A 50,091-nucleotide genomic window follows, 5' to 3' on the forward strand; every position below is an offset into this window, starting at 1 on the left:
CCGGCTGGTCTGGCCCAGAAAGGTCTTCATGGTCTCAAGATGCGCCTGTGCATCCTGCGTCAGCGCCGAGCGGAACCAATCCATCGGATCGCGGCACATGGACAACACCAGAAGGTTCTGGCCGGTGTCCGTCCCTGTGCGCAGCTGGGTGAACTTTCGCGTGATATCAATGTTTTCAACAAGCTGGCCGCGTTGATGAAAATAGAAATAGTCCGATATGCCGGGCGCAAACAGGCTGTCCAGGATCTGCCCCAGGGCCTGTTTGCCGATGAAATGGGATTGTACCGCCTCGACGTCCGGTAGCAGGTTCAGCGCCGCCACGATCGAGGTGCTGGCCACCTTTCCGAACTGGTAGACGACGGCATAGGTGGGCTTGTCCGCAAGCGGCGTGATTTCAGGCATTCATCAGGTCCGTGTTCTGCCGCAGCCAGGCACTGTAGCTGTCCCCGTCGCTGTCGAAGGGATCGGGAAAGGTGTCGCGCAGGTCGGGGCGGTCGCGGTACAGAACCCGCGCCGGTTTGGGAATTTTCTCGCCGTCGGAAAACTGGGCGTATTTCCACCATTTCTCCGGCAGGCCCTCGGGCTCGTTCGCCTCGACGGCCATCTTGTACCAGGCCCAAAGCTCGTAAACGTCCGAGTCGCTGCCGGCGTAGCGTTGGGTCATGATGTCCCCGACCGGTCCCAGCTTGGTGAAATGGAAGAAGGTCAGCGGGCGGTCGTTGGACAGCAGCGCACCGTCGTCATCAAAGCGAATGTCGCGGCGGCTGATGTTCCAACTCGCCACGTTGTAGCCCGGATCGCGCCAGGTCACCACGCCGTCGAAGAAACAGGGAACCAGGTTGCACCACTTCTGATCCACGAACAGGCCCACATCCAGACGATCATGGCACCAGTCGTGCAGGCGGGCCTCCCACCAGGCGGCAAAGCGGCGGCTTTCGGCGGTGTTCGCCACGGCGATGAAACCAAGGTTGTAGGTGCCGTAATGCAGCGAGGTGATCTCGTTGTCCGAGATCCCGAGCGGGGTTTCGTCCGGTTCCACCTGATGCGGCGTCAGGATGATGTTGCAATCGTCCAGCCGGTCGATCAGCGGATCCAGCGGCGAGAACACCGCCGTGTCGGGATCGAAATACAGCACCTTCTTGTGCGCGGGGTCATCCAGCAGATGGCGCAGGGCCGCGCCCTTGACCGCCGTGCAGGCCTCGACGATGTCATGGCCGAACAGCCACGGGCGATGATCCTCGTCCATGAAACGGTCGGGGGTCAGCACCTCGTCGAAAGCCGCCGCGATCGGGGCCATGTCGAAGCCTTCGGGGGCTTCATCCACCAGCACCGCCACCAGTTTCCAGTCCGGATGCACGCGCCGCACGCTGTCGGCCCAGGTCTTCGCACGCCCGAAGTAGTTCAGCGAGAAGCTGGTGAATGCCGCGATGGTCATGCGAATTCCCCGATCTTGACGTGGCTCAGCCCCATGTCCGACAGCTGCATGTCGAAGCTTCGGGTGGTGCGTCCGGCGCGGGCCTTCTGCGCTTCCTCGACCACTGCGTCGGTTTCGAAAAACCCGATCAGGGCGGCTTTCGAGGGCAGCACGATGCCGCAATCCTCTGCCGCGATCAGATCGGCCACATTGCCCGACCCGGTCCGGGTGATCAGCCGCGCGCCGCCGGTGACGGCTTCATAGGCCGCGAGGCAGAAGGTCTCTGGCCAACTGGCCCAGTTCAGGACCAGATCAATGCGGGCGTCGCGGATGGCATTGATCATGGCGCGGGGATCGTCGGTCGAGACTGACGCCGGGTGGAACCGGATCGCGCCGATGCCCGGATCCTCGCTGCCCAGGTAGTGAAAGCTCATATCGTCGCGCAGGGCAAAGCGCTCGGCCATTTCCAGAAAGGCGCTCCAGCCCTTGTGCGGGGCCGGGCTTCCGGCAAAGCCGATGCGAATGGGCCCGTCGTCGGCGGGTTCGGCTTGTGCCGCGGCGCCATGGGTCAGGGTCAGATGCGGCAGGATCGAGACCGGCGCCGGGGCATAGCTGTTGTGCCGGGTCCAGACATCCGCCGCCGCGCGCGACGGCGCCAGCACATGCGGGGTCAGCGCCGCGAACAGCTGGCCCATGCGGTCCAGATGGTTCCGCCGCTCGGCGCCGTAAACGCAGATCGTGCAGGCGGTCGAGGCCAGGTCGGGCGCATTGCAGAAGGCCACGTTGTTGCGTTGCAGCGCATAGGACGGGCACAGCGTAAGATAGTCATGCACCCACACCAGGACCGACGCCGGATGCACCTGCCGGGCGAGATCAATGATGGTCTCGGGCGCATGACCCATCAGCGAATGGATCACCATGGTCACCGCCACATCGTCGGTTCGGGCCGCGAGCATGTCCATCAGGGTCGCGGGGTCGAACGCGCCCAGGGACTGGCCGTCCAGCGTTACAACGAATGTCGTGTCGGTGCCCGGATCGGCAAAGGTCGGCAGCGGGATGGCGGGACGCAGGTTCAGATGGGTGACGCCCTGGTCCCGGCACAGATCGCGTTCGTGCTGGATGCAAAGCTGCACGCCGCCCACGTTGGCCTGGAAATCATCGTGCCCGATGCTCAGCACCAGCGTGCCGGTGTCGATCAGGGCGCTGCGCAGGGCCGCGTTCAGGACATCGTCGTCACCGGGCTTGGGCGGGGTTTCGGTATGGGCCACACGCCAGGCCGCGCGTTGTTCGTCTAGCGGCCGCAACCGGCGCAGAACCTCGTGCTTGAAGCCCGCCGGATGGGTCGCCGCGCGGCCTTCCTTGCGGCCGGCCACGATATAGTGCCAGAACGGATCGATGTCATGCTCGGCCACGTCCGGATTGGTCATCAGGTAGTAGCTGATCGAGAACTTGGCCGTCGGATTGCGCCCCTCGCGCCAGCCCACGGTGGCGTAATGCTGTACCGGGGAAAGTTCGGTGAAATCCACGTCCTGGTTGTTGGAGCGGTAGTAGGTTTCGTCGAAATGCGGCGCGATGTGCTGAAGCTTGTGCACGTCCGGTGCGCGATCCTGCGGCGCGTCGTCGACGGCTTCCGAGGTCGATTCCGACGTCGGCAGATCCGGAGCGGCGTCCGAGTCCTGCGACAGCCGGCCCTCGGCGCGTCCGTAGCGCAGGTAGTGCAGAAACGGGTTGATGCCGTTCTCGCGCACGTCCTCGTTGACGTCGAGATAGAACCGGGTGGAAAAACTTGGACTTGGATCCAGCCCGTCCTGCCAGCCGGTCGTCAGATAGTGTTCGGGCGCGTTCTGATCCGGCGGCAAGGCGTCTTTCAACTGCGCGGCATAGTAGATCGCATCGAGCTCGCGCGCGATCAGTTCGACATCCGAAAGGGACTCGTCACCGCCATCGTCCGAGGCTGCCTTGCCCGTCGACTTCTTTGAAAACAGGGCAGCAAGGGCAGATCGGTTCATGCATGAAGTCCCGCGTACGTCATCGGTGGGTCCGGTCGGGCTGGCTGGGATGACCGGGGTTCAACGGGCTTACAAAGCATCTGTGGGTTTTGTCAAACAGACGACGGGAATTGATTGACCCGATGCGGGTGGGCCAGGGGGTTGTGGGATGCAGTTTTACCCAGGCCTATCCCTGGCAGTCCGGGCACAGGCCTTCGGCCTCCAGGACCGAGGTTTCGATGGCAAACCCGGCCTGCGCCGCAGCACCCAGCAAGCCGCCTTGTGAGGGCGCCGAGGCTTCGGCCACCGAACTGCATTTCCGGCAGATCAGGAATGCTGGCACATGGGCATCGCGCGGATGGGTGCACACCACGAAGGCGTTGAGTTTCTCGATGCGATGCACAACGCCCAGATCCCGCAGGAAGTTCAGCGCCCGATAGGCCACCGGCGGCTGGCTGCCCAACCCGTCCTGCGCCAGCCGGTGCAGGATGTCATAGGCACCAAGGGCGCGGTGGCCTTCCAGCAGGATCTCCAGCACCCGTCGGCGGATCGGTGTCAGCTTCAGGCCGCGTTCGGTACTCAGGCGTTCGGCGACGGCCAGGGTTTCGGTGCGGCAGCGCCGGTGATCATGGGCGGCAAACCCTTCCAAGGGGGGGGCTGGGTCGGACAAGGACAGGCTCCGGGTTGCGCTGGCGGTGAGAAGGTTCTACGTGAGGCACAATTGTTATACAATAACGTGAGTGCGCCCGATGCCCTTTTCCCGTCTCGTCCCCGTTCTTGCTGTTGGCTTTCTGGCCACCGCCCCCGTCCAGGCCGCGCCGGATGTGGTCACGGATATCGCGCCGGTGCATGCACTGGTCGCGCGCGTGATGGACGGCGTCGGCGCGCCGGAAATGCTGGTCCTGCCCGGTGCCAGTCCGCACGACCATGCCATGCGGCCCTCGCAGGCGCGGGCGCTGCAACAGGCCGACGTGATCTTTCATGTGGGGGCAGGGCTGACGCCCTGGCTGGACAAAGCGCTGGGATCGCTGGCGGCGGAAGAGGCGGTGATCACGCTGTCCGACGCGCCGGGCGTGCTGCAATTGCCCAGCCGCGATATCCCGGTGTTTGCCGAGGACAGGGAGCCCCATGACGACCACGATGACCATGAGGGGCACGATGATCACGAAGGCCACGACAATCATGATCACGGCAGCACCGATCCGCACATGTGGCTGGACCCGGCCAATGCCATGACGTGGCTCGACATCATTGCCGACAGCCTTGCGGCGCAAGACCCTGACAATGCCGCGACCTATCGCGACAACGCGCAATCGGCGCGGGATGACCTCGTGCGGTTGACGGCGCAGATCGAAACCGCACTGGCGCCGGTCCGGGATCGACCCTTCATTGTCTACCATGACGCCTATCAATACTTCGAAGCCGCCTTCGGCATCCCGGCCACCGGCGCCGTGGCGGTATCGGACGCCGTCGATCCGGGAGCGGCCCGGATCGCAAGCATCAAGGCGGCGGTGGCCGAGCATGGCATTGTCTGTGTCTTTACCGAGCCGCAGTTCGATCCCAAGCTGGTGCAAGCCGTGTTCGAAACCAGCGGTGTCGCGGTGCGCGTCATGGATCCGCTGGGCGCCGGTCTTGTTCCCGGCCCGCAGCTTTACCCGCACCTGCTGTCCGGGCTGGCCGAAACGCTGGTCGAATGCCTGTCCTCATGACAAGTTTGCCGCGCCCGAAGCAATGGCGGGGCTTGTGCCGGGGCGCGACACATCCCACTATCCGCGCATGACCCTTGCTGAACCGTCCCTGCGCCCTGATCGGCTGGACAATCTGATTGCTTGCCCGCACTGCGATTGCCTGCACAACCTGGCCTCTGTGCCGGTTGGCGCCACGGCGCGCTGTGCGCGGTGTCATTCTGTCCTGCTGTCGCCCCGTCGCGGGGCGATTGCCACCATCGTGTCGCTGGCCTTCGGGGCGCTGATCCTGATGATCGCAGCGGTGTCCTTTCCGTTTCTCGAAATCGAGGCGTCGGGCCTCTCCAGCGCAGCTTCGGTCCTTGACGCGGTGACCGCCTTTGCCGAGGCATCTGGCATGATGGCGCCGCTATCGGTGATCGTCGCTGCGCTGATCATCCTGCTGCCAGTGGGGCGTCTTGCGGGCATCATCTATGCGCTGGGGCCGCTGGCCTTGGGGCGCCCGCCCGCGGCCCATGCCGGGCTGGCGTTTCGCGTGGCGATGCGTCTGCGCCCCTGGGCCATGGCCGAGATTTTCATCCTTGGCGTCGCCGTCGCTCTGGTCAAGATCGTCGGCCTGGCATCGGTCGGCTTCGGGTCGGCCTTCTGGGCGTTCGTCGGGCTGGTCCTGCTGATCGCTGCCAAAGACACCATGATCTGTGAAAGGTCCATATGGCGCGTTCTGGGAAAAAGGTGACCGCGCGACAGGCCGGGCTGGTCGGTTGCGGCCATTGCGGTCTGGTTGCGCCGATCACGCAAACAGAGTGTTCGCGCTGCTGGTCGCCGCTGCAAAGCCGGTATGTCAACAGCCTGCAACGGGTCTGGGCCTGGTGGCTTGCCGGGCTGATCGCCTTCATCCCCGCCAACATCTATCCGATGATGATCACCGATACCCTTGTGGCGCGGTTTTCCTCGACCATCCTGGGCGGCGCGCTGGAGCTGATCCACCATGGCGACGTTTTTGTCGGCGCCGTGGTGATTCTGGCCTCGGTCGTCATCCCGGTGGCGAAGTTCTTTGCCGTCGCCTATCTGGCCCTGATGATCCAGTTTCCCGGCAACCGGGACCCGCATCGGCTGCATCTTCTGTATGAAGTGGTGGAATTCATCGGTCGCTGGTCGATGATTGACGTATTCGTCGTGGCCATTCTGTCGGCGCTGGTCCATCTTGGCGGCGTTGCCGACATCTATCCCGGCATCGCGGCGATCTGCTTTGCAGCGACCGTCATCTTTACAATGTTCTCGGCACTCAGTCTGGACCCACGGCTGATCTGGGACGCCTACGGGGATAAACCGAGTGAGCGAAAGCGGACCGAGCGAGCTTGAAGTCGAAATGCGCAAGCCGCGCGGTATGGCCGGGCTGACCATGATCTGGCTGGTGCCGCTGATCGCGCTGTCGCTGGCTGGGTTCATGACATGGCAATCGCTGGCCGGGCGCGGCCCGCTGATCGAGATCACCTTCAACAACGGTGAAGGGGTGGTCGCGGGCGAGACCGAGCTGAAATTTCGGGATGTCACCGTTGGCAAGGTCGAGAACGTGACCTTCGGCACCGGGCTGACCAATGTGATCGTCGAGGTGCGGCTCGACAAATCCATCGCGCCTTACGTGGATGCCGATGCCGAGTTCTGGATCGTCCGGCCCGAGATTTCCGCACAGGGCGTCAGCGGTCTGGCAACGCTTCTGGGCGGTGTGTTTCTGGAAGGCGCATGGGATGCGGATCCTGGCATGCCACGGTCGACATTCGTCGGTCTGGCCAAGCAGCCGCTGTTTTCGCAGAACGAAGAGGGGGTCGAGTTCCTGCTGACCGCGCCGCTGGGCGGGCGCATCGCGGCCGGGGCACCGATCCTCTACAAGGGTGTCGAGGTCGGGTTGATCGACCGTCCGGTGCTGTCGGACGACGGTTCGCTGGTGACGGCACAGGCCTTCGTGCGCGCCCCTTATCATCACCTCGTTACAACCGGCACACGGTTCTGGAGCGCGTCGGGCATCAATGTCTCGCTGGGCACCGGCGGTCTGAAGCTGGACATCGGCAACCTGACGTCGATCATCAAGGGCGGGGTCGCCTTCGAAAACCTGGCGCTGGATGCCCAGGAAATCGGCAAGGGGCATTCCTTCAGCGTCTTTGCCTCGCGCGATGCTGCCGGAAGTGCCTCGGTGATCGAAGTTGTCGGCGCCGAAGTGCCGTTCTCGATCCTTTTCGATGGGTCCATCGATGGGCTGGCCACGGGCGCTCCGGTGAAGTTTCGCGGCCTGACGGTTGGGTCCGTCATCGGGCTGGGCAGTTTTCTGGATGAAAGCGGCGACGAGCCGAAAGTCATGATGCGCGTCGATGTGCGCCTGCTGCCGGACCGGTTTGGGATCTCGGGCGATGATGCAGAGGTCCGCACGATCGAACTTGTGGCCGAACAGGTCGGAAAGGGGTACCGGGCGCAACTGGTCAGCCAGGGGCTGCTGGGCACCTCGCTGCGCGTCGATCTCGTGCAGGTGGCGGATGCGCCACCCGCCAATCTGGCCAGCCTGACCACCGGACGTCCGGTGATCCCGGCCACGGCGTCCAACATCACCGATGTTGCGGGCTCCATGCAGACCGCCGCCGAGCGGATCGTGAACCTGCCTTACGAGGACATGTTCAAGGCGGTCACCGACCTGATCGACCATGTCAACAGCGTGGTGGCTTCGGACGGCGTGCAGGATGCCCCGGCCGAAGTGCTGGGACTGATCGAGGATTTCCGCAAGCTTGTCGGGTCGGATGCGGTGACCGAAGCCGTGACCGATGCCGCGGCCTCGCTGGTCAGCCTGAAATCCATCCTTGATCAGGTGCAGCAGAGCGAGGCTGCCGCCAGCCTGGTGGCCACCCTGAAAAGCACCGAACAGGTCGCCAGCCGGGTGGCCGAGGTCAGCAACGGCCTGCCCCAGATCACCGCCGAAATTCAGGCGTTGCTGGTCAAGGCCAATGATCTGCCGCTGGACCAGTTGATCGAAGAAGCCACGGCCGTGGTGGCATCGGCCAATACGGTCATCAGCAGTCCCGATTTCACCACCATGCCCGACAGCCTGACACGCATCCTTGCGGATGTGGAAACCTCGGTCGGCGACGTGCGCAAGATGGTCAACGAGTTTGCCGCCTCGACCGCCGTGGACTCGCTGGTGGCGGCCATGGCGCGGGTTGATACCATCGCGAAGGACGTCGAAGGCACGGTGTCCGGGCTGGACCCGATCATCGCCAACATCCAGACGCTGGCCAGCACCGCCGCCGGGCTGCCGTTGCAGGATCTGGTGTCGCGGGCCGCGACGCTGGTGGCCTCGGTCGATGCGGTGGCGTCCTCGCCCGATACGCAGGCGCTGCCGGGTCAGTTGAACGCGGCGCTGCAGACGGTGACGGCAACGGTGGCGGATGTGGAACAGATCACAAGCCGCCTGCGTGAAGGCCCCGAGGTGGACGCGCTTCTGGCCGCCCTGGGCCGGACGGACGAGATTGCCCAGTCCATCGAATCCGCCTCTGCCGGCTTGCCGGACCTTGTGGCGCGCATCGACGCGGTTGCCCGCACCGCCGAGGAACTGCCGCTGAACGAGTTGATGGCCTCGGCTACCAGTCTGGTGAACAGCGCCGAAGCGCTGGTCAGTTCCGATGAAACCGCGCAGATCCCGCCGGCGCTGGCCTATGCGCTGGACGAGTTGGGTGCGGCCTTGGCCGAACTGCGCGAAGGCGGGGCGGTGGCCAATACCAACGCCATGCTGGCCTCGGCCAGTTCCGCCGCCGACGCAGTGGCCGCCGCCGCCGCCGATCTGCCTGAACTAGCGGCACGTCTGGACGGGCTGGTGCGCCAGTCCGAGGCCCTGATGGCCACCTATGGCGAGCGGTCGCAGTTCAGCGCCCAGACCCTGGCCGCGATCCGCGACATGCGGGATGCGGCGCAGGCTGTGACCTCGCTGGCCCGCACCATTGAACGCAAACCCAATTCCCTGCTTGTTGGACGATGACCATGCGCTTTTTCCGCCCTTTCGCCGTGATCCTGCTTGGCCTTGTTGCCGGATGCGGTGGCATCGACACGCAGATCCCCTTGCCCGAGGCGTCGACCAGTCTGCGTCTGCGCCCGCTGGTGTCCTCGATCGAGGTGCGCGACATGTCGCTGCCACGCTATGCGGATGCCGATGAGATCGTTCTGCTGAACGAAGATGGCGGGCTGGAAACGCTGTCTGGCAACCTCTGGGCCGACACCCCGTCGCGCGCCAGCACTTATGCGCTGGCCGATGCCCTTGGCACCATCACCGGCGCAAGGGTGGCGGCAGAACCCTGGCCCTTCACCGATTCGCCCGCCGCGCAGGTGCAGGTGCGCGTCAGCCAGATGCACGGCGATGCCAGCGGTGTGTTTCGCCTGAAAGGCCAGTATGCGATCTCGCCGGTGGCCTCGGGGCTGGCCGACCGTTCGGGGCAGTTTGACATCACCACGCCGCTGACAGGTGACACGCCGCACGCCGTCGCGCAGGCCCAATCGCGCGCCATCACGGAATTGGCGGAAACCATCGCCCGCCGCATTGCGCGCTAAGCAGGCCTAGGGTCCCGGATGACGACGCAAGGCCAGACCAACGGGGCCGATGTGGGCGCATCCATGACCGTGACCGGGGTCAGACGGCGCATACTGCGACGGGTCCGCGGTCTTTTGGGCGGCGCATGGTTCACGCCCGTTGTTCTGGCCGGCTTCAACGGCAAGACACTTGGCCGGGTCGACAAGCTGGTCTTCAACGGAAGATCGGTGCGTGTGGAAGGCTGGTGCCAAAGCGAGAGCCTTTTCCTGGAGACCCGAACCGGCCAGATCAAGATCACCGAGCGGTTCCCGATCCCCGACCCCGATCCCATACTGTGCCTCGGCGCACAGAATATGGCTGGGTTTCGGCAGGATCTGGACTGCACCGGCGGAGTGGTGCATCTGTCGGTTCCATTCCGCGGCCAGATGTTTGTTTACGAGTTGGCCAACCTGTAACACCGTCACGCCTGACGGCGCTCTCGTACCGGGTCCTACCAATGCTTAGCAGAGCTCTCTCCCTGTTCCGTCGCTTCTCTACTGCAGGGTTGCAGATGCAGCTTGGCCCCAAGGTCATCCGGGACCGGCATGGCGAGATTGTTGGCTGCGTGGATACCCTCGGTTTTGCGCAGGGCCGCGTGCGCATCGAAGGATGGTCGCAGGACCAGACCCTTCACCTCTTGATGACGACAGGGGATTTGCCGGTCAGCGACCGCTTTGCCCGGCCGGATGTGCCGGCGGGTGACATCACCGCCGATCCCGGCTTCCTGATTGAAGCCCCCTGGGATGGGCGGGCCCTGCGATTGGCCTGCGAAACAGCGGCGCGGGTGCGAGTGATCGATCTGCCCTGTCCCGGCAAGTGGCAGCGTCGCGTCCGACTGCCCGGCGCGGCCCTGAGGCTGGCGTGGCTGGGGCTGCGGAATGTGCCGGACGTCATCGCGGCAGTGGTACACGGCGACGAGGCCGCCTACGCGCGAATGCGCGACAGGCTGGGGCTGACCGCGGCGCTGACTGCGCGCACGCTGGACCTGCCGGATGGCCTGTTTGAAGCCTCTGCCGTCACGGCCAACCCGAACCTTGCCGCCACGATCATCGTCCCCATCTACAACGCCTTCGATCTTTTGCCGGACCTGCTGTCGCGCCTGTCACGGCACACGGACCTATCAGGGCGGTTGGTACTGGTCGAAGATGCCTCGCCCGACGAACGTGTGCGTCCCTTCCTGCGCGACTGGATCAAGGGGCCCGAGGCCGCGCGATTGCCGATGCCGGTCGAACTGCTTGAAAACCCCGAAAACCTCGGCTTCATCGGAAGCGTCAACCGGGCGTTCGCAAGGGCGCTGGAGTGTCCTGATCCGGTCATCCTTCTGAACTCGGACGCGATGGTGCCTGCGGGCTGGGCGTCACGACTGCTGGCGCCGCTGACGGACACGAAAAACGTGGCCTCGGTCACGCCGATGTCCAACGATGCCGAGATATTCTCGGTGCCGAGGATCGTTTGCCGCAGCGATCTTGCCCCGGATCAGGTCGACGCATTGGACGCAGTCGCAGCCACCCTGTCACCAAGGCTGGCGAGAGCCGAGGCGCCCACCGGCGTGGGTTTCTGCATGGCGATCAACCGCGACTTCCTTGAGAAGCTGCCAAGCTTCGACACCGCCTTCGGCAAGGGATACGGCGAAGAAGTCGACTGGTGCCAGAAAGTGCGCGCGCTTGGCGGGCGGCACATCGGTCTGGCCAATCTGTTCGTGGAACATCGCGGCGGCGCCTCTTTCGGCAGTGCCACCAAGCAGGCGCTGGTGGCGAAGAACAACGCCACCGTGGCCCGGCGCTATCCGTCCTATGATGGCGAGGTGCAGGATTTCATCCGTGCCGACCCCCTGTCCGCGCCCCGATTGGCGCTTGGGATCGCCTGGGCTTTGACCCTGAAGGATGCGCCGCTGCCGATCTATCTGGGTCATTCGCTGGGCGGCGGGGCCGAGCACTATCTGGCGCGCCGCGTGTTGGAAAATCTGGACGACTACGGTGCCGCAATCGTGGTGCGTGTCGGCGGAGATCGCCGCTGGCGGATCGAATTGCACACGCCGGATGAAGTTCTTGCTGCCGCAACCGGCAGCAGCGACACCCTGCGGGGCCTGTTCGCGGGCCCAGGTGCGCGCCGGCTGGTCTATTCCTGCGGCGTTGGCGACGGCGATCCGGTTGGCCTGCCCGGCGCGCTGTTGGACCTGATCCAGCCCGACCGGGACGTGATCGAGGTTCTGTTCCACGACTACTTCCCCGTCAGCCCGTCCTACACCCTGCTGGACAGGGACGGACACTATCGCGGCGTTCCGCATCCGGGTACGGAAGACGACGCCCATGCCACGTCGCGGCCCGATGGCACGCCGGTGTCGCTGGAGCAATGGCGGGCCGAATGGGGGCGTCTGGTAGCGGCTGCCGGGGCGCTGGTGGTGTTCTCCCGCGCCAGCCGGGACATCGTGGCGCAAGCCTATCCGCAGGCCGCGGATCGTATTCGGCTGCTGCCGCATGGCGACACCCACGTGGTGCCGCGGATCACCCCGCCGGCCACCGGCACGCCGGGCATCGGTGTGCTGGGCGACATCGGGTTCCAGAAAGGGGCCGAGGTCGTGGCGCGGCTGGGCGGTGTGCTGGATCCCGCGCGGCATAGTCTGACCATCATCGGCCGCGTCGATCCGGCCCATACGCCGCCTGCCCATGTGACTGTGCACGGGCGCTATGCGCTGGACGATCTTCCCCGGCTTGCCGCCACATACGGCATCGACCGCTGGTTCATCCCGTCGATCTGGCCCGAGACATTCTCCTATACCACGCGCGAGGCGATCTCGACCGGGTTGCCGGTCTTCTGCTTCGATCTGGGCGGCCAGGCCGAGGGGGTGGCCCCGGCTGTCAACGGTCACCTGCTGCCGCTGGCATTGGCCGACGATCCCAAAGCCCTGGCACAGGCGCTGATCCGCCGGACTGAGCCACAAAAAAAACTTGGCTTGGATTCCAGCGCGGCAGAGTAGTAGGGTTTTCGCAGTCGCGGCATCGCTTCATTGTCGCAGGATTTCAGATGACTGGCAGGATTTTTTGACCCTTCTTGTGCGCCTTTTCCATCGGTTTGCCGATGAACAGGCTCGAATTGAGCAACCGGGCTTTCCGTTGAAGGCACCGGGCGGCGGGCAATTCGGGACGGTTGCGGGTTGCCGGGTGGAGCGCTGTCGCCGCATCGTGGAGGGTGTTGCACCGGGGGCCGAGGTGGCCTTGGTGTGCAAATCCACGCGCGCCGAGGCGCGGGCGGACCTGGGCACCATGTCCGCCGACGGACGCTTTGTGCTGGACCTGCCGGTAGGCCATTCGACACCGTGGCTGGTTCTGAAGGTCGACGGGGAACGCCATGAATATCCGCTGCCCCCGATCTCGCGGACGCGTCGGATGTGGTCGCGCGTGGCGGTACTGCCGCGTTTTCTGGTCACCACGGCGCGGCTTGTGCCCGACGGCATCCGCTGGCGGTTTACGCAGGATCTTGAGGCGCGCGAGCGTATCAAGCGCCGTCTGGGATTTGCGCAGCAAGCCGTCTGGACCGATCTGGATCCTCGCTTTCTGGAGCCTGCGTCCGACGAAGCCGACGCGCCCGACCCGACGCCCATCACCCTGATCCTGCCCGTCCACAACGCTTTTGATCTGCTGGCACCGGTTCTGGACCGGATCCAGCGCAACACCGATCTGCAATGGCGCATGATCCTCATTGAGGACGCCTCGACCGACGACAGGGTCCGGCCCTTGCTGCGGGACTGGGCGGCCGAGATGAACCAGATCGAACAGGGGCGTGTCGAGCTGATCGAGCAGGACGAGAACCGGGGATTTGTCGGCAGCGTCAACCTGGCGTTTTCACGGGCGGTCGAGATCGGGCAGGACGTTGTGCTGCTGAACTCCGATTGCTTCCTGCCGGACGCCTGGGCCAGCCGCCTGCTGTCGCCGCTGCGCGCGCAACGCCATGTGGCCACGGTCACCCCCATGGCCAATGATGCCGAGCTTCTGTCGGTGCCGATGCTGGCCCGGCGCGGACCGCTGGCCGAAGGCGCGGTGGACCGTATCGACGCTGCGGCCCGCCTGGCCGACCTGCCGCCCTCGCTGACGCCGCTGCCCACGGGCGTTGGTTTCTGTATGGCCATCGACATCGACTATCTGCTCAAGGTTCCGGCTTTCGACACCGCCTTCGGCACGGGCTATGGCGAGGAGGTCGACTGGTGCCAGAAGATCCGCGCCCTGGGCGGCTTTCACTGTGCCCATCCCGGCGTTTTCGTCGAACATCGCGGCGCGGCGTCCTTCGGGACCGAACAGAAGGCCGCGCGTATACGCAAGAACGATCGCCTGATCGCGCAGCGCTATCCTGAGTTTGCCCGGCAGGTGCAGCGCTTTGTCAGCGACGACCCGCTGCTGACCGAACGGTTGTTTCTGGCCTGTGCCTGGATCGGCGCCCATGGGGACACGCCGGTGCCGGTGTTTCTGGCCCATTCGCTGGGTGGCGGGGCCGATGCCATGGTACAGGCACGGATCAAGGCGCGCACGCGGGCCGGCCTGGGTGCCGTGGTCCTGCGCGTGGGCGGTGTGCAGCGCTGGCAATTGGAGGCGCACACCCCGCAAGGTGTCACCAAGGGTGCGACCGGCGATTTCGCCATGATCGAGAAGTTGCTGTCCGGGGTCACCACGCGCCACGTGATCTATTCTTGCGGGGTCGGCGACCCCTGGGCACATGAATTGCCGCGTCATCTGGCCTGTCTGCGCCGGCGTCCCTCGGATCTGCTGGAGATCGAGGTACATGACTTCTTCCCGATCTCGCCGTCCCAGACCCTGCTGGACGGGCAGGGCTTCTACAACGGGGTTCCGCATCCCCCGGACGCGGGCAGCGCACATGTGTTCCGGGGCCGCCGCGGGTTGCGGGTGTCGCTGGAGACCTGGCAAGAGACCTGGCAGGGCGTAATGCGCGCGGCCAGTCGCGTCACCGTCTTCTCGCACTCCAGTTTCGACATCATGGCAGAGGTCTTTCCCAAGACGGTGGATCGGATGGTCGTGCAGCCGCACCCGCTGAAGAACCTGCCACCCGTGCTGCCCCGGCCCGACCCCGCCGCCGCGCCGGTGATCGGGGTGCTGGGCCATATCCGCAAACACAAGGGCGCGGCCCTGTTGCGGGACATGTCGCAACTTCTGGCGCGCGGGGGGCAGGCGCGAGTGGTCGTGCTGGGCACGGTAGAGCCGTCGTTCCGTCTGGCGCGCAGCGCGACCATTCATGGCGCTTACCGAACCTCGGACATTCCCGCGCTGGTCCGGCGCTATGGCATCACCTGCTGGATGATTCCGTCGATCTGGCCCGAGACCTTCTCCTTCGTCACCCATGAGGCGCTGGCCACCGGGTTGCCGGTCTTTGCCTATGATCTGGGCGGGCAGGGCGATGCCTTGCGGGCGGCGCCCAATGGTCACCCGCTGCCCTTCGTGCCGGGGGGTGATGCAATGACCTTTGCCGCAGGTCTGGAACAGGCCGGCGTGATCGGCGCTGCGCAAGAACGGGTGCCGATGCTCAGGCGCGCCGGGCTGGCCGCTCAGACATAGCCCAGGCCGGCGAAGGCCCGCAGCATCAGCGTGGCGCGCCGGGACTGCCGGCAAAGGCCCAACCGGCGATAGCCCACCATGCGTGCAACGCCCGGACGCTCCTGCAGGGCAAGATAGTCATGGCACAATGACCGGGCCTCGGGTGTCGCCGGCAGATCGGCCTGCAACAGCGCCTCGGCGTTCTGCGTCAGCCAGCCGCGATAGATGCCCTCGGCGATCAGCCGATACCGCTTGCGCCCGGCGCCCGTGCCCTTGTTATAGCCGATGTGATTGTCGCCATGCTGCCGGTAGAGCAGCACCGGATCATCCTCAAGCACAATGGGGATATCGCAGGCAGACAGCGCCAGATAGCACCACCAGTCGTGGAACGGCACCGACACCGGGCCGGCCTGCCGCAGCAGGGCATGGGCGGCGGGGGTCAGGACGATGGTGCTGCCGTGCAGGACGTTCTGCACCAGTGCATTATGCAGGCTGGGCGTGGTGCCATTGGTGTGCAGGCGTCCGATCGGTGTCAGGTCGGCATCGGTGACGGTGCTGCCCGCCGCATAACAAGCGGGGGTGTCGTCCCCGTGATTCTTCAGGCTTGCCACGGCGCGCGCGAGCTTTTCGGGCAGCCACACATCATCCTGATCGCAAAAGGCAATCCGGCGGGGGCCAAGGTCCGGGTGGCACAGCAGGGCCAGATAGTTGGCCGCAGCCCCGCGCCCCGCACCGCTCAGCAGGCGGATCTCGCGATCGGGATGGGCCTCGCGGAAGTCCTTTAGGATTTCCAGCGTGCCATCGGTCGAGCCGTCATCGCTGATCCACAGGGCCCAGTCGGTCAGGGTCTGGGCCGCGATGGACTCCAGTTGCGCCTGCAGGAAGCGGGCGCCGTTGTGGGTGCAAAGAAGGATGGTGACAGAGGACACGCGGAACCGGGCAATTGGGGCGGATGCCCCCCCTATAGGACGATGCGTTCGGGCTAGAAAGTGCGGATATCGCCGTCGGGGCTGATGGCTATGATCTGCCGCAGGCCCAGATCGCGGCGCAGTTGTGCTGCCATCTCGCGCAGGGCGCGGGCCGGGACAAAGCACAGCGCCGTGGACATCCCGTCGGCCAGCGTTGCGGTTTCGGCCTCGACACTGACGGTGGACCACAGCGCGGGCTGGCCCTGCGGGCCAAGGATGTGCCCCCGGGAACCCAGACGCATGGCATCGGGGCTGGAAGTCGCCATCGCCCCATCGGTCACGCGGCGTGTCAGGACAGGGCCAAGGGTCGGATCCTCGACCCCGATGCGCCACGGCCCACCACGGGCCGCAAGTTCGCCGACCTGCACCAACCCCCGTGCCATGCCGTGCCGACGCAGGACATCGGCCACAAGATCCGTGGCCAACCCCTGCGCGATGCCGTTCAGGGTCAGTTGCTGGTCGGGCTGCAGGGTGATCTCAGACGGTCCCTGTTGCACCCCGGTCCAATCCACCAGTGCTTGCGCCGGGGCAGTCGGCCGCCCTTCCGCCAAAGCGCGCCACAGCGGTTGGACCGTGGGATCGAACAGGCCGCCCGTGGCCCGGTGCAGCCGGTCGCACAAGGCCAGCAGGCGGATGAAATCAGGGTGCGGGTCGGCCAGATGCCCCGTGCGATTCAAGCGCGACAGGGCCGAGGCGTCGTCGAACAGGTTGAACTGGGCCTCGACATGGCGCAGCACGCCCTGCACCTCGGCCATCACGGCGGCGGTCTGATCGGCGGGCCCCTGCAGCACCAGCCGCGCCTCGGCGCCAAGGGCATGTCCGGTCCAGACAGCGTGGGCCTGCGCGGGCAGGGCCACGCCTGCGGCGGTGGCTGCGGCAAGAATGGTCAGGAAGCGGCGGCGGGTCTGGCTCATGGGATCACCACGCCACCGGATTCGGCACCCTTCCGTGGCGGCCGCGCGGCCTTGCGCCCGGCCAGAACCAGCGGCACGCAGGTGGTCTCGTCCTGGTAGATCGAGACGCAGTCGAGGCACTGGAAGCACTCGGAATAATTCACCTTGCCCCGTGCATCGATGGCGCCGTAGTTGCAACGCACCTTGCACAGTTGGCAGGGGCTGCCGCATTCCACCCGCCGGGCGATCCAGCTGCGCTTGCCAAAGACGCGCCCCACCGCGCCGGCCCCGGCCATGAAAGCCCCCAGCGGACAGGCATAGCGGCAGAATCCCTTGAACAGCACCAGCCCCAGCGCCAGCCACAGCCCGGCATAGGCGACATACAGCCAGTCGCGCTGGAAATGTACGGTGATGGCGGTCTTGAAGGGCTCGATCTCGGCCACCGTGTCGATCTCGGCGGGCACCAGCAGCGCGGTCAGCACCAGGGCGGCCAGCAGCCCGTATTTCACCAGCTTCAGCCGGGCATCCCAACGCGGCGCGGGCTCGATCCGCGGCAGGCGCAGCAACCGTCCGATGTGATGGGCAAACTCCTGCAGCGCGCCGAAAGGGCACAGCCAGCCGCAGAAGAATCCGCGTCCCCAGGCGATCAGACCCAGTATGGCGGCGATCCAGACCAGCAGCGAGAACGGATCATACAGAAGAAACGACAGGCTGCCGCCCTCGGTCATCGTGCGCAGGACGCCCAGCACGGTGACGATGGACAATTGTCCCTGGCCCCACCAGCCGACGAACCCCAGCACGAAGGCCAATGTGGCCAGCCGCAGCGGCGTGAAACCACGCAGGGCCGCCACCCGGTTTTGCGCGGTCCCCAGCACCAGCAGCAGCCCGGCCAGAAAAGCCCCCAGCACCAGTAGATCGGCCTGCCGGTTCAGCAGCGCCTCGCGCCATGGCGGCAGGGGGGTGACCGGTTCGGGGCGGATGAAGAACCGTGGATCCGTGGTGTGGGTCAGGCTGAAACTGGCTGAACCCAGTTCGGGCTGGAACATGCCATGCGCGCGCATCGCCTGGGCGTGCAATTGCCAGGGCCGGGTCGGGTCGAACCCCAACCGCCGGTCGGTGCGCAGGATCATGCTCACCCCATCGTGCAGCGCCTCGGGCAGATCCTCGGCCAGTTCCACGAACAGATCGGCATCGCGCAGTGCCACCGGATACCCGTCCTGTTCCGCGGTCAGCCGGTCAGGCGCGGTGTTGCGCACGAAGTCATCCGACACCAGCCCGTGACGGGCGGTGTCGATGACCAGCAGCGGCTCGTCGCTGCCCGACACGGCCTTGAACCGCGCCAAGTCCTCCAGCGAGTCGGGGTCCAGAACCGCCCGCGCGATGGACGGCGGGCCGATGTCGATGACCCAAAGATCCAGATAGGCGCCAGCAGGATCGGCCAGCGCCTCGGGATCATCCGTGGCCCAGATCGTCCCGGCAAAGGCCTGCTGCACTTCGGCATTGGTGACGTGCAGATGCCCGACCAGCCCCTGATCGACCAGCGTCTGCCAGTCCAGATCCTCGGTATGGTCGGGGTCGGGATGGGCCGGGGGACCGGCGGCAATCCCCTGCATCTTCTCACGCGCGACCTGCAGGGTAGCGGCCATCAGGCTTTCGTGGGCGATGCGCACGCTGGCGGTGGCCTTGGTCACCCCGTCCAGATACACCAACTCGCTGCCATCGCCGCCGGCGCCATAGGGCGTGCCCACCACCAGCACATCGCTGATCGAATGGCCGCGATACTGTTCGAAGAACCTGTGAAACGCCGCCTCACCAAGGCCGGAGACGAAAATCGGCTCGTTGTGGCTGACAAGCTGGACGTTCTGAAAAGTGCCCTGAAGATCCAGCGTGACCAGCAGGTTGATCGGCGCGCCGGAAAAGCCGGGCAGGGGCGCCATCGGCTCGGTCTCGAACACGAACCCGGCTTCCGCACCCCCCGAATTGAGCAGGCTGTAGACCCCTTGGGCATTCAACGGCTCGCCCAGCGAAAACGGCGGCACGATTCGCGCTGCGATCTCGTCGCGCGGCAGCGGCTCGGCGGCCAGCGGCAGGGCGCAGGTCCACAGGGCAAGGCACAGCAAAAGGCGCGACAGAAGGGTCATGGGCCAACCCTAGACGCCGCCCCCGTGCGCCCAAATGCGACTTAGGTCGAAACGTGGCCGCTTGCGTCTTCGACTATGATCGCAACCAGCCAGAGGAGGCCGTCATGTCAACACCGTACCGCAGTCCCAAGGGCATCGAGCCCGTTGTCTCTCTGGCCGGTCTTCTGCTGCTTTGGATCGTGGCCGCGCATCTGACCGACGATCCCTCGGTGTTGCCCGGTCCGTTGACCGTGCTGACCATCGCCGGGCAAGAGTTCGCCTCTGGCAAGCTTCAGTATCACGTGCTGGCCACATTGGGCCGGGTGGCGGTAGCCTTTGCGCTGGCCATGGGGTTGGGCGGGGCCCTGGGTCTTGCTCTGGGAAGCTGGTCCGCGCTCGACCGCTGGATATCGCCCTGGGTCACGGTGTTTCTGAACTTGCCGGCGCTGGTGGTGATCGTGCTGTGCTATCTCTGGTTCGGGTTGAACGAACCCGCGGCCATCCTGGCGGTTGCTGTCAACAAGACCGCGATGGTGGCCGTGACTGTACGGGAGGGGGTGCGCAGCCTTGATCCCCAGCTCAGCGCCATGGCGCGCCTGCACCGCATGTCGCCGCTGGCCCGGTTCGCCCATGTGATCTGGCCGCAGCTCTGGCCCTATGTGGCGGCCAGCACCCGCAACGGTCTGGCGATGATCTGGAAGATCGTGCTGGTGGTGGAATTCCTTGGCCGCTCAAACGGCGTCGGTTTCCAGATCCACCTCTATTTCCAATTGTTCGAAACCGGCCATGTGCTGGCCTATGCGCTCAGCTTCGTGGCGGTGATGCTGGCCCTTGAATATGGCCTGCTGCAACCGCTCGACCGTCGCAGCCGGCGTTGGCAGGCCACCGCCACCGCAAGCTGATCGCGGGGCTTCCTGTCAGGGCCGCAGTCGACAGCCGCAACCCGTCCGACCCGCCATCCCCGGCACAGGCGCCGCCGCTGTGGTGACGCGCCCCCCCGCCAATTCTTCTTGGCAAAAATACTCCCGCCGGAGGCATGAAATCTCTTTCGCCCCGCGCCCCGCAATCCCCCGCATAGCAAAACGCACCCCGGTCTCCCGGAGTGCGTCGCAGGGCCCTGGGCCCGTGGTCGTGGCGTGGCTCAGTTGGCCGCGGCCAGCTGCTTGGGCAGACGGAAGGTCCACAGCAGCCCGCCCTGGTTCAGGTAGTTGACCTTCGAGGCCACTTCCCCGCCCCACAGCGGCACGGCGCCGCCCCAGCCGGACATCACGGCGACATACTGCTCGCCATCCTGTTCCCAGGTGATGGGCTGGCCGACGATGCCCGATCCGGTCTGGAAGCTCCACAGGATCTCGCCGGTTGCGTCATCCAGCGCCAGGAACTCGCCTTCGGGGGTGCCGGTGAAGACCAGACCGCCCGCGGTGGTCATCACCCCGCCCCACAGCGGCGCGTCGTTCTTGTATTCCCAGACCCATTCGCCGGTGGCCGGATCGATCGCCTTCAGGCTGCCGATGTGATCTTCGTACATGGGCTTGATGGTGAATCCCGATCCCAGATAGGCAGCGCCCTTCTTGTAGGAAATCGGCTCGTTCCAGATGTCCATGCCCCATTCGTTGGAGGGCACGTAGAACAGGCCGGTCTTCTGGCTGAAGGCCATCGGCATCCAGTTCTTGCCACCCAGAAAGCCCGGTGCCGAGAACACGGTCTGGCCCTTGTTGCCTTCGGCTGCCGCCGCCGGATTGCCGGGGCGGTTTTCCTCGACGAAGATCGGGCGGCCGGTCTCGTCGATGCCCGAAGCCCAGGTGATGTCCTTCACGAAGGGATGGGCATCGACAAAGCTGCCATCCTCGCGGTTGAGGACGTAGAAGAACCCGTTGCGGTCGGCGGTGCCGAAGCGCTTGTTGCCATCGGCATCGGTATAGGCGACGACCTCGTTCACACCGTCATAGTCCCAGCCTTCGCGCGGGGTGGTCTGGAAGTGCCACTTGATCTCGCCGGTGGCCGGATCGATGCCAAGGCGGCTGGCCGCATACAGGTTGTCTCCCTTGTTGCCTTCGACCGGCGTGCCGGCGTTGCGCAGGTGGCTGTTCCAGGGGGCCGGGTTGCCGGTGCCGAAGATCAGCGTGTCGGTGTCGATGTCATACGAGCCGCCCAGCCAGGTTGCCCCGCCGCCGGTCTTCCACATGTCGCCTGGCCAGGTGGCGTTCAGCGTGCCGGTCATGGTGCTTTCTTCGCCGTTGAGCGTGCCCATGTGACCTTCGATCACCGGGCGCGTCCAGACCACGTCGCCGGTGTCGGCATCGCGAGCCTGCACCTCGCCGACCACGCCGAATTCACCGCCCGAGTTGCCGGTGATGACCAGCCCGTTCACGATCAGGGGGGCCGCGGTGTAGGAATACCCTTCCTTGTAGTTGGCGATCTTGTCGCGCCACACCACATCGCCGGTCTTCAGGTCCAGCGCCACGATGCGCGCATCCAGGGTGCCGAAGAAGATCTTGTCGCCGTAGATGGCGCCGCCCCGGTTGATTACGTCACAGCAGGGCAGGATGCCTTCGGGCAGACGCGCGTCATACTGCCAGATTTCCTTGCCGGTCTTCACGTCGATGGCATAGAGCCGCGAATAGGAGCCGGTGACATACATGATCCCGTCATGCACCAGCGGCTGGGCTTCCTGCCCGCGCTGCTTTTCTCCCCCCAGGCTGAAGGCCCAGGCCGGCACCAGGTTGGCAACGTTGTCCTTGTTGAGTGTCTCCAGCGGGCTGTAGCGCTGCAGGTGGCGGCCCATGCCGTTGGTCAGCACGCTGGTGGTGACGGTCTGGTCGTTGGCCAGGTCGGTCTCGGTGACGTCGGCCTGGGCCACGCCAGCAGCCAAGGTCGTCAAGACAACGGTGGCAATGAATCGATTCATGGGGTCCTCCCTCGGGTTCCGGTGCAGATGGGCCGGTTCGGGCACATCTGTCTGACCGCAAGCCTACGGGCGGGGACATTTCCTTCAACGCTGCTTAGGTCGTACGACTTTGACCCTGTTGACAGCGCGCACAGGGTGTCCACACTGGGAGATTCAGATCTGCCGCCCCGATCCGGTGGACACCGACTGTACCCGCGACATGGCAAGGGGCGCCGCAACGCCCCCCTGATCTTGCTTGTGGCCGCCGGGCGTCCCCGAAGCCGGATCTGTACCTGACGGTTCAGTTCGACGTCTCGACACTCAGGCTGTCCAGATAGGCCAGAATGAAGTCCTGCACTGTGCGATCCTCGATGCCGACGTGGCGCATCTTGGTGCCGGGCATGAAGCCGTCGTTGTCCTCCATCCAGGCGCGCAGGGCCGCCGGGGTCCAGACGATGCCCGAGGCGACCAGCGCGTCGGAATAGTCGAAGTCGGGCCAGCTGCCCGCGGTGCGGCCCACGATGTTTTCCAGCGGCGGCCCGTACGAGGCATGCTCTACATCGACCGCGTGGCAGCGGCGGCATTCGGCGTCGAACAGGGCCGCCCCGGCGTCGATCTTGATCTGCTCATAGCGGATATCGGCCCCGGCGGGCAGCGTCATGGCCCCGGTGCAGGCCAGCGCCAGAGCGAGGGGTGTCATGAACCGTTTGGTCCTGGTCATGGGATTCTCCTGTGGTTTGGGTGGGTGTCAGCTATCGCGCCCTCCACAGAGCCGATCTTGATCGGAGTCAAAACTACGACCATCTGGCAGGCGGTGCTTTGGTCGTAATTCCCGACATGTCTGATCGTGGTACGTTCCCGCAGACCTTGGAGGAGGGAATGATGATGATGATGAAATCCCTGACCGGCGCGGCCGTCGGCCTGGCCCTGAGCGCCGTCGCGGTAATGGCGGAAACGCCGGTCCTGCGTGCCGCCGTTCTGGAATTCGGCACCGTCAACTGGGAGCTGGATACGATCCAGCATCACGGTCTCGACGCTGCCCACGGGTTTGACCTGCAGGTGCAGGGTCTGGCCGGGGGTGCCGCCGCCAAGGTTGCCTTCCAGGCCGGCGAGGCGGATGTGATCGTCTCGGACTGGCTCTGGGTGGCGCGGCAGCGCGCGGCGGGCAAGGACTATGTGTTCATTCCCTATTCCAAGGCGGTGGGCGGCATTCTGGTCAGCCAGGACAGCCCGGCCCAGACGATCGAGGATCTGAAGGGGATGAAGATCGGCATTGCCGGCGGGCCGCTCGACAAAAGCTGGCTGATCCTGCGGGCCTATGCGGCGCAGGAATACGGCATGGATCTGGCGGCTGACACCGAACAGGTGTTCGGCGCGCCGCCGCTGATCTTCAAGACCGCGCTGCAGGGGCAGACGCAGGGTGCAATAAATTACTGGCATTTCATGGCCAAGATGGAGGCCGCCGGGATGCGTCGGCTGGTCGATGTCTCCGACGCCGCCGCCGCCCTTGGGCTGGACCCGGAAACCCCGCTTCTGGGCTATGTGGTGACCGGCGACCTGGTGGCCGAAAACCCCGCGATCGTTCAGGCGCTTGCGGCGGCTTCGGGCGATGCCAAGGCGCTTCTGGCCAGCGATGATGCCGAATGGGATCGCCTGCGCCCGCGCATGAATGCCAAGACGGATGTGCAGTTCGAGGCGCTGAAGGCGGGCTTCCGGGCCGGTATCCCGGCCCCCGGTCCGGTGGATGAAGCCGCCGCCGACCGCATGTTGCGGCTGATGGCCGAGCTGGGCGGCGAAGACCTGCTTGGCAGTGCCACGCAACTGCCCGACGGCGTGTTCCTGCGGCCCGGCTCCTGAGCCCGATGACCCGGCATTCCCGCGACATCGTTCTGAACACGCCCGATGCCGGGCGCCCGGTGCTGGATCTGTCCTTGCCGGGGTTGTCGCTGAACGGGGCCGAAATTCTCGGCCCCGTGTCCCTGTCGGTGGCCATGGGAGAGACGCTGGCGCTGACCGGGCCCTCGGGCATCGGCAAGTCCACGCTTCTCAACCTCATCGCCGGGCAGATCACCGCGCCAGGTCAGCAACTGACCACGCGTGGCAGCATCGGCATGGTGTTTCAAAGCCCGACCCTGCTGCCCTGGCGCAGCGCTTGTGACAATCTCACCCTGACGACCGGCCTGTCCCGTGCCGCCGCCGCCAAGGCCCTGGCCGAGGTCGGGCTTGCCGGGAAGGATCACCTGTTTCCGGGTCAGATGTCGCTGGGCCAGCAGCGGCGGCTGTCGCTGGCCCGCGCTTTTGCCCGCGCGCCGCAATTGCTGTTGCTGGATGAGCCCTTCGTGTCGCTGGATCCCGATCTGGCCGACAACATGATGGCCTTGTTTGCCCGGATGCGCGCCGCCCGCGGCAGTGCGGCCATCCTCGTCACCCATTCCCAGATTGAAATCGGCAGGCTCGCAACCCGCGTCCTGCGGCTGGACGGCAAACCCGCGACTCTGTTGCCCGCCTGACCGGGCTGACAGTCTGTGCCGGACGCCAAGTGCGGCGGCGCACATCCTACCCCTTGCGCCGGATCATCCCACGGGCCGGGTCATAGCCCCACAAGGCCAGCCCCATGAAGCCAGCAGCCGCGCCAAGTGTGACCAGAAGCGCCGGCAAATTGAACTGCCCGTACAAGGCAAATCGGATCAACTCCACCGCGTAAGTAAATGGGTTCGAGGCACAAATCATATAGAGAACCTGCGAACTTTCGGCCATTTTCCACAGCGGGTACAGGGCCGAGGACAAAAAGAACATCGGGAAGATGACGAAATTCATCACGCCCGCGAAATTCTCCAGCTGCTTGATCAGGCTCGACAGGGCCAGCCCCAGACCGCCCAGCATCAGCCCCGCCACCAGAAGGGCTGGCAGCACCGCGATATACCCGGTCCAGCCCACCCGCACCCCGAAGGCGGCGGCAATGGCCAGAAACACAAGCGCCTGAAGCATCGAGATCAGGGTCGAAGCAAGGATCTTGCAGGTCAGCAACCACCAGCGTGGCAGCGGCGAGGTCAGCAGCAAGCGCATGGCGCCGGTTTCCCGATCGTAGACAAGGCTCAGCGAGGATTGCATCCCGTTGAACAGCAGGATCATCCCGCACAATCCCGGCACGATGTAGGTCTCGTAGGTGATATAGGTCTGGTAGGGCGGGATGATCGACAGGCCAAGTGCGGCCCGGAACCCGGCGGCAAAGACCACAAGCCAGACCAGCGGACGCACCAGTGCTGCCAGGAACCGCTCGCGCTGGTGCACAAAGCGCAGCGCCTCGCGCGTGACAATGGCCAAAAGGGCGATGCGCGCGGCGCGGGGATCAAACGGCGCCATGTTGCGTCCCGTCGGTCAGGTCCAGAAAGGCGTCGCGCAGAGGACCCTGCGGGGCCAGGGCGGCGGCGGTGGTATCGGCCAGAATGCGGCCCTGGTGCAGCACCAACAGCCGGTCTTCGGGCAAGACCTCATCGGTCAGATGCGTGGCCCACAGCACGGTGATGCCCCGTTCCGCGGCCAGGGCGTGCACATGGGCGGTGATATCGGCCCGCGTGGCGGCGTCCAGCCCGACCGTGGCCTCGTCCAGCAGCAGCACCCTGGGGTCGTGCAGAAGCGCGCGGGCAATCTCGACCCGGCGCTTGTGCCCGCCGTTCAGGTCGCGCGCCCGCTCGTGCCCCCGGGCGCGCATCGCCAGCCGGTCCAGCACCGCGTCGATGCGATGCTCGCGGTCACGGCCCGCGATCCCATGCAGCGCCGCGAAATAGGCCAGGTTGCGGCGCACGCTCAGGTCAGGGTCCAGCGTGGTTTGCTGAAACACCACACCCATGGTGGCCAGCGCCGCATTGGGTGCCCGCGACAGATCGTGACCCATGACCTCGATCCGCCCCTCGGGCGTCGTGAACAGCCGGGTCATCAGGCTGAACAGTGTCGATTTCCCCGCCCCGTTCGGCCCCAGCAGGGCGCAGAAAGCCCCCGGCGCCAGGTCGAAGCCAACCCCGTCCAGCGCCCGCTTCGTGCCATAGGAAAACCCCAGACCCTGCACGGAAAGAGCGGGTGCCGCCGTCACTTGATGGTGATCTCCAACCGCTGAGTCTCACCGGTGGATCCGGGGATTTTCAGGTAGTACTGGCCGGGCTTGATGGCGACAAAACCGATCTCCATTTCGCCGGCCTCGTCAAACTCGATGCTGTCCAGTCCCAGCGGGCGGATCTCCAGCCCCTCGACCACGATCTCGTCGATCCAGATCGCGCGGAAGAACTCCGGTCCCACCAGTGCCAGTTCCTGGCTGCCGTCGCCCTGGATTTCGAATTCGTAATAGGTGCCCGATGCCAACTCCCACGGTGCGTCGGTCAATGGCACCCCTGCCGAAAGCTGGATGGGCGGCAGATCTTCCTTGTTGCTGGCCGACAGGATGCCGGCAAGACCGAAGCCATCGTCATCATCGGCCAATGCCGCGGGCGCAAGGGGCAGGGCGAATAGGGCCAGGGCGGTGATCAGGGTTTTCATGGTGTGTTCCTCGTGTCTAGTTGGAATGTTTCGGATCCAGGGGACCCGAGTGTCAGGGGCGCAGGGCCGCGCCCCAGGGAAAGCGGCCCACCTTGATGGACTTGATCGCCGTGCGTTTGGCCACGTCCACGACGGTCACATCTCCCGACACACCGTTGGTGGTGAACAGCAGGTCCTTGTCGGGCGAGAACGCCATGTGCCAGACCCGGCGCCCAACCAGGATGTAGTCCTCGACCTCGTAGGTTTCGGCGTTGACGACAGCCAGATGGTTGGATGGCCCAAGCGCCACGAAGGCATGGCTGTCGCCTTCGGTGAACTCGAACCCCACGGGCTGAACCCGGTCGGGATGGATGCCGTCCACCTCGAAGGCAATCTTCGCGATCTCGGCCTGTGTCGCGGTGTCGAACACGGTGATGGTGCCGCCGATCTCGGAACTGACCCACAATTCGCGCCCGTCCTTGACGAACTCCGCGTGCCGGGGCCGGGAATCCACCAGCGTGTTGGCAAACAGCTTCTGCGTTTCGGTGTCGATCCAATGCGCCATATTGGTGGTCTCTGAGGTGGTGATGGCGACCTTGCCATCGGGGCTGACCGCCATGCCCTCCGGCTCAATGCCGACATCGATCTGCGCCACGACCCGGCGCGTTTCGGTGTCCACCACGGTGGTGATCGCGTCATCCTCATTGGCAATATAGAGGTGGCGGTCATCGGGATGCAGCACGAACTGTTCGGGGTCTTCCCCCGATGGCAGATCGTGCAGGATCTCGCCCGAAACAGGATCCATGACCTGCACCGTGTCGCTGTCCGAGGCGCAGATATAGACCCGGCTGAAATCGTGGGAAAAGGTGATGCCGCGCGGCCGTTCTCCGGTCGGGAGCGTGCGGATCACCTCCAGCGTGTCCACGTCGATGACACTGATGGTGTCATCCTTTTCGTTGGTCACCCAGATCTCCGCGCCGCTGGCGGGCATCGTGACCAAGGCAAGCAGGGCAGCAGTTCGAAGAATGGTCATGGTCGGTCCTTTTTCTCGAAGGGCAGCGTGGGGGTTTGCCACCCCCACACCCCCGGCGAGTACTTCGAACCAAGAAGAAGAGTGGGCGTTTCTTCTTGGTGACAATACTCCGGGGGTGCGGGGGCTGGCCCCCGCATGGAAGGGATCAGGCCGCATAGGCGGCACAGTCGGATTCGGGGGCATCGAGCCCGAGCGTGTCCAACTCGGTGCGCTGATGCAGGAAGCCTTCCAGCGGTGCCTGGGTCACCAGAGCGCGGGGGTGGGTCAGCGGGATGGGTTGGCGCAATTGCCCGTTCCAGGCGCGGTAGGTCAGGGGGCGGCCCTTGAACCCGGCCAGTTCGAAGTCCGCGGACATCAGGAACTTGTGCAGCGTGGGCGCGTCGCTGGTCGCGCCGCGGGTCACGGCCTCGCCGATGCTGCGCAGGGCCGCCCAGGCCGCGTAGTCCTGGGGGTGCATCTGGCGGCCTGTCAGCGCCCGGAAGCGGGACTGCAGCTGTGCCGCGCCCCATTGTTCGACCACGGGTGCCCAGGCCGTTGCGGTCAGCCCTTCGGAACCCGCGACCGGGCGCGGCAGCCATGTGTTGTAGGCGATGTAGCGTCCAAAATCACCGGTTTCATCGGCCACCAGAAGGGCATCGTATGTGCCCAGATCCTGAGTGAAGAGCGGGACTTCCTGGGCCGCCTGGCGCCGCATGTCGGCGTCGAAAGCCCATGTTTTCCGCGCCCCGATCTTCAGGCCGAATTTTTCTGCCGAATGCTCCAGGGCTGTGGCGAAAGCCATGTCTTCGGGATGACTGCCTTCGATCATAGCCAGCTTGGTCCAGCGCCGCTTCACAAGAAATTGCGCCAGCGCATCGGTGCGCATGGCCAGCGACGGTGCGCTGTGCAGGATGTTGGCGCGGCAGTCCTGACTGCGCAAAGAGATGTCCTCGGCGGAGGTGTTGAAGATCAGTGCCTTGGCGGCCTCCGGCAGATCGGCAATGGCCAGAAGCACATCAGCCGGGGCATCGACGATCAGCAGGTCGGTGCCGGTCAGCGCCTGGCGCGCAGCGGCCAGGGGATCTTGGTCCAAGGGGATCGAAACCGCGTCAACCGTGTAGACATGGCCCAGGAACCGGCCGGTGGTGGCATTGTCCTGCTGGGCCAGTTGCGCGCCTGCCAGGCCAAGGTCGGCGGGCTCCGGGTCAAGGTTGGACAGGACCGGCGGTTGCGGCGTTTCCACGTGCAGGTAGGTGACATCGATGCGGGTTTCGGCGGCCGCTGCCCAGGGCAGCAGGACCAGCGACAGCATCAGGGCGGCAAGTGGTTTCATGCGATCATCTCCTCCGCCACCAAGGTTACGGATCGCGTCAGGCTCAGCCATACGACCATGGTCGCGGGGCCAACCAAGGTCGAATATCGCAACCGGCGCGGACTGCGTAAAACGGCTCTCGATGGCATGGATTGCCCTGAGGAGGACCCGACATGACCCTGATCCGTCCCGCGCTTACCGCCCTGACCCTGGCCATGGCCCCAAGCCTGGCGCTTGCCCATGGCGATGTCGCCCCGCAACCGGTGAACACCGATGTCCTGCCCGATGTGGGCGAGGAATGGCTGACCGAAAATCCCTACCGCGTCGAAGAAGTGGGCGAGGATGTCTGGAGCGAAGCTGTCAAGATCGGCGCTTCTGGCTACAACCAGAACTGCGCCCGTTGCCATGGATTGGAAGTGATCTCGGGCGGGCTCGCCCCGGACCTGCGCTTCCTTGAGGCCGAGGAATACGGCGACGAATGGTACGTGGAACGTTTCCAGTTCGGCTACACCCAGAACGGCACCACCAAGATGCCGGCCTTCGGCGAACTGCTGGGCCAGAAAGCCGCCTGGGCGATCCGTACCTTCATCGAGACCCGCCCCGATGACGAAGCCGTGGCCGAGCGGTCCGACGAGCTGAAGGAAATCCGCGATCGCCTGGCCACCGCCGCCAGCGGGACGGCGGAGGTCGATCCCGCGGCCACCGCCGACCGGCTGATGGAGATCGCCAACGAGATCGAAACCTTGTCCGGCGCACCGGTGGCCGACAGCGTGGCCCTGCGCGCGGCACTGGTGCTGAACCTGGATGGTGGCAACCTGGATCAGGCGGCCGAGATCCTGACCGTCGGCCTGTCCGCCGCGCATTGATGCGACGGGGCTTCACGATCCCCCTGGGCGGCGCCCTGCTGGCGCTGGTCCTGTCGGCGGCCCCCGGATGGGCCGCCGATCCCTGTGCCGACTGGGTGCCGCAGGCCAAGCCGCAGAATGCCTCGCGCGATATCGTCGGGCAGGATCTGGACCAGATCCTTGAGCGGGGCTTCATGACCTTCGCGCTGTACGAGGACTATCCGCCCTATTCCTGGCAGGACGGCAGCACCGCGCGCGGGGTCGACGTGGAAATCGCGCGCCTGATCGCCGACTACATCGGTGTCGCGCCGCGGTTTCATTTCGTGGCGGCGGGCGAGAACCTTGAGGCCGACCTGCGCAACAACATCTGGAAAGGTCCGATCGTCGGTGGGGCGGTGTCCAACGTCATGATGCGCATCCCCTATGACAGCGCCTTCAAGTGCCGGGTGGAGCAGGTGGTGTTCACCGGCCAATACGCGGGCGAGGCGCTGGCCATCGCCTATGCCACCGCCGCCTATCCAGACCCGGACGATCTTCCGACCCCGGCCTATTTCCGCTTCGACACCGTGGGGGTGGAGAACGACTCGATTGCCGATTTCTACCTGACCAGTTTTGCCGGTGGACAGATGGGCGGAAACATCAGCCGCTTTGCCAGCGTGGCCGAGGCCATGGCGGCCTTGACGGCGGGCGAGGTCATGGCGGTGATGGGCCCGCGCGGCCAGTTGGAGCACGGGTTGACCGATGCCACCGCCCTGCACCAGCCGCCCTTGCCGGGGCTTGCGGTGGGCGATTGGACACTGGGCGTGGGGGTGCATTTCCGCTATCGCCCGCTGTCCTACATGGTGGATGACGCCGTTCTGGAGGGGCTGCAATCGGGGCGCATCGCCGAAATCTATGCCGACCAGGGCCTGACGCATCTGAGGCCCGAGCGCTAGGGGCCCGGCCGCGGCGCCAGAGGATCGCGGAAAAGATGTGGCTGTGGAACACGACCGGTCCGGAAAAAACTAGTTTGTTGCATGCCTGTTCGACCCGGTCGAGGAAGGCCAGCAACGGCGCGCTGACTCCGCGTTCGTCCAGCGCGCGCAAGTCGTGCACCGACATGCCCGGACCCTGCAGCCGCGCTTGTTCGGCGGGATCGTCGGGCCGCAAACCCATCTGGACCGGCTGATGCGCCGTGGCGTGATCCAGTGGTTTCCCGTCGATCTGGCCGACACCAGTGCCGACGGCCTGATCCGCGCCATCATGATGATCGAGGTACAGGGCAATCTGGCCCGGCAAGTCGCGGCACGGCTGCGGTTTCAAGGGTGAAGGGGCGCTGGCCCGGTGCAAAGCGGTTTGCGTCGGCGTCGGATTTCGGGCATGGCTCGCCCAAGAAAGGGGCCGTGTTGTGAACCAGTTGGTCGATGTCTTGAACCGAGGCCTGTTGGCCCTTTGCATCGGGCTTTTCGCCGTGATGTTTGCCGGACAAGTGACAATCGTTTTGCTGCGCTATGTGCTGGGCGTTGGGTTTCTGGAGCTTCAGGACGCGGTCAGCTATGCCTTCGCCTGCCTCGTGGTGCTGACCATTCCGCTGGCGATGCGCGCGGGCCGTCATGTGCGCGTCGATGTGCTGCGCGAACGGATGCCGCCGCGCTGGCAGGCGGGCGTGGATCGCGCCGGGCATCTGCTGTTGACCCTGCCGGTGTTCGCCCTGCTGCTGGTCAACGCGTGGCCGCTGGTCACGGCGTCCTGGGCGATCCACGAAGGCTCGCGCGAGACCGGGGGGCTGGCGGGATTGTTCCTGGTCAAGTCTACGGTGGTGGTGTTGTGCCTGCTGGTCATCCTGGTTGCGCTGGCCGATCTGGTGCCGCTGCTGCGACGGCAGAGGGCAGGTCATGGAAGCTGAAACCCTGTGGGTGCTGTTTCTGGCCGGATCGCTGCTGGCCGGGTTGCTGACCGGGCTGCCGGTGCTGTTCGTGATCGCGGGAGTGCCGACCCTGATCGCGCTGATCGCCGCCCTGTTCGGCGCGTTCGAGCCGGTCTACTTCCAGGCGGTGCCGCAACGGATCTTCGGCATCATGGAAAACCGCCTGCTGCTGGCGGTGCCGCTGTTCGTGCTGGTGGGGGTGATGCTGGACCGCTCAAAGCAGGCCGAGCGGATGCTCAACAACATCACCCGCGCCGTGGGCGGATCGCGGACCGGGCTGGCGCTGTCGGTGATCCTTGTCTCGGCCCTGATCGCGGCCTCGACCGGGATCATCGGGGCGACCATCGTGATGCTGGGCACCATCACCCTGCCCAGCATGCTGCGCGCCGGGATTGACGAGCGTACTTCCAGCGGGCTGATCTGCGCCTGCGGCACACTGGGCCAGATCATTCCGCCGTCGATCGTGCTGATCCTGCTGGGGGATCAGGTGTCCAATGCCTATATCGAGGCTCAACAGATCGCCGGGAATTTCGCCCCAGATCCGGTGACGGTGGGCGACCTGTTCGCAGGCGCGCTGCTGCCGGGGCTGCTGCTGGTGGGGCTCTATGCACTTTATGCGGTGGTCCGCTTGCGCGGCGGGGCCACGCCTGCGCCCAAGGCGCCCGCCCCCGAACCGATGGCCTTGTCCGAACTGCTTCTTGGGACGCTGCCGACGCTGGCGCTGATCGTGGCGGTTCTGGGGTCGATCCTGATGGGGGTCGCCACGCCGACCGAGGCCGCAGGCGTGGGCGTGGCCGGAACCCTGCTGATCGCGCTGGCCCAGACCGGACGCCGCCATGCGTGGCTGGCCGGAATGCTGGCCGGGCTGACCTGCCTGCTGCTGCTGGCCTCGGGCGCGGGGATCCGGGCCGATTTCGCCGCAGGCGCGCTGGTGATGGGGCCGCAAACCCTGCTGCTGGCGGGGCTGGTGGCCCTTCTGGGGCTGGGCTTGCTCTATGCCTGCACGGTGCTGCTGCGCGCCGGGATCCTTGGCCCGGCCATTGTCGAGACGCTGATCGTCTCGGGCATGATCTTCGGCATCATCATCGCGGCGTCGATCCTGTCGCTGGTGTTTCGCGGCTTTGGCGGAGACGAGATGGTGGCCGACCTGCTGCACGGTCTGCCCGGCGGCACCTGGGGGATGCTGGCGCTGACCATGCTGGTGATCTTTCTGCTGGGCTTCCTGCTGGAATTCGTCGAGATCATCTTCATCGTCATTCCCATCGTCGGGCCGATCCTGCTGCAACAGGACATCAGCCCGGTGTGGTTCGCGGTGCTGGTGGCGATGAACCTGCAAACCAGTTTCCTGACACCGCCCTTTGGCTTTGCGCTGTTCTACTATCGCTCGGTCGCACCCCCGCAAATCCGCACCGCTTCGATCTATCGCGCGATCGTGCCCTTCGTGGCGATCCAGATTGCCGCAATCGGGCTGTTGGCGCTGTTTCCGGGCTTGGCGACATGGCTGCCCGGAGTACTATTCTGACCAAGTCCAACCACAGGGAGACCGTGATGAAACGGCGTGACCTTCTGAAATCCGGCGCGCTTGCGCTGCCCGCCACCGCGCTGGCCGCGCCGGCGATTGCCCAGGGCAAGATCACCTGGAAAATGCCGACATCCTTTCCGGCCCGCGCCCCGGGGGTGGGCACCAATGCCACCACCTTTGCCGAGCGTGTGGCGGCCATGTCGGATGGCCAGCTGACCCTCAAGGTCTTCTCCAGCGGCGAGTTGGTGCCGCCCTTCGGCGTCGAGGACGCGGTCGAGCAGGGCACCGCCGAGATCGGCCATTCGACACCCTATTACGCGGCTTCGAAGAACTCGGCGCTGCATTTCTTCTCGGCGGTGCCCTTCGGCATGACCGCCGTCGAAACCACGGCCTGGCTGCGCTATGGCGGCGGGCAGGATCTGTGGAACCGGATCTACGCCGAACGCGGGCTGGTGCCGTTCTACTCGGGCAACTCGGGCGCGCAGGCGGCGGGCTGGTTCAAGAACCCGATCACCACCGTCAACGATCTGGCGGGGCTGAACATGCGCATCGCCGGTCTGGGCGGCGAGGCCATGCGCAAGCTGGGGGTCAACGCGATTCTGCTGCCGCCGCCCGAGATTTTCCCGGCCTTCCAGTCCGGTGCGATCGACGCTGCCGAATGGGTTGGCCCGCTGCTGGATCAGGCCTTCGGCCTGCAGAAGGTGGCCAACTATTGCTACATGCCGGCGTTCCATGAGCCTTCGGCGGCGCTGGAGGTTGTGGTGAACAAGGAAGCCTATGACAGCCTGCCGGCCCATCTTCAGGCGGTGATCGCCAATGCGGCCGAAGCGGCCTCGGTCGAGACCACGGCACAGTTCGAATATTTCAACGCCGTGGCCTACAAGCAATTGAAGGAACAGGGCGTACAGTTCGACGCTTTCCCCGTGGATGTCATCGCCGCCCTGAAAACCGCCGTGGCCGAGGTCATGCAAGACCTCGCGACCGAGAACCCGGTGTTCGCCGAAGTGCAGGAGAGCTACAACGCCTACCTCGCCCTCGCGCGCCCCTATGGCACCATGGTGAAGGGTGCGGTGTTCTCGCAACGCGCCTGAGCCGGGAAATCCGCGTTTCAAGGCCGCCTTTCGGGGCGGCCTTTTTCGTGGGTCACTTGACCGTGGGGGCCGGGCGTTCGGCCAGATCGGCCTGACGCTCGCTCCAGGAAATACGCAGATCGACGCGACAGGTCCCGTCCGAGCGGTCGGCCTTGACCCGCAGGGTCATCAACTGGTCCAGCGGCAGGGTCAGGCTGTCATCGCCCTCGCTCAGCGTCAGTTCACCCTTGCCGATGCCCTTGGTGATGGCCTCCAGCAGCGCCTTGATCGATTTGCGATCCTGCAGGGATTCGTGGCGAAACTTTCCGTCGGTCGCGGCCATGGGGCTGCCTGCTCCTGTTGCGTGCTTATGCGCGGTTGGGTGGGGGATAGACCACGGCGCGACTTGCGCCAATCCCCCTTCAAACAGGCGTCAGCAGATCCGCGCCTGCCCGGAAAAGCCTGTCGAAATCGACCCGGCCCGCGATCTCGCACACCCGCACCCCGTCCAGCGCGGCCAGATAGGCCGCCGGGTCCAGCGGGTCGGAGTCCGCGCGAAAGCGGCCCTGCGCATCCTGATAGAACGGACCGGGGGCCTTCATGATCGCGGCCAGAAGATCGGGGCGGTCGGGCAAGGAAACGTCGCGCACCGTGGTGGGCGCGGAGCTGTCGTGCTGCCAGTTCAGCACCCAGAAATCGGTCAGCGCGCAGTCATGGCGCTCCCTCCCCGGCCCATAGATCCGGGGCACGATCAGGTCGTGCTTTTCCTCCAGCGTCCAGAGGTCTGCCGGCGGCAACGCGGCAAGCTCTGCCCGCCGGGCCGTGGACAGCAGCGGATGCAGGCGCGGGTTGTGCAGGATCGTGCCGGGGTTGATGCGCGGCTGCTTGGGAATGCCAAGGGCGCTGGTGCCCCGGTCCGCCGCGCGCACCAGCAGACGATCGTTGGTGACAAAGGCGGTGCCGGGAATGTCCAGCATCCGCAGGATCGAGGTTGATTTCCCGCCCCCCGACAGCCCGGCAATGGCCAGACCGCAGGGGCCGTTGGTCACCGCCGCCGCATGGCACATCTGCCAGCCCGCGCGCTGGCCGTGGTTCAGGATCTGGGTGTTGACGAAATTGATGATCTGCTGCGGGTTGGCGCGGCAAGGGCCGAAGGCGACCAGCGCCTTGGGCGATTGCAGGAAGGTCATGCCAGTGCGGCGTTTGTGGATCAGCCGGCCATCGGACAGGTCCCAGGTGGCATCCTTGCGCCCGATCTTGCCAGCGTCGCGCCGCCAGTCGCGCCAGGTCGGGGCCGGGTCCAGGGTCTGGCCTTCCAGAACCTCGATGGTCGCCGCAACCGGGCCGTCTCCGGTCAGGGTTTCCGTGAAGTACTCGGCCAGTTCCGCGCGCAGGGCCGGTTGGCAGAGCAGGCGCAGGCGCCACGGGCCGACCGTGATCCAAAGCGGTGGCACGTCGTCCAGCGGTGTGCGGTCAAGCCGGGCCAGAACCTCGGCGGTGGTAGAGGGCGTCATGCGGTGATCCTTGCCAGAACATGGTCAGTCAGCAGGGCAGCGGCATCCATCCCGCAGCCATCCCGCACGCCGCGAAACCCGCCGAAGGCTGACACCTCGAACACGATGGGGCCGTCGTCGGTCAGGGCGATGTCGACGGTGGTGAAGGCCAGGCCGAAGGGGGCCTGTGCCTCGCGGCCCAACGCGATCAGGGCCGGGTCGGGGGTAAAGGGCGCGTATTTTCCGCCGCTGTGGATGGTGGTGTTCCAGGTGCCGCCACCGGACACCCGCGCATAGGTGCACAGGTGGTCGCCGCCCAAAAACACCATGCCCAGATCCTGCCCCGACAGGTTCAGCTTCTTCTGGATATACATGACCGGGTTGTCGGCGGCGAAGGTGGCGATTTCGGCAGCGGCGTCAGGCCCGTCCGGGATCAGGCACATGCCGCGCGCCTTGGTGCTGTAGAGCGGTTTGAAGACGGCGGTGCCAAAGACCCGGACCGCTTCCCGTGCCTTGCCTGGGTCCTCGGTCACCACAGTGTCGGGCATCGGTGTGCCGGCGAGGGTCAGGGACATGGTGCAGGCCAGCCGGTCGATCAGACGCAGGATCGCCTCGGGGCGCGAAAAGACCCGCACGCCGCGCGCCTCGGCCAGCCGCAACATCTCCAGCCGGTCCAGCGCGTGGGGGCTGTAAACCTCGGCGATCTTCTTGACGATCAGCCCGTCCAACTCGCACAGGTCCAGATCGCCGTGCAGCAATCGGCCCGTACTCAGGTCCAGCACCACCTGGGCCATGTCGATCACCAGCCGGAACCCGGTGCGCGCCGCGACCGCATCGGCCAGCGCCTCGGTCGACCATTTGCCGGGAATGCCGATTACGCCGATACGCAGATCAGTCACAAAACAGGTCCTTGATGGGTAGCCGCAGCCGCGCTTCCTTGCCGTCCGGACAGGCCAGCGCCAGCTCCAGCAGATAGCGCGCGCGCAGGAACATCCGCCGGGCGTGCGCCTTGTCAAAGACGAAACGGGTCGAGGTCGCAAAGGAGCGCGCCAGCCCCAGCGCCAGCCGGTATTCGAAAGTCTTGTCGCCCTGCGCGCGGGCGAATTTCGTGGCCATGGCGTGCACATCGCCCGCCACATCCGCCACCCGGTTGCGCAACTGCGCGTCCTGGATCTGCAGGCGATAGTTCGACACCATGAACACCGACACATCCTGCACGTAGTCCATGAAGCGCGATCGGTGCAGGTCGATGAAATGGATCTTTCGATCCGCCGGGTCATAGATCACGTTGTCGAGGTTGAAGTCGCCATGGATGTGCACCGAGAAGGGCGCGGGCAGCGCGGTTTCCCGACCCCCGGCCAGTTCGACCAGCGTGTCGAACGCGGGCAGGGACAGTTTGCCCAGGCGCGTCTCGCCGCGCCGGAACTCGGGATGCACCCGGTAGACATCGGGCATCCGCTGCGCCAACTGCCGCATCGAAGCCATGTCGGCCGGTTCCTCGGTGCGGGTACGCCGCCAGACATCGCGCAGGGTGCGGGTCAGGGCAGTTCGGGCCTCGGCCAGCAGCGCGTCGCTTTCGTTCAGAAGCACATGCTGAAAGGTATGGCCCGGCAGGTATTCGATCAACAGCGCCGCCGATTGGCCGCGCTTTTCGTAGGACAGGATCTTGGGCGCGAGACCGGGATAGACCGAGTCCCATTTCTTCGCGCCCTGACGTTCCTCTTTCACCTTGGCGATCTCGCCATCCTTGAACACCGCGTTGATCTCGTCGCCTGCGGCTGTCTTGCCATGCAGCCCCGAAATGCCACTGCCCGAGCGGGTCTCGGCAAGCGGTTTCAGGGTCAGATCGGCCTCGTCCACGGTCTGATCCGACAGGATGCCTTTCAGGGCGAAATAGCGTTCGAACTGCACTGGCTGACCGATGGAGACCGACAGCAGCGCCTCGCTGATCCCTTGCAGCGCGTCGCCCATCCGTCTGATTTCATTGGCGGCCAGAAGGGCGTTCGACAGATCTTCGGTGTGCTTGGACTTGCGCATGTCCTGCGTGTAGGTCGCGAAGAGATGCTTATAAAGCGCGTCCAGATCGCCTTTCACCTGCCCGATTTTCACCGCACCACCGCTGTCACGCGCATCGATGGCCGCATGGATCCCGGTCACCGCCTGACGCACGCGCTTGATGGGTTTGGGATAGGCCTCGGGGCGCAGCAACGGGGTGTGCCGGACCTCCTCGGCATGCAACAGGCTGCGGCGCGCCATGCGGCTGATCAGGTCAAGGTTGCGTGCCACAAGTGCCGTGTTGCGCAGCACGAGCTGCCGCGCGGCCCCCGGTTTGCTGCGGGACAAGGCTTGCTGGCTGGCGCGCTGAATCCGGGTTTGCAGGTTGTGGGAATAGCCCGCCCGAAGCAGCACCTTCCGCGCCGTCGCGGTGTCGGGTCGGGCGAAATATTCCTGCAGGCTGGTCAGTTGCCCCTCTACCTCGGCGCAGAGGAAATGCAGGTTCTCGTCCATCGCATGCGGCAGCCTAGCCATCCAGCCGCCCCAGATAGAGCGGCGCCGCGCTGTCGCTGAGGGCCGTGCCGTAATTCGGATGAAAGGCGCGCACCGGATCGTCCGGCGATACCCAGATGGTGGCGATCTGGGACTTGTCGGGCTGCGGCCCAAGGCGCGGGATATAGTTCGCAGCCACCTCGCAGGCGAACAGAACCTCGATCTGGTGGCGCAGCTTGCCGTGTTTGGGTTTGAACACATCGGCCACATGCAGAAGCGGGCCGACCGCGACTTCGGCGCCGATTTCTTCAAGGCACTCGCGCGCGACAGCGGCTTCCATGGTCTCGCCCGGATCCTGCCGCCCGCCGGGCAGGGTCAGATAGGGCGGTTTTCCGGACTTTTGCTTGACCTGCACCAGCAGACGCCCGTCGCGCCGGATGACGGCGCGCACGGTGGGACGGATCTGGTCGAGAAAGCGGTTCAAGCCGGACATGGGCGGGTGATATAGCCATGACAGAACAGATGCATGTCAATTCTCTGGCCGTGTCGCGATTTTCCGGGAGACCCACCGTGTCACAATTGCATATCTCGCGCATTGCCGAAATCCCCGACGAATTGCGGGTGGCCCGCGCGCGCAGTCTGCCGGGGCTTGGGCCGCGACTGCTGTTTTTCAGCGGCGGCAGCGCCCTGAACGGCATTTCACGCCGCCTGAAGGCCTATACCCACAATTCGATCCACCTGATGACCCCGTTCGACAGCGGCGGCAGTTCGCAAGTGCTGCGCACGGCCTTCGACATGCCCGCGGTAGGCGATCTGCGCAGCCGTCTGATGGCGCTGGCCGATGAAAGCGATCTGGGCCAGCCCGATATCTTCGCCCTGTTTACCCATCGCTTTCCCGTCGGGGCCAGCCGGGCAAAGCTGGAGCGCGAGTTCGCGGCCCTTCTGGACACCACCCATCCGCTGATGGATGCGGTGTCCCAGCCCATGCGCAGCCTGATCCTGTCGCACCTGCGGGCCTTCGCGGCGCATTGCCCGCAGGGGTTCGATTTCGCCGGGGCCAGCGTCGGCAACCTGATCCTGGCGGGCGGCTATCTGACCCACGACCGGGCGTTGGAGCCGGTGTTGTTCATCATGTCCAAGATGGTGGCGGTGCAGGGCACCGTGCGGTCGATCATCGACAGCAATCTTGGCCTTGGCGCGGTACTGGCGGATGGCCAGACGGTGGTGGGCCAGCGGGAGATCACCGGCAAGGAAGTGCCGCCCATCGCTGCGCCGATCCGCGAGTTGTTCCTGACCCGCGATGGCGCGCGGCTGGAGCGCAACGCGGTGAAACTGCCCAAACGCAACCGCAGGCTGATCGAGCGTGCGGACCTGATCTGCTATCCGCCGGGCAGCCTGTTCACCAGCGTCATCGCCAACCTTCTGCCGCGCGGCGTGGGCCGCAGCGTGGCGCAGCGGGCGGTGCCCAAGGTCTATTTCCCCAGCCTCGGCGCCGATCCCGAATGCCTGGGGATGGATTTGCCCGATCAGGTAAGGGCCCTGCTGGCGGCGCTGCGTGCCGATGCCGGGCAGGACTGTCCGGCGGATCGATTGCTGACGGCGGTTGTGTGCGACAAGCGGGGGCTGCGTGACGCGGATGTCCGGCGGATCCACGACGACCACGGTCTGCCCTGCGTCGGCCTGGACCTGTGCGGGGCCGAGGGGATCGCGCGCTATGACCCGGCGCGGTTCTGCGATGCGCTGGTGTCGCTGGTCTGAGATGTTGGCTCAGGAACTGGGCTTGGCGGGCAGGGCGCTGACCACGCCCTCGATCCGGCCCCGGGGGGTGTGCCAGAACCCGGCCAGTGCCGTCTCGCCCGCGCCGTGCAGGCAGGTGCGTTCGGTCGGGGTCGGTGGCAGGGCAATGCCGTCCAGAAATTCCTCGATATTGGGCGTGCCGGGCAGGCGGGCCAGCAGGGTTTGCAGGGGAAATTCTTGCGGCAGACCCAACAGTCGCGCAGCGGCGGGATCGGCGTGGACGACGCCCTTGTCCGGGTCGATGGTCAGGCGCCCGCTGTCTGTGACGCGCAGAAGTTGACGGAATTCGGCCCCTGATCGGGCCAGACCGTCCTGCATCCGCAAACCCGCCAGACGGCTGACCAGGACCCAGATCGCCATCAACACGACCAGGGGCATCATCTGGCCGGCCATGGGCACCGGCGTCGGCAGGACGGTCAGGATCGACGGCCAGAGCACCACCGCGCCGGCCACCAGCATCAGGCCCAAGGTGGCCACCGGCAGCGGCAGGAACAGGACAGGCAGCAGCGCCAGCAAGATCGGGGTCAATCCGGGGGCTGTGCCGGGAAGGGTCAGAAGGGTTGCCGCAACCCCCAGCAGGAGCAGGCCGAACAGGTCCGACAGGCGCAGCAGCCAGCGATGCGCGCTGGCCATCAGAACAAACGCGGCCGTAGTGACAAGGGCAGCCAGAACCGATTTTTGTAGCGCCAGTGGCAAGGTCAAGGGATCGGGGCGCATCGAGGGCTCGGCCTGTGACAGCAACCACAGGATGCCCCAAAGCCCGGGCCCAAGCGCCGCCAAACCGGCGGCTGCTGCCCCAATCAACACCGGGTGCGGATCAGGCAATATCCGCAGGCGCGACAGCCGCAGGGCCGCCATGCCGATGCAGGTGCCGAGGATCAGGTTCAGGACCAGCAGCACAAGGTCGGATCGGGTCAGGACGGTGGCCAGAAGGCCGCCGTTCAGATGCACCAGCGTTGCCAGGGGCATCAGCGGCAGGACCAGTGCCAGAAACTTGCGGCCTGCAGAAAACAAGACCACGGCCAGTACCGCCGCCGCCGCAACGGGGTGTGGAAGGCCGGCAAGGGGGAAGTCCGCCGTTGTGGATGCGGCCCAACCGCCCGATGCAGTGGCCCAGGCCCAGATCGCCCAAAGGCCTGATGCCAGCCAGACGGCCCAGCGATCGCCAACGTCCCGAAAGCCGGAGGCGCGTGTTGTCATATATGGGCGCCGGCCTGTGGGCGACATGTCCCGCTCCCTTCCCGTGGCATCGCGTGGCGTGCGATCCTTGCCTAGGTTCTTGCCCGCCCGGCGCGAGACCTGCAAGGGCGGAAGGCGAGGCGGCGGGTCGGGCTGGGGTCAGGCAACGGGATATGACGGGGGATCGTCAGACCAAAGGATGCAAAATTGCGAGAGAAAACCAGTGCAAATAAATGAAATAACGTAATAAACAACATGAGGTATTGAGAGTGCCGGATGCCGCCCAAACTTCGGGCGGCATCCATGTCGTGCCAGCTTCCGCTCAGCTCCGGATTGCCAAGCCGTCCTCGCCGAAGAAATGCAGCCGGTCCGGGTCGAAGGTCAGCCCCAGACGGTCACCCGGCTTCAGGTCGGTGTCGCCATTGATCCGCACTGTCACCTGCCCGGCGTCGCCGCAGTCGAAGATCAGGAAAGTGTCAGCGCCGAGGTATTCCAGAACGTCCACCACGCCATCGACCTGACCGGTGCCTTCGGCGCCCAGAACGATGTGTTCGGGGCGGATGCCCAGATGCACGGCTGCGCCCGAAACCGGCCCGCCGCGCCCGCCGCGCCCGCCGGCGACGGTGTACTGCCCGCCGTTCGAGGAGCAAGGCAGGATGTTCATCTTGGGACTGCCGATGAACTGCGCCACGAACAGGTTGGCTGGACGATCGTACAGCTCGCGCGGGGTGCCGACCTGCGCGATCTTGCCAAACTCCAGCACCACGATGCGGTCGGCCAGTGTCATCGCCTCGACCTGATCATGGGTCACATAGATCATCGAGGCGTTCAGGGTCTGGTGCAGCTTGGCGATCTCGTAGCGCATCTCGACCCGCAGGGACGCATCGAGGTTCGACAGCGGTTCGTCGAACAGGAATGCGGTGGGGTCGCGCACGATGGAACGCCCGATGGCCACCCGCTGCCGCTGTCCGCCCGAAAGATCCTTGGGTCGGCGATCGAGATAGGGGTCAAGCTTCAGCACCCGCGCGGCCTCGGCGACCTTGGCGTCGATCTGCTCCTTGGGAACACCGGCGGATTTCAGTGGAAAGCCCACGTTGTCGCGCACCGACATATGCGGGTACAGCGCGTAAGACTGGAACACCATGGCCAGTCCGCGTTTCGACGGCGGTTCGGCAGTGGCGTCGCGCCCGTCGATGATGATCTGCCCGCGCGAGGTTTCTTCCAGCCCCGCGATCATGCGCAGAAGCGTAGATTTCCCGCAGCCCGAGGGGCCGACGAAAATGACGAATTCACCTTCGTTGATGGTCAGGTCGACGCCCTTGATGACCTGAACCTCGCCGAACCATTTCTCGACCGCTTTCAGTTCGATGGATGCCATCAGTCCCTCCCGGCCCAGGTCAGCCAGATGGCGGCTGTCCAGGTGAAGTTTGATCCGCCGCAGGGGGTGCCGTCGACGGGATCGAAATATTCGTAGAACCCCGATTTCTCGATCAGGGTGGCGGTTTCGCGGCGCAGGCGGGCTTCGTCGGCATCCCGGCCGCTGTCCTTCAGGCCCAGGGCGATCAGCGAATTGACCACCGGCCACATCGGCCCGCGCCAATAGCGGCGGGGGTCGAAATGCGCGGCCTCGGGATCGGACGAGGGGATGCCGTAGGTCACCGCGTCCCAGGTGCGTTGCATCTGCGCGTCCATCTGGGGGTTTTCGATCCCGGCATAGAGGAACAGATAGGCGGCCGAGCTGAGATTGTTGGCCCAGGTGCCGGTGCGGATGTCGCGCGCGTCATAGGCGCCAAGATCGGGGTTCCAGATGCTGGGCACGGCGGCTTCCAGCGCGTCGGCCCAGCCGGTGATCTCGGACACATCCTCGCCCAGCTCCTGCCCCAGTGCGATCAGGTCGCGATGGGCGCGCAGCAGGATGAAAGTGATGCCGGGATCGGCCATCAGGAAGGGACCGTTTGCCATGATCTCGGCATGGTTCCAGCCGCAGGCCTTTCCGAATTGCAGGATCGCGATGTAGCGGTCGTAATCCTCCTTTCCCGGGCGCATGGAGGCATCCACATGGCCGGTGTCGCGCCGCTGGTAGGGGCCGACGTTGGAGCCATCCACATTGGCCATGCCCACGTCCCAGTCGGGGCAGTTGTCGCGGCCCGATTCCCACGGATGGGTGATGCAGGCCGGGCCGGGGGCGCAGCGCACCTCGTGCCACCAGCGATGCCAGGCCACCATCCTGGGATAGAGCGCGGCGAGGCGGGTCCGCCCGGTTTCCGGATCCATCTCGTAGATCTTGCGGACCAGCGTCGCGGCCACCGGTGGCTGGCTGATGCCCGACGTCTGCGGCGTCTTGTTGGTGCCCCAGACATCGGGGCCGGGGAAGTATCCCGGATCGGACTGGTGGAAGATGATGTGCGGCACCATCCCGTCGTCCCATTGGCCCGAAAACAGGGTCTCGACCTCGGTCCAGGCGCGGTCGTTGTCGAAGGTGGCGAACCCCCAGGCGGCAAAGACGCTGTCCCAGTTCCACTGGTAGGGATACAGCCCGTCTGTGGGCACGGTGTAGCCTCCGCGATCGTTCTTGCGAAGGATTTGGCGGGCAGTTTCGTTGATGTGTGTCATCCTTTGACGGATCCTGCTGTGAGACCTTTGGTCATGAAACGTTCAAGCCCCAGGAACAGCGCCATGATCGGAACGGTGGCGATCACCGAACCGGCCATCAGGTGCTGGCGAGGGATTTCCGAAGAGTTGAGCGAGGCGATGCCGCGCGTCAGGGTGAATTTCGTGGGATCATCCAGCAGCATGAAGGCCAGCAGGAATTCGTTCCACGCAATCATGAAGACATAGAGCGAGACCGAGGCCATGGCCGGCAGCGACAGCGGCAGGGTGATCTTCCAGATCACCGCCAGACGCGACAGCCCGTCCATCAGCCCGGCTTCCTCGACCTCCGCGGGCAGGCCGCGGAAATAGCCCTGCAGCATGTACAATGCCACGGGGATGGTGGTGACCGGGTAGATCATCACGATCCCGGTGATCGAGTTGCGCAGCCCGGCCATGGAAAAGGCGATGTAGATGGGCAGCGCCAGAACGATCATCGGCACCATGTAGATCAATAGGATCGAGCGTGAAAACGCCGCCCGCCCCTTGAACCGCAGCCGGGCCACCGCATAGGCGCCGGGAATGGCGAAGGCCAGGGTGATCAGAACCGTCAGTACCGAGATGTAGAACGAGGTCCACAGGTAGGAACCAAAACTGAACTGGCTGAACAACTCGGTGTAGCTGCGGAACAGGTCAAAGCCCTTGGACAGGTCCAGCGAGAAATCTAGCGGGTTCTGGATCAGCTCGGACTGGTTCTTCAGGCTGGTCATCACCATCACGTAAAAGGGGATGACGACGATGGCGGTGAAGAAGATGTAGCCAAAGCCGGTCAGGAAGCGGATCACCGCCGCCTCGAACTCATGCCGGTTCAATGTGCCTTGCGGGCACTCCGTCAGGATACGCAGCATTCCCAGCGTGCTGAACCCGGCCATTGCTGCCGCACCGATCAGCCCCGACAGAAAGGATACCTTGGGTCCGATCACCAGCGGGCCGAAACCCACCAGCGACAGAAGTGTCAAGACGGCCAGACCGGCCAACGGTTTCCACCGCGGTCCCGGCAGGCACAACACGCCCAGCCCCGCGCCCCAAAACAGCGAGAGCAGCAGCGATGGGCGGAACTCGGCCCCGGTGATGAAGGACATGGCCACGGCCACCGTGGTGGCAATGATGAAAGTCCACAGCGCGCCCAGAAGCGGGCTGGTGACAAGGCCGTTGCGCAGGAAGCTCATAGCCCTTCCTCCGGATTGCCATAACGGAAGAAGACGTACGAGAAGATCAGCAGGCAGAAGAAGATCACCACCGCCACCGCCGCGCCCGCGCCGATGTTCGAGATCGCGAAGGCCTGTTCATAGACGTTCACGGTCAGCGTCCGGGTGCCCGCGTTGCCGCCGGTCAGCAGGAAGATGTCGTCGAACTTGTTGAAGGTCCAGATGAAGCGCAGCAGGAACAGCACCGACAGGATGCCCACAAGCTGCGGCACCGAGAGATACCAGAACTTCTGGAAGGGCGAGGCACCGTCCATGTCCGCCGCTTCGTACATGTCGCCGTCGATGGATTGCATCCGGGCGAGGATGAACAGGAAGGACAATGGGAAATAGCGCCAGATCTCGAACACAGTGACCATGATCAGGGCCAGCGGGCGTTCGCCGAAAAAGTTGATGGCCCCTTCGGTCACGCCCATCTGGATCAGCAGCGCGTTGGCCGAGCCGGAGAACGGGTCAAACAGCAGGATCCAGGCAAAGGCCACGGCGATCACCGGCGCCACATAGGGAAACAGATACAGCCCGCGCAGGATGCCCTGACCCCGGAACGACTTGTTCAGCAACAGCGCCGCGAACAGGCCGAAGACCAGCGCGCCGATGGTGCCGAAGACCGTGTAGAACAGTGTGACGCCCAGCACGCCCCAGAACTCGTCCCCGTCGAAGATGCGCGAGAAGTTGTCGAAGGTGAATTCGCCGCTGGTCAGGATGCTGTCGGCCTTGCCGGTCAACACCGGATCGATGTCGTCCAGCTCTCCGCCGGCGTCCAGAAAGGCTTGGCCGACGGTCACGGGTATGAGGATCTGGTCGCGAAACCCGCCCTCCATGGTTCCAAAGTCGCAGCGCAACTGGGCCCCGTCGATGGCGCAGCGCGGATCCAGTTCAACCGGGGTCAGGCCGTCGGGCCAGCCGTCGGTCATGGTGACTTTGCGGATTTCCTTGTCCTGGCTGGTATTGCGGATGCGGAAGCGCACGGTGATTTCGTCGCCCGCGGCAGCGGCGTCGCCGCGCAGGTCGGCGCGCACCACGGGGGCGGCGGCGCGCAGATCGGCCAGCCCCACGGGCTTGACGCTGATCCAGAACACCGCCAGCAGCGGCAGGATCACCACAAGGGCGACCGCCGTGATGGTGGGAGAAAGCAAACCCCAAGCCAGCCGGGCCTCGCGCTTGGCGAGCGGCCCGGTGCCCGTAGGCGGCAATGCAGTGGTCATGGTGACAGTCCGATGTGTTCGGGGTGGGGGCACCGTTGGGTCACGGCACCCCCGTTGGCAGCAAGCGGTCCCTACTGGATCGCGCCCAGCTCCTCGTTCAGCGCGGCAACCGCGGCCGCGGCATCAAGTTCGTCGTCGATATACTGCCGCACGATGCGGTTGATGACCTGGCTGTTGATCATCTTCGAAGCCAGTGACAGCTGCCCTTCAGCCACGCCCCAGCGTTGCGCCACATCCAGACCGCCCACGATCTCGGCAATCATCGCCGGATCGTAAAGTTCGCCCAGCGGTGCCTTGCGATCCACGCCGACGGGCAGGGTGGCCCAGGCGTCGATATAGGCGGTGGGGTTTTCGCCATCGCCGCGACGGACCGGGAACTTGCCCTCGGGCGCGATCGACAAGGTCTGGGTGTAGGCGTCGCTCAGGTTGAACTCGACGAACTCCATCGCCGCGTCGGTCGACGCATCGTTGGTGATGCCGAAGTACCGAACGTCGCCCCAGGCAGCACCGTCGGGATTGGACGGGCCGGCGAAGTTGGTCACGATGCCGGTCTTCGAGGCCAGGTCGGTCGAGGTCGGATCATCGTTGATGGTGGGCGGTGCGCTGTCGCGCAGACCGGCCAGTTCATCAAGGATGAAGGGCGACCAGATGATCATTGCGGCATCCCCGGCAAAATAGATCGTGCGCGACTGATCCCAGTACAACTCGCCCGGAGGCGAAGCCTTGGCGATCGCCTTGTAAAAGTCCAGAACCTCGGTGGTCCTGGCTTCGTCCAGCGGCGCGAAGCCGTTCTCGTCTACCGGGCTGACGCCGTTGGCAAGGAACACATGCTCCAGAACCTGGCTCATGAAGGCTTCATCCACCTTGGTGGCGGCCACGAAACCATACATCTCGGGCGGGTTGTGGAGGGCTTCCAGGGCGGCCAATACGTTGCCATAGGAGGAGGGCGGCTCAAGCCCGGCCGCTTCGAACAGATCCTTGCGATAGACGATCATCTGCGTCCAGCCGTCCACCGGAACCGAGGCATAGCCGTCTTCAGTGGCCGCCATCGCCAAGGCGCCCGGCGCGAAAGTGTCGGCGCCCAGATTCTCGACCACATCGGTGGCGGCATCCGGATCAAGGATGCCGGCTTCGTACCAGGGCAGGGCATATTGCAGAGTGTGATAGATCACGTCCGGCAGATCGCCCGCGGCAAAGGCTGCCGTGGCCCGGGTGCCAAGGTCGCTTTCGGTGACCGGGATGACCTCCACCGAATGGCCGGTTGCGGCTTCGAAAGCGGCGGCCATCTCTTGCTGTTTGGCCAGACGGTCTGGCTGCTCTTCGGTGGTCCAGAAGCGCAGCTCCTCGGCGGAGATACCGGGTGCGGCAAGCACAAGGGCAAGGGCCGCAGTGGACCACAAGCGCAGAGTCGGTTTCGTCATTGTTCTAACTCCCATTGAAAGTTCAGGGCTTCGCTGCAGTGTCGCGAAGCAGTTTTGCAAGTTGCTCGGAAGATCGGGCCGGCGTTGCTGCCGAGCCGCGATCCAGAAAGGTTGCCTGTTCCACCCGGCGCAGGGTTTCGGGGGCGGACCCCCGCACGCGGCGGATCAGAAGCGTGCCCAGACGTTCGCCGGCGCGGCGGATGTTGACCGAAAAGGTGGACAGGGGTGGGGTCATGGTTGCCCCCTCGATGATGCCGTCATAGGCGATGACGGAAATGTCCCGTCCCACTTGCAGACCCAGGTCCCGCGCGGCGTCGTAGAGCCCCAGCGCGGCGCGATCCATCGCAAAGACGAACCCCGTGGGCGGCTGGTCCAGCGCCAGCAGGGCGCGGGCGGTCTGGCGGCCATCTTCGGGAGACATGCAGTTTTCACGCACCAGCGCCGCATCGAAAGTCAGACCGGCGGCTTGCAGGCCAGCAACATAACCTTCGTGTCGCAAGTGTGTGTAATTATATTGTTTTCCACCGTTCACGAAAGCAATGCGCCGATGTCCTGAAGCGGCCAGTTTCTGCACGGCGGATTGCATCGCATCCTCGCCGGCAATGTCGTACCAGGCGCAATCGGTGGGATCGCCAGTGCGTCCGAACATGACAAAAGGCACCTGCAACCGGCGCAGGGTGGCAATGCGGTCGTCGGTGCGCAACGTGCGCGGCAGGATGAAGCCGTCGGCCTTTCGATCGGCGCACAGGCCTTCGATGATCTGCAAGGTGTTAAGGGGGCTGGAGGCGGCCGCGACGGTCAGGGTCCAGCCCTCCAGACTGGCGGCCGAGGATATCCCGGCCAGAAACTCGGCCAGAAACGGGCGGTGCGCGTCATGCTCGGCGGTTTCGATGATGAACCCGATGGAGCGCACCCGTCCGGTCCGGATCGCCTGCGCGTGGGAAAGCGGACGATAGCCCATCTTCTCGGCCATGCGCATGACCCGGGCGCGCGTGCTTTCGGCAATGTCGGGATAGCCGTTCATGGCACGACTGACCGTGCTTTTGGTCAGGCCCAGAGCCTCGGACACATCCGCAATCGTGACACGCCGTGCGGTGGGCTGCCGTACTGGGTTTTCCATGTTGGGCTGCAAATTTCATCCTCCTGGGCTTCACGATCCGCTCCGAAACCGGTTTCGGCAACAAGAAAATGCAAATACGCCTGGGATCAGGGAAGGGTCGGCGCACAACGGCGGTACGGATGCCTGCGAATATGGCACGGGCTTGTGCTGTGAGCTCACGGTGAAGTGCAGTTCCTGATATGTCGTTTTACTCCAGCCGGTTCTGTAACTCCATCAGCTCGCTTTGAAACACCTCAGCGGGCGTTCGGTAGCCGAGGCACTTGCGCGGCGTGGAATTGACGCGGTGGCAAATCGACCTCAAGTATCGATTTGTCAGCGCCGTCGGTTCGGTGGATCTGGGGAGATACTTCCGCAGCCTGTTGTTCGTGTTCTCGACTGTGCCTTTCTGGTACGGAGCTTGTGGGTCACAAAACCATGCATCTGCACCTATCCCGGCTTTCAGGTGCCGCCAGGCGGAGAACTCGGTGCCGCGATCAAAGGTGATCGACTGGCGTGCATCGGCGGGCAGGGGAGCTAGCCCCTGGATCAGCGCCTCCATGATCGGTTTGGATTGGCGATCCTCATTGCGCATGACAACGGCGAAACGACTGACGCGCTCGACCAGAGACGTCACGTTCACCTTTCCATGCTCCTTGCGGAACATCATCAGGTCGCACTCCCAATGGCCGAACTCGGCACGCTCAGAGATGCGCTCAGGCCTGTGGGACAGGCTTTGAACGTCGAAGATGTGGGTCCGGTTATGCTTGCGATAGCCACGCGGCCTGCGGCGGCGGCGATGTTCGGGAAGGTGCCGATAAAACTGCTCCTCGCGACCGTCCTTGGAATAGGCGAAGCGATAGATCGTCTCGTGGCTCACGCGGATCGGATGACGTTCCAATCGCATGCGACCGGCTATCTGCTCTGGCGACCAGCCAGCCTTCAGCCGATCCTCGATGGCGGCCTTGAGTTCAGGATGAGCGATCATCTTGCGATGGACAGCACGGCGCTGCTCGTATTTGTCTTGAGCGACGAGAGCGTGATAGCCGTTCAGCTCCGGTATTTCTTCGTCAGTATATCGGTTCCGCTTAATGTCCCGGTAGATCGTCGAGGGGTCGCGGCACAATCTATCCGCAATCTCTGAGACCGGCATTTTGGCTTCCAGCCACTTTGCGAGCTTGCGCCGTTCGTCCAGCTTCAGGTGACAATAGTGGGTTCCCATTCTTCATACTCCATGCAACTCTCTGTATTCGTACAAAATTTGCACTTCGTTTGTGAATCCACC

General features: G+C 65.1%; 45 protein-coding genes (1 of these 45 only partly in view). 18 read left to right on the plus strand and 27 right to left on the minus strand.

The window, feature by feature from the left end:
- From ACP15K_RS05050 to ACP15K_RS05065, 4 genes are all read right to left on the minus strand, one after another.
- Positions 1-402 carry the 5' portion of a hypothetical protein gene (locus tag ACP15K_RS05050; RefSeq protein WP_424989975.1) on the minus strand. It extends 504 nt beyond the left edge of the window, so only the first 402 of its 906 coding nucleotides appear in the window; the start codon lies at positions 400-402; its stop codon lies off the left edge, out of view.
- Positions 395-1,435, minus strand: a complete 1,041-nt coding sequence (locus ACP15K_RS05055) for a hypothetical protein (RefSeq protein ID WP_193141418.1) — start codon at positions 1,433-1,435, stop codon at positions 395-397. Before ACP15K_RS05055 ends, ACP15K_RS05050 begins: the two co-directional genes overlap by 8 nt.
- A complete protein-coding gene (locus ACP15K_RS05060; RefSeq protein ID WP_424989976.1) occupies positions 1,432-3,423 on the minus strand; it encodes a hypothetical protein in 1,992 nt (663 codons plus the stop codon). The genes ACP15K_RS05055 and ACP15K_RS05060 overlap by 4 nt, the downstream gene beginning before the upstream one ends.
- Positions 3,424-3,589: 166 nt before the next feature.
- On the minus strand, positions 3,590-4,072 hold the full coding sequence (locus ACP15K_RS05065; protein ID WP_226925812.1) for a Fur family transcriptional regulator: 483 nt from the start codon (positions 4,070-4,072) through the stop codon (positions 3,590-3,592).
- A 79-nt stretch (positions 4,073-4,151) separates the two neighbouring features.
- Between ACP15K_RS05065 and ACP15K_RS05070 the strand changes: the two genes are divergently transcribed.
- The 8 genes from ACP15K_RS05070 to ACP15K_RS05105 all read left to right on the plus strand — a co-directional run bounded on the left by ACP15K_RS05070 (position 4,152) and on the right by ACP15K_RS05105 (position 15,251).
- Positions 4,152-5,111 carry a zinc ABC transporter substrate-binding protein gene (locus tag ACP15K_RS05070; RefSeq protein ID WP_424989977.1) on the plus strand — a complete coding sequence of 320 codons (960 nt, stop codon included), beginning with the start codon at positions 4,152-4,154 and terminating at the stop codon, positions 5,109-5,111.
- A 67-nt stretch (positions 5,112-5,178) separates the two neighbouring features.
- On the plus strand, positions 5,179-5,823 hold the full coding sequence (locus tag ACP15K_RS05075) for a paraquat-inducible protein A (protein WP_193141415.1): 645 nt from the start codon (positions 5,179-5,181) through the stop codon (positions 5,821-5,823).
- Positions 5,820-6,449: a paraquat-inducible protein A gene (locus tag ACP15K_RS05080; protein WP_319022457.1), complete on the plus strand. Its 630-nt coding sequence runs from the start codon at positions 5,820-5,822 to the stop codon at positions 6,447-6,449. Before ACP15K_RS05075 ends, ACP15K_RS05080 begins: the two co-directional genes overlap by 4 nt.
- The gene (locus tag ACP15K_RS05085; RefSeq protein ID WP_193141413.1) at positions 6,421-9,105 is read left to right on the plus strand and encodes a PqiB family protein; all 2,685 of its coding nucleotides are present in this window, start codon (positions 6,421-6,423) and stop codon (positions 9,103-9,105) included. Before ACP15K_RS05080 ends, ACP15K_RS05085 begins: the two co-directional genes overlap by 29 nt.
- 2 nt (positions 9,106-9,107) lie before the next feature.
- Entirely contained in the window at positions 9,108-9,671 is a 564-nt protein-coding gene (locus ACP15K_RS05090; RefSeq protein WP_193141412.1) for a PqiC family protein, read from the plus strand.
- A 63-nt stretch (positions 9,672-9,734) separates the two neighbouring features.
- Positions 9,735-10,106, plus strand: a complete 372-nt coding sequence (locus ACP15K_RS05095) for a hypothetical protein (protein ID WP_424989978.1) — start codon at positions 9,735-9,737, stop codon at positions 10,104-10,106.
- A 95-nt stretch (positions 10,107-10,201) separates the two neighbouring features.
- Positions 10,202-12,667: a glycosyltransferase gene (locus ACP15K_RS05100; RefSeq protein ID WP_424989979.1), complete on the plus strand. Its 2,466-nt coding sequence runs from the start codon at positions 10,202-10,204 to the stop codon at positions 12,665-12,667.
- A gap of 184 nt (positions 12,668-12,851) precedes the next feature.
- Positions 12,852-15,251, plus strand: coding sequence for a glycosyltransferase (locus ACP15K_RS05105; protein ID WP_424989980.1), 2,400 nt, complete (start codon positions 12,852-12,854; stop codon positions 15,249-15,251).
- On the opposite strand, the gene ACP15K_RS05110 is transcribed toward ACP15K_RS05105, so the two are convergent.
- From ACP15K_RS05110 to ACP15K_RS05120, 3 genes are read right to left on the minus strand one after another with little or no spacing between them, the layout of a single operon-like run.
- The gene (locus tag ACP15K_RS05110) at positions 15,242-16,159 is read right to left on the minus strand and encodes a glycosyltransferase family 2 protein (RefSeq protein WP_424989981.1); all 918 of its coding nucleotides are present in this window, start codon (positions 16,157-16,159) and stop codon (positions 15,242-15,244) included. The genes ACP15K_RS05105 and ACP15K_RS05110 overlap by 10 nt on opposite strands.
- 53 nt (positions 16,160-16,212) lie before the next feature.
- The gene (locus ACP15K_RS05115) at positions 16,213-17,112 is read right to left on the minus strand and encodes an FAD:protein FMN transferase (RefSeq protein ID WP_424989982.1); all 900 of its coding nucleotides are present in this window, start codon (positions 17,110-17,112) and stop codon (positions 16,213-16,215) included.
- Entirely contained in the window at positions 17,109-19,232 is a 2,124-nt protein-coding gene (locus tag ACP15K_RS05120; protein ID WP_193141406.1) for a 4Fe-4S binding protein, read from the minus strand. The genes ACP15K_RS05115 and ACP15K_RS05120 overlap by 4 nt, the downstream gene beginning before the upstream one ends.
- A gap of 104 nt (positions 19,233-19,336) precedes the next feature.
- Between ACP15K_RS05120 and ACP15K_RS05125 the strand changes: the two genes are divergently transcribed.
- Positions 19,337-20,113, plus strand: coding sequence for an ABC transporter permease (locus ACP15K_RS05125; protein WP_193141405.1), 777 nt, complete (start codon positions 19,337-19,339; stop codon positions 20,111-20,113).
- 239 nt (positions 20,114-20,352) lie between these two features.
- On the opposite strand, the gene ACP15K_RS05130 is transcribed toward ACP15K_RS05125, so the two are convergent.
- The gene (locus ACP15K_RS05130) at positions 20,353-22,119 is read right to left on the minus strand and encodes a PQQ-dependent methanol/ethanol family dehydrogenase (protein ID WP_424989983.1); all 1,767 of its coding nucleotides are present in this window, start codon (positions 22,117-22,119) and stop codon (positions 20,353-20,355) included.
- A 280-nt stretch (positions 22,120-22,399) separates the two neighbouring features.
- A complete protein-coding gene (locus ACP15K_RS05135; RefSeq protein ID WP_394355458.1) occupies positions 22,400-22,819 on the minus strand; it encodes a c-type cytochrome in 420 nt (139 codons plus the stop codon).
- A 164-nt stretch (positions 22,820-22,983) separates the two neighbouring features.
- On the opposite strand from ACP15K_RS05135, the gene ACP15K_RS05140 reads away from it, so the two are divergent.
- Both ACP15K_RS05140 and ACP15K_RS05145 read left to right on the plus strand, forming a co-directional pair.
- Positions 22,984-23,955: an ABC transporter substrate-binding protein gene (locus ACP15K_RS05140; protein ID WP_424989984.1), complete on the plus strand. Its 972-nt coding sequence runs from the start codon at positions 22,984-22,986 to the stop codon at positions 23,953-23,955.
- A 5-nt stretch (positions 23,956-23,960) separates the two neighbouring features.
- Positions 23,961-24,608 carry an ATP-binding cassette domain-containing protein gene (locus ACP15K_RS05145; protein ID WP_424989985.1) on the plus strand — a complete coding sequence of 216 codons (648 nt, stop codon included), beginning with the start codon at positions 23,961-23,963 and terminating at the stop codon, positions 24,606-24,608.
- Between the two features lie 46 nt (positions 24,609-24,654).
- Here ACP15K_RS05145 and ACP15K_RS05150 read toward each other — a convergent pair whose 3' ends face one another.
- The 5 genes from ACP15K_RS05150 to ACP15K_RS05170 all read right to left on the minus strand — a co-directional run bounded on the left by ACP15K_RS05150 (position 24,655) and on the right by ACP15K_RS05170 (position 28,952).
- Positions 24,655-25,461, minus strand: coding sequence for an ABC transporter permease (locus tag ACP15K_RS05150; protein ID WP_424989986.1), 807 nt, complete (start codon positions 25,459-25,461; stop codon positions 24,655-24,657).
- Positions 25,448-26,188, minus strand: coding sequence for an ABC transporter ATP-binding protein (locus tag ACP15K_RS05155; RefSeq protein ID WP_424989987.1), 741 nt, complete (start codon positions 26,186-26,188; stop codon positions 25,448-25,450). Before ACP15K_RS05155 ends, ACP15K_RS05150 begins: the two co-directional genes overlap by 14 nt.
- Positions 26,185-26,628: a hypothetical protein gene (locus ACP15K_RS05160; protein WP_193141400.1), complete on the minus strand. Its 444-nt coding sequence runs from the start codon at positions 26,626-26,628 to the stop codon at positions 26,185-26,187. Before ACP15K_RS05160 ends, ACP15K_RS05155 begins: the two co-directional genes overlap by 4 nt.
- Positions 26,629-26,680: 52 nt before the next feature.
- Complete coding sequence (locus ACP15K_RS05165) at positions 26,681-27,640, minus strand: YVTN family beta-propeller repeat protein (protein WP_424989988.1); 960 nt, start codon at positions 27,638-27,640, stop codon at positions 26,681-26,683.
- A 145-nt stretch (positions 27,641-27,785) separates the two neighbouring features.
- A complete protein-coding gene (locus ACP15K_RS05170) occupies positions 27,786-28,952 on the minus strand; it encodes an ABC transporter substrate-binding protein (protein WP_424989989.1) in 1,167 nt (388 codons plus the stop codon).
- Positions 28,953-29,104: 152 nt separating this feature from the next.
- Between ACP15K_RS05170 and pedF the strand changes: the two genes are divergently transcribed.
- The 6 genes from pedF to ACP15K_RS05200 all read left to right on the plus strand — a co-directional run bounded on the left by pedF (position 29,105) and on the right by ACP15K_RS05200 (position 34,295).
- Complete coding sequence (pedF, locus tag ACP15K_RS05175) at positions 29,105-29,797, plus strand: cytochrome c-550 PedF (protein WP_193141397.1); 693 nt, start codon at positions 29,105-29,107, stop codon at positions 29,795-29,797.
- Positions 29,797-30,711 carry a substrate-binding periplasmic protein gene (locus tag ACP15K_RS05180; protein WP_193141396.1) on the plus strand — a complete coding sequence of 305 codons (915 nt, stop codon included), beginning with the start codon at positions 29,797-29,799 and terminating at the stop codon, positions 30,709-30,711. The genes pedF and ACP15K_RS05180 overlap by 1 nt, the downstream gene beginning before the upstream one ends.
- A gap of 154 nt (positions 30,712-30,865) precedes the next feature.
- Complete coding sequence (locus tag ACP15K_RS05185) at positions 30,866-31,084, plus strand: hypothetical protein (protein WP_193141395.1); 219 nt, start codon at positions 30,866-30,868, stop codon at positions 31,082-31,084.
- A 160-nt stretch (positions 31,085-31,244) separates the two neighbouring features.
- The gene (locus ACP15K_RS05190) at positions 31,245-31,661 is read left to right on the plus strand and encodes a TRAP transporter small permease subunit (protein ID WP_319022456.1); all 417 of its coding nucleotides are present in this window, start codon (positions 31,245-31,247) and stop codon (positions 31,659-31,661) included.
- A complete protein-coding gene (locus ACP15K_RS05195) occupies positions 31,651-33,204 on the plus strand; it encodes a TRAP transporter large permease (protein ID WP_193141394.1) in 1,554 nt (517 codons plus the stop codon). Before ACP15K_RS05190 ends, ACP15K_RS05195 begins: the two co-directional genes overlap by 11 nt.
- 26 nt (positions 33,205-33,230) lie before the next feature.
- Positions 33,231-34,295: a TRAP transporter substrate-binding protein gene (locus ACP15K_RS05200; protein WP_424989990.1), complete on the plus strand. Its 1,065-nt coding sequence runs from the start codon at positions 33,231-33,233 to the stop codon at positions 34,293-34,295.
- Between the two features lie 52 nt (positions 34,296-34,347).
- Here the strand turns inward: ACP15K_RS05200 and ACP15K_RS05205 are convergent, their stop codons facing one another.
- The 5 genes from ACP15K_RS05205 to ACP15K_RS05225 form a co-directional block, all read right to left on the minus strand.
- Positions 34,348-34,617 carry an amphi-Trp domain-containing protein gene (locus ACP15K_RS05205; RefSeq protein WP_193141392.1) on the minus strand — a complete coding sequence of 90 codons (270 nt, stop codon included), beginning with the start codon at positions 34,615-34,617 and terminating at the stop codon, positions 34,348-34,350.
- Positions 34,618-34,696: 79 nt separating this feature from the next.
- Entirely contained in the window at positions 34,697-35,788 is a 1,092-nt protein-coding gene (locus ACP15K_RS05210) for an HprK-related kinase B (RefSeq protein ID WP_424989991.1), read from the minus strand.
- Complete coding sequence (locus ACP15K_RS05215) at positions 35,785-36,666, minus strand: GAK system ATP-grasp enzyme (RefSeq protein ID WP_424989992.1); 882 nt, start codon at positions 36,664-36,666, stop codon at positions 35,785-35,787. The genes ACP15K_RS05210 and ACP15K_RS05215 overlap by 4 nt, the downstream gene beginning before the upstream one ends.
- Positions 36,659-38,296 carry a phosphotransferase gene (locus ACP15K_RS05220; RefSeq protein ID WP_424989993.1) on the minus strand — a complete coding sequence of 546 codons (1,638 nt, stop codon included), beginning with the start codon at positions 38,294-38,296 and terminating at the stop codon, positions 36,659-36,661. The genes ACP15K_RS05215 and ACP15K_RS05220 overlap by 8 nt, the downstream gene beginning before the upstream one ends.
- Complete coding sequence (locus tag ACP15K_RS05225) at positions 38,289-38,747, minus strand: NUDIX domain-containing protein (RefSeq protein WP_424989994.1); 459 nt, start codon at positions 38,745-38,747, stop codon at positions 38,289-38,291. Before ACP15K_RS05225 ends, ACP15K_RS05220 begins: the two co-directional genes overlap by 8 nt.
- Before the next feature lie 77 nt (positions 38,748-38,824).
- On the opposite strand from ACP15K_RS05225, the gene ACP15K_RS05230 reads away from it, so the two are divergent.
- Positions 38,825-40,012, plus strand: a complete 1,188-nt coding sequence (locus ACP15K_RS05230) for a GAK system CofD-like protein (RefSeq protein WP_424989995.1) — start codon at positions 38,825-38,827, stop codon at positions 40,010-40,012.
- 9 nt (positions 40,013-40,021) lie between these two features.
- On the opposite strand, the gene ACP15K_RS05235 is transcribed toward ACP15K_RS05230, so the two are convergent.
- From ACP15K_RS05235 to ACP15K_RS05270, 8 genes are all read right to left on the minus strand, one after another.
- On the minus strand, positions 40,022-41,251 hold the full coding sequence (locus tag ACP15K_RS05235) for a PAS domain-containing protein (RefSeq protein WP_193141387.1): 1,230 nt from the start codon (positions 41,249-41,251) through the stop codon (positions 40,022-40,024).
- Between the two features lie 301 nt (positions 41,252-41,552).
- Positions 41,553-42,608 (minus strand): ABC transporter ATP-binding protein, encoded by a 1,056-nt coding sequence (locus ACP15K_RS05240; RefSeq protein WP_424989996.1) that lies wholly within the window; start codon positions 42,606-42,608, stop codon positions 41,553-41,555.
- The gene (locus tag ACP15K_RS05245) at positions 42,608-43,843 is read right to left on the minus strand and encodes an MGH1-like glycoside hydrolase domain-containing protein (protein WP_424989997.1); all 1,236 of its coding nucleotides are present in this window, start codon (positions 43,841-43,843) and stop codon (positions 42,608-42,610) included. Before ACP15K_RS05245 ends, ACP15K_RS05240 begins: the two co-directional genes overlap by 1 nt.
- Complete coding sequence (locus tag ACP15K_RS05250) at positions 43,840-45,048, minus strand: carbohydrate ABC transporter permease (RefSeq protein WP_193141384.1); 1,209 nt, start codon at positions 45,046-45,048, stop codon at positions 43,840-43,842. The genes ACP15K_RS05245 and ACP15K_RS05250 overlap by 4 nt, the downstream gene beginning before the upstream one ends.
- Entirely contained in the window at positions 45,045-46,289 is a 1,245-nt protein-coding gene (locus ACP15K_RS05255) for a carbohydrate ABC transporter permease (protein WP_424989998.1), read from the minus strand. The genes ACP15K_RS05250 and ACP15K_RS05255 overlap by 4 nt, the downstream gene beginning before the upstream one ends.
- A gap of 71 nt (positions 46,290-46,360) precedes the next feature.
- Entirely contained in the window at positions 46,361-47,710 is a 1,350-nt protein-coding gene (locus tag ACP15K_RS05260) for an ABC transporter substrate-binding protein (protein WP_193141382.1), read from the minus strand.
- 22 nt (positions 47,711-47,732) lie between these two features.
- Positions 47,733-48,830, minus strand: a complete 1,098-nt coding sequence (locus tag ACP15K_RS05265; RefSeq protein WP_424989999.1) for a LacI family DNA-binding transcriptional regulator — start codon at positions 48,828-48,830, stop codon at positions 47,733-47,735.
- A 187-nt stretch (positions 48,831-49,017) separates the two neighbouring features.
- The gene (locus ACP15K_RS05270) at positions 49,018-50,028 is read right to left on the minus strand and encodes an IS30 family transposase (protein ID WP_424990000.1); all 1,011 of its coding nucleotides are present in this window, start codon (positions 50,026-50,028) and stop codon (positions 49,018-49,020) included.
- Positions 50,029-50,091 lie beyond the last annotated feature (63 nt).

Origin of the sequence: Fluviibacterium sp. S390 (genome assembly GCF_049800695.1) — a bacterium.
In the GTDB taxonomy this organism is placed as follows: Bacteria; Pseudomonadota; Alphaproteobacteria; order Rhodobacterales; family Rhodobacteraceae; genus Meridianimarinicoccus.

Bases quoted from the DNA above. Each gene is read 5' to 3' on its own strand.
- ACP15K_RS05220 (WP_424989993.1), bottom strand. From the start codon at position 38,296: ATGGCTAGGCTGCCGCATGCGATGGACGAGAACCTGCATTTCCTCTGC.
- ACP15K_RS05235 (WP_193141387.1), bottom strand. From the start codon at position 41,251: ATGACAACACGCGCCTCCGGCTTTCGGGACGTTGGCGATCGCTGGGCC.
- ACP15K_RS05150 (WP_424989986.1), bottom strand. From the start codon at position 25,461: ATGGCGCCGTTTGATCCCCGCGCCGCGCGCATCGCCCTTTTGGCCATT.
- ACP15K_RS05255 (WP_424989998.1), bottom strand. From the start codon at position 46,289: ATGACCACTGCATTGCCGCCTACGGGCACCGGGCCGCTCGCCAAGCGC.
- ACP15K_RS05200 (WP_424989990.1), top strand. From the start codon at position 33,231: ATGAAACGGCGTGACCTTCTGAAATCCGGCGCGCTTGCGCTGCCCGCC.
- ACP15K_RS05145 (WP_424989985.1), top strand. From the start codon at position 23,961: ATGACCCGGCATTCCCGCGACATCGTTCTGAACACGCCCGATGCCGGG.
- ACP15K_RS05195 (WP_193141394.1), top strand. From the start codon at position 31,651: ATGGAAGCTGAAACCCTGTGGGTGCTGTTTCTGGCCGGATCGCTGCTG.
- ACP15K_RS05115 (WP_424989982.1), bottom strand. From the start codon at position 17,112: ATGAGCCAGACCCGCCGCCGCTTCCTGACCATTCTTGCCGCAGCCACC.
- ACP15K_RS05070 (WP_424989977.1), top strand. From the start codon at position 4,152: ATGCCCTTTTCCCGTCTCGTCCCCGTTCTTGCTGTTGGCTTTCTGGCC.
- ACP15K_RS05135 (WP_394355458.1), bottom strand. From the start codon at position 22,819: ATGACCAGGACCAAACGGTTCATGACACCCCTCGCTCTGGCGCTGGCC.
- ACP15K_RS05170 (WP_424989989.1), bottom strand. From the start codon at position 28,952: ATGAAACCACTTGCCGCCCTGATGCTGTCGCTGGTCCTGCTGCCCTGG.
- pedF (WP_193141397.1), top strand. From the start codon at position 29,105: ATGACCCTGATCCGTCCCGCGCTTACCGCCCTGACCCTGGCCATGGCC.
- ACP15K_RS05140 (WP_424989984.1), top strand. From the start codon at position 22,984: ATGATGATGAAATCCCTGACCGGCGCGGCCGTCGGCCTGGCCCTGAGC.
- ACP15K_RS05095 (WP_424989978.1), top strand. From the start codon at position 9,735: ATGACCGTGACCGGGGTCAGACGGCGCATACTGCGACGGGTCCGCGGT.
- ACP15K_RS05205 (WP_193141392.1), bottom strand. From the start codon at position 34,617: ATGGCCGCGACCGACGGAAAGTTTCGCCACGAATCCCTGCAGGATCGC.
- ACP15K_RS05250 (WP_193141384.1), bottom strand. From the start codon at position 45,048: ATGAGCTTCCTGCGCAACGGCCTTGTCACCAGCCCGCTTCTGGGCGCG.
- ACP15K_RS05055 (WP_193141418.1), bottom strand. From the start codon at position 1,435: ATGACCATCGCGGCATTCACCAGCTTCTCGCTGAACTACTTCGGGCGT.
- ACP15K_RS05120 (WP_193141406.1), bottom strand. From the start codon at position 19,232: ATGACCCTTCTGTCGCGCCTTTTGCTGTGCCTTGCCCTGTGGACCTGC.
- ACP15K_RS05270 (WP_424990000.1), bottom strand. From the start codon at position 50,028: ATGGGAACCCACTATTGTCACCTGAAGCTGGACGAACGGCGCAAGCTC.
- ACP15K_RS05075 (WP_193141415.1), top strand. From the start codon at position 5,179: ATGACCCTTGCTGAACCGTCCCTGCGCCCTGATCGGCTGGACAATCTG.
- ACP15K_RS05060 (WP_424989976.1), bottom strand. From the start codon at position 3,423: ATGAACCGATCTGCCCTTGCTGCCCTGTTTTCAAAGAAGTCGACGGGC.
- ACP15K_RS05090 (WP_193141412.1), top strand. From the start codon at position 9,108: ATGCGCTTTTTCCGCCCTTTCGCCGTGATCCTGCTTGGCCTTGTTGCC.
- ACP15K_RS05265 (WP_424989999.1), bottom strand. From the start codon at position 48,830: ATGGAAAACCCAGTACGGCAGCCCACCGCACGGCGTGTCACGATTGCG.
- ACP15K_RS05160 (WP_193141400.1), bottom strand. From the start codon at position 26,628: ATGAAAACCCTGATCACCGCCCTGGCCCTATTCGCCCTGCCCCTTGCG.
- ACP15K_RS05180 (WP_193141396.1), top strand. From the start codon at position 29,797: ATGCGACGGGGCTTCACGATCCCCCTGGGCGGCGCCCTGCTGGCGCTG.
- ACP15K_RS05245 (WP_424989997.1), bottom strand. From the start codon at position 43,843: ATGACACACATCAACGAAACTGCCCGCCAAATCCTTCGCAAGAACGAT.
- ACP15K_RS05100 (WP_424989979.1), top strand. From the start codon at position 10,202: ATGCAGCTTGGCCCCAAGGTCATCCGGGACCGGCATGGCGAGATTGTT.
- ACP15K_RS05210 (WP_424989991.1), bottom strand. From the start codon at position 35,788: ATGACGCCCTCTACCACCGCCGAGGTTCTGGCCCGGCTTGACCGCACA.
- ACP15K_RS05260 (WP_193141382.1), bottom strand. From the start codon at position 47,710: ATGACGAAACCGACTCTGCGCTTGTGGTCCACTGCGGCCCTTGCCCTT.
- ACP15K_RS05125 (WP_193141405.1), top strand. From the start codon at position 19,337: ATGTCAACACCGTACCGCAGTCCCAAGGGCATCGAGCCCGTTGTCTCT.
- ACP15K_RS05130 (WP_424989983.1), bottom strand. From the start codon at position 22,119: ATGAATCGATTCATTGCCACCGTTGTCTTGACGACCTTGGCTGCTGGC.
- ACP15K_RS05240 (WP_424989996.1), bottom strand. From the start codon at position 42,608: ATGGCATCCATCGAACTGAAAGCGGTCGAGAAATGGTTCGGCGAGGTT.
- ACP15K_RS05165 (WP_424989988.1), bottom strand. From the start codon at position 27,640: ATGACCATTCTTCGAACTGCTGCCCTGCTTGCCTTGGTCACGATGCCC.
- ACP15K_RS05225 (WP_424989994.1), bottom strand. From the start codon at position 38,747: ATGTCCGGCTTGAACCGCTTTCTCGACCAGATCCGTCCCACCGTGCGC.